This window comes from Pseudoxanthomonas sangjuensis (assembly GCF_010211755.1).
GTDB classification, from domain to species: Bacteria; Pseudomonadota; Gammaproteobacteria; order Xanthomonadales; family Xanthomonadaceae; genus Pseudoxanthomonas_A; species Pseudoxanthomonas_A sangjuensis.
Genome location: NZ_PDWR01000022.1, coordinates 1 through 55,395 on the forward strand (window position 1 = coordinate 1; position 55,395 = coordinate 55,395).

The 55,395-nt window shown below is 69.8% G+C and carries 55 protein-coding genes and 1 pseudogene (1 of these 56 only partly in view); 26 read left to right on the plus strand and 30 right to left on the minus strand.

Annotated features, from left to right (window positions below; genetic code table 11):
• A partial coding sequence (locus tag CSC71_RS11590; protein ID WP_162373230.1) for an IS3 family transposase occupies positions 1–216 on the plus strand: 216 nt, incomplete at its 5' end.
• A 54-nt stretch (positions 217–270) separates the two neighbouring features.
• The gene (locus tag CSC71_RS11595) at positions 271–1,488 is read left to right on the plus strand and encodes an RtcB family protein (protein ID WP_162374538.1); all 1,218 of its coding nucleotides are present in this window, start codon (positions 271–273) and stop codon (positions 1,486–1,488) included.
• Positions 1,489–1,562: 74 nt separating this feature from the next.
• Here the strand turns inward: CSC71_RS11595 and CSC71_RS11600 are convergent, their stop codons facing one another.
• Both CSC71_RS11600 and CSC71_RS11605 read right to left on the minus strand, forming a co-directional pair.
• On the minus strand, positions 1,563–2,012 hold the full coding sequence (locus tag CSC71_RS11600; RefSeq protein WP_162374539.1) for a hypothetical protein: 450 nt from the start codon (positions 2,010–2,012) through the stop codon (positions 1,563–1,565).
• Positions 2,009–2,590: an RNA polymerase sigma factor gene (locus CSC71_RS11605; RefSeq protein ID WP_162374540.1), complete on the minus strand. Its 582-nt coding sequence runs from the start codon at positions 2,588–2,590 to the stop codon at positions 2,009–2,011. Before CSC71_RS11605 ends, CSC71_RS11600 begins: the two co-directional genes overlap by 4 nt.
• A 138-nt stretch (positions 2,591–2,728) precedes the next feature.
• Here CSC71_RS11605 and CSC71_RS11610 point away from each other — a divergent pair, with 138 nt between their 5' ends.
• The gene (locus CSC71_RS11610; protein WP_162374541.1) at positions 2,729–3,055 is read left to right on the plus strand and encodes a hypothetical protein; all 327 of its coding nucleotides are present in this window, start codon (positions 2,729–2,731) and stop codon (positions 3,053–3,055) included.
• 123 nt (positions 3,056–3,178) lie between these two features.
• On the plus strand, positions 3,179–3,391 hold the full coding sequence (locus CSC71_RS11615) for a hypothetical protein (protein ID WP_162374542.1): 213 nt from the start codon (positions 3,179–3,181) through the stop codon (positions 3,389–3,391).
• Between the two features lie 13 nt (positions 3,392–3,404).
• Here the strand turns inward: CSC71_RS11615 and CSC71_RS11620 are convergent, their stop codons facing one another.
• Positions 3,405–4,064, minus strand: a complete 660-nt coding sequence (locus CSC71_RS11620; protein ID WP_162374543.1) for a DsbA family oxidoreductase — start codon at positions 4,062–4,064, stop codon at positions 3,405–3,407.
• 294 nt (positions 4,065–4,358) lie between these two features.
• Here CSC71_RS11620 and CSC71_RS11625 point away from each other — a divergent pair, with 294 nt between their 5' ends.
• The 7 genes from CSC71_RS11625 to CSC71_RS11655 all read left to right on the plus strand — a co-directional run bounded on the left by CSC71_RS11625 (position 4,359) and on the right by CSC71_RS11655 (position 9,691).
• Positions 4,359–4,922, plus strand: coding sequence for a DUF3016 domain-containing protein (locus CSC71_RS11625; RefSeq protein ID WP_162374544.1), 564 nt, complete (start codon positions 4,359–4,361; stop codon positions 4,920–4,922).
• A 4-nt stretch (positions 4,923–4,926) separates the two neighbouring features.
• A complete protein-coding gene (msrB, locus tag CSC71_RS11630; RefSeq protein ID WP_162374545.1) occupies positions 4,927–5,397 on the plus strand; it encodes a peptide-methionine (R)-S-oxide reductase MsrB in 471 nt (156 codons plus the stop codon).
• Positions 5,398–5,412: 15 nt separating this feature from the next.
• Complete coding sequence (locus CSC71_RS11635; RefSeq protein WP_162374546.1) at positions 5,413–5,943, plus strand: L,D-transpeptidase family protein; 531 nt, start codon at positions 5,413–5,415, stop codon at positions 5,941–5,943.
• Positions 5,944–5,984: 41 nt separating this feature from the next.
• Positions 5,985–6,269 (plus strand): DUF4031 domain-containing protein, encoded by a 285-nt coding sequence (locus CSC71_RS11640; protein ID WP_162374547.1) that lies wholly within the window; start codon positions 5,985–5,987, stop codon positions 6,267–6,269.
• A 172-nt stretch (positions 6,270–6,441) separates the two neighbouring features.
• On the plus strand, positions 6,442–8,277 hold the full coding sequence (locus tag CSC71_RS11645) for a family 43 glycosylhydrolase (RefSeq protein WP_162374548.1): 1,836 nt from the start codon (positions 6,442–6,444) through the stop codon (positions 8,275–8,277).
• A 177-nt stretch (positions 8,278–8,454) separates the two neighbouring features.
• The gene (locus CSC71_RS11650; protein WP_162374549.1) at positions 8,455–8,697 is read left to right on the plus strand and encodes a DUF3297 family protein; all 243 of its coding nucleotides are present in this window, start codon (positions 8,455–8,457) and stop codon (positions 8,695–8,697) included.
• A 178-nt stretch (positions 8,698–8,875) separates the two neighbouring features.
• Complete coding sequence (locus tag CSC71_RS11655) at positions 8,876–9,691, plus strand: DUF2884 family protein (protein ID WP_162374550.1); 816 nt, start codon at positions 8,876–8,878, stop codon at positions 9,689–9,691.
• Between the two features lie 30 nt (positions 9,692–9,721).
• On the opposite strand, the gene CSC71_RS11660 is transcribed toward CSC71_RS11655, so the two are convergent.
• From CSC71_RS11660 to CSC71_RS11690, 7 genes are read right to left on the minus strand one after another with little or no spacing between them, the layout of a single operon-like run.
• A complete protein-coding gene (locus CSC71_RS11660) occupies positions 9,722–10,984 on the minus strand; it encodes an RNA polymerase sigma factor (RefSeq protein ID WP_162374551.1) in 1,263 nt (420 codons plus the stop codon).
• A 46-nt stretch (positions 10,985–11,030) separates the two neighbouring features.
• Positions 11,031–11,387, minus strand: coding sequence for a DUF1428 domain-containing protein (locus CSC71_RS11665; protein ID WP_162374552.1), 357 nt, complete (start codon positions 11,385–11,387; stop codon positions 11,031–11,033).
• 30 nt (positions 11,388–11,417) lie between these two features.
• Complete coding sequence (locus CSC71_RS11670; RefSeq protein WP_162374553.1) at positions 11,418–11,819, minus strand: GFA family protein; 402 nt, start codon at positions 11,817–11,819, stop codon at positions 11,418–11,420.
• Position 11,820: 1 nt separating this feature from the next.
• On the minus strand, positions 11,821–12,267 hold the full coding sequence (locus tag CSC71_RS11675; RefSeq protein ID WP_162374554.1) for an SRPBCC family protein: 447 nt from the start codon (positions 12,265–12,267) through the stop codon (positions 11,821–11,823).
• A 1-nt stretch (position 12,268) separates the two neighbouring features.
• On the minus strand, positions 12,269–12,688 hold the full coding sequence (locus CSC71_RS11680; protein ID WP_162374555.1) for a VOC family protein: 420 nt from the start codon (positions 12,686–12,688) through the stop codon (positions 12,269–12,271).
• A gap of 1 nt (position 12,689) precedes the next feature.
• A complete protein-coding gene (locus tag CSC71_RS11685; RefSeq protein ID WP_162374556.1) occupies positions 12,690–13,133 on the minus strand; it encodes a VOC family protein in 444 nt (147 codons plus the stop codon).
• Positions 13,134–13,156: 23 nt separating this feature from the next.
• Positions 13,157–13,582: a YciI family protein gene (locus tag CSC71_RS11690; protein WP_162374557.1), complete on the minus strand. Its 426-nt coding sequence runs from the start codon at positions 13,580–13,582 to the stop codon at positions 13,157–13,159.
• A 171-nt stretch (positions 13,583–13,753) separates the two neighbouring features.
• Between CSC71_RS11690 and CSC71_RS11695 the strand changes: the two genes are divergently transcribed.
• Positions 13,754–14,149 (plus strand): YciI family protein, encoded by a 396-nt coding sequence (locus CSC71_RS11695; protein WP_162374558.1) that lies wholly within the window; start codon positions 13,754–13,756, stop codon positions 14,147–14,149.
• Between the two features lie 45 nt (positions 14,150–14,194).
• Here the strand turns inward: CSC71_RS11695 and CSC71_RS11700 are convergent, their stop codons facing one another.
• Positions 14,195–15,199, minus strand: coding sequence for a patatin-like phospholipase family protein (locus CSC71_RS11700; RefSeq protein ID WP_162374559.1), 1,005 nt, complete (start codon positions 15,197–15,199; stop codon positions 14,195–14,197).
• A 113-nt stretch (positions 15,200–15,312) separates the two neighbouring features.
• Entirely contained in the window at positions 15,313–15,651 is a 339-nt protein-coding gene (locus CSC71_RS11705) for a P-II family nitrogen regulator (RefSeq protein WP_162374560.1), read from the minus strand.
• Between the two features lie 189 nt (positions 15,652–15,840).
• Between CSC71_RS11705 and ubiK the strand changes: the two genes are divergently transcribed.
• The 3 genes from ubiK (at position 15,841) to CSC71_RS11720 (ending at position 19,849) form a co-directional block, all read left to right on the plus strand.
• Positions 15,841–16,119 (plus strand): ubiquinone biosynthesis accessory factor UbiK, encoded by a 279-nt coding sequence (gene ubiK, locus CSC71_RS11710; RefSeq protein WP_162374561.1) that lies wholly within the window; start codon positions 15,841–15,843, stop codon positions 16,117–16,119.
• Positions 16,120–16,130: 11 nt separating this feature from the next.
• Positions 16,131–17,648, plus strand: a complete 1,518-nt coding sequence (locus CSC71_RS11715) for a YifB family Mg chelatase-like AAA ATPase (RefSeq protein ID WP_162374562.1) — start codon at positions 16,131–16,133, stop codon at positions 17,646–17,648.
• A gap of 131 nt (positions 17,649–17,779) precedes the next feature.
• Positions 17,780–19,849 (plus strand): S9 family peptidase, encoded by a 2,070-nt coding sequence (locus CSC71_RS11720; RefSeq protein WP_162374563.1) that lies wholly within the window; start codon positions 17,780–17,782, stop codon positions 19,847–19,849.
• Between the two features lie 278 nt (positions 19,850–20,127).
• Here the strand turns inward: CSC71_RS11720 and CSC71_RS11725 are convergent, their stop codons facing one another.
• Entirely contained in the window at positions 20,128–21,345 is a 1,218-nt protein-coding gene (locus CSC71_RS11725) for a putative peptide maturation dehydrogenase (protein WP_162374564.1), read from the minus strand.
• Between the two features lie 97 nt (positions 21,346–21,442).
• Between CSC71_RS11725 and CSC71_RS11730 the strand changes: the two genes are divergently transcribed.
• Positions 21,443–21,745: an NHLP-related RiPP peptide gene (locus CSC71_RS11730; RefSeq protein WP_162374565.1), complete on the plus strand. Its 303-nt coding sequence runs from the start codon at positions 21,443–21,445 to the stop codon at positions 21,743–21,745.
• 71 nt (positions 21,746–21,816) lie between these two features.
• Here CSC71_RS11730 and CSC71_RS11735 read toward each other — a convergent pair whose 3' ends face one another.
• The 4 genes from CSC71_RS11735 to aceB form a co-directional block, all read right to left on the minus strand.
• A complete protein-coding gene (locus CSC71_RS11735) occupies positions 21,817–24,345 on the minus strand; it encodes a putative peptide modification system cyclase (protein ID WP_162374566.1) in 2,529 nt (842 codons plus the stop codon).
• A gap of 1 nt (position 24,346) precedes the next feature.
• Positions 24,347–25,327 (minus strand): GGDEF domain-containing protein, encoded by a 981-nt coding sequence (locus CSC71_RS11740; protein ID WP_246192189.1) that lies wholly within the window; start codon positions 25,325–25,327, stop codon positions 24,347–24,349.
• 302 nt (positions 25,328–25,629) lie between these two features.
• Positions 25,630–26,925 carry an isocitrate lyase gene (gene aceA / locus CSC71_RS11745; RefSeq protein WP_162374567.1) on the minus strand — a complete coding sequence of 432 codons (1,296 nt, stop codon included), beginning with the start codon at positions 26,923–26,925 and terminating at the stop codon, positions 25,630–25,632.
• A 46-nt stretch (positions 26,926–26,971) separates the two neighbouring features.
• On the minus strand, positions 26,972–28,606 hold the full coding sequence (gene aceB, locus CSC71_RS11750) for a malate synthase A (RefSeq protein ID WP_162374568.1): 1,635 nt from the start codon (positions 28,604–28,606) through the stop codon (positions 26,972–26,974).
• Positions 28,607–28,714: 108 nt separating this feature from the next.
• Here aceB and CSC71_RS11755 point away from each other — a divergent pair, with 108 nt between their 5' ends.
• Positions 28,715–29,683, plus strand: coding sequence for a LysR family transcriptional regulator (locus CSC71_RS11755; protein ID WP_162374569.1), 969 nt, complete (start codon positions 28,715–28,717; stop codon positions 29,681–29,683).
• Between the two features lie 172 nt (positions 29,684–29,855).
• Here CSC71_RS11755 and CSC71_RS11760 read toward each other — a convergent pair whose 3' ends face one another.
• Complete coding sequence (locus CSC71_RS11760) at positions 29,856–30,095, minus strand: hypothetical protein (protein ID WP_162374570.1); 240 nt, start codon at positions 30,093–30,095, stop codon at positions 29,856–29,858.
• A 132-nt stretch (positions 30,096–30,227) separates the two neighbouring features.
• Between CSC71_RS11760 and CSC71_RS11765 the strand changes: the two genes are divergently transcribed.
• The gene (locus CSC71_RS11765) at positions 30,228–31,148 is read left to right on the plus strand and encodes a LysR substrate-binding domain-containing protein (RefSeq protein WP_162374571.1); all 921 of its coding nucleotides are present in this window, start codon (positions 30,228–30,230) and stop codon (positions 31,146–31,148) included.
• Complete coding sequence (locus CSC71_RS11770) at positions 31,141–32,217, plus strand: oxidoreductase (RefSeq protein ID WP_162374572.1); 1,077 nt, start codon at positions 31,141–31,143, stop codon at positions 32,215–32,217. The genes CSC71_RS11765 and CSC71_RS11770 overlap by 8 nt, the downstream gene beginning before the upstream one ends.
• A gap of 3 nt (positions 32,218–32,220) precedes the next feature.
• Here CSC71_RS11770 and CSC71_RS15575 read toward each other — a convergent pair whose 3' ends face one another.
• Together CSC71_RS15575 and CSC71_RS15580 are read right to left on the minus strand one after the other, a co-directional pair.
• Complete coding sequence (locus CSC71_RS15575; protein WP_246192195.1) at positions 32,221–33,174, minus strand: isoaspartyl peptidase/L-asparaginase family protein; 954 nt, start codon at positions 33,172–33,174, stop codon at positions 32,221–32,223.
• A gap of 288 nt (positions 33,175–33,462) precedes the next feature.
• Positions 33,463–34,146: pseudogene (locus CSC71_RS15580) on the minus strand (cyanophycinase); the annotation flags it as partial.
• A gap of 115 nt (positions 34,147–34,261) precedes the next feature.
• Between CSC71_RS15580 and CSC71_RS11780 the strand changes: the two are divergent.
• The 3 genes from CSC71_RS11780 to CSC71_RS11790 all read left to right on the plus strand — a co-directional run bounded on the left by CSC71_RS11780 (position 34,262) and on the right by CSC71_RS11790 (position 39,062).
• Positions 34,262–34,840 (plus strand): RNA polymerase sigma factor, encoded by a 579-nt coding sequence (locus tag CSC71_RS11780; protein ID WP_162374574.1) that lies wholly within the window; start codon positions 34,262–34,264, stop codon positions 34,838–34,840.
• Positions 34,815–35,888: a FecR family protein gene (locus CSC71_RS11785; protein ID WP_246192191.1), complete on the plus strand. Its 1,074-nt coding sequence runs from the start codon at positions 34,815–34,817 to the stop codon at positions 35,886–35,888. The genes CSC71_RS11780 and CSC71_RS11785 overlap by 26 nt, the downstream gene beginning before the upstream one ends.
• An 87-nt stretch (positions 35,889–35,975) precedes the next feature.
• The gene (locus CSC71_RS11790) at positions 35,976–39,062 is read left to right on the plus strand and encodes a TonB-dependent receptor (protein ID WP_162374576.1); all 3,087 of its coding nucleotides are present in this window, start codon (positions 35,976–35,978) and stop codon (positions 39,060–39,062) included.
• A gap of 46 nt (positions 39,063–39,108) precedes the next feature.
• Here the strand turns inward: CSC71_RS11790 and CSC71_RS11795 are convergent, their stop codons facing one another.
• Positions 39,109–39,669, minus strand: coding sequence for a lysophospholipid acyltransferase family protein (locus CSC71_RS11795; RefSeq protein WP_162374596.1), 561 nt, complete (start codon positions 39,667–39,669; stop codon positions 39,109–39,111).
• A gap of 46 nt (positions 39,670–39,715) precedes the next feature.
• Complete coding sequence (gene arfB, locus CSC71_RS11800; protein WP_162374577.1) at positions 39,716–40,150, minus strand: alternative ribosome rescue aminoacyl-tRNA hydrolase ArfB; 435 nt, start codon at positions 40,148–40,150, stop codon at positions 39,716–39,718.
• A gap of 128 nt (positions 40,151–40,278) precedes the next feature.
• Here arfB and CSC71_RS11805 point away from each other — a divergent pair, with 128 nt between their 5' ends.
• A complete protein-coding gene (locus CSC71_RS11805) occupies positions 40,279–40,845 on the plus strand; it encodes a DUF2059 domain-containing protein (protein ID WP_246192193.1) in 567 nt (188 codons plus the stop codon).
• An 18-nt stretch (positions 40,846–40,863) separates the two neighbouring features.
• Here CSC71_RS11805 and ung read toward each other — a convergent pair whose 3' ends face one another.
• From ung to rhlB, 5 genes are all read right to left on the minus strand, one after another.
• Positions 40,864–41,571, minus strand: a complete 708-nt coding sequence (ung, locus tag CSC71_RS11810) for a uracil-DNA glycosylase (RefSeq protein WP_162374579.1) — start codon at positions 41,569–41,571, stop codon at positions 40,864–40,866.
• 90 nt (positions 41,572–41,661) lie between these two features.
• Positions 41,662–42,492, minus strand: a complete 831-nt coding sequence (locus CSC71_RS11815; protein WP_162374580.1) for a response regulator — start codon at positions 42,490–42,492, stop codon at positions 41,662–41,664.
• 22 nt (positions 42,493–42,514) lie between these two features.
• Positions 42,515–43,465, minus strand: coding sequence for a permease-like cell division protein FtsX (gene ftsX, locus CSC71_RS11820; RefSeq protein WP_162374581.1), 951 nt, complete (start codon positions 43,463–43,465; stop codon positions 42,515–42,517).
• A 5-nt stretch (positions 43,466–43,470) separates the two neighbouring features.
• Positions 43,471–44,160 carry a cell division ATP-binding protein FtsE gene (ftsE, locus tag CSC71_RS11825; RefSeq protein WP_162374582.1) on the minus strand — a complete coding sequence of 230 codons (690 nt, stop codon included), beginning with the start codon at positions 44,158–44,160 and terminating at the stop codon, positions 43,471–43,473.
• Between the two features lie 176 nt (positions 44,161–44,336).
• Positions 44,337–45,989 carry an ATP-dependent RNA helicase RhlB gene (gene rhlB / locus CSC71_RS11830; RefSeq protein WP_162374583.1) on the minus strand — a complete coding sequence of 551 codons (1,653 nt, stop codon included), beginning with the start codon at positions 45,987–45,989 and terminating at the stop codon, positions 44,337–44,339.
• Between the two features lie 280 nt (positions 45,990–46,269).
• Here rhlB and trxA point away from each other — a divergent pair, with 280 nt between their 5' ends.
• The 3 genes from trxA (at position 46,270) to CSC71_RS11845 (ending at position 50,511) form a co-directional block, all read left to right on the plus strand.
• Positions 46,270–46,611 (plus strand): thioredoxin TrxA, encoded by a 342-nt coding sequence (trxA, locus tag CSC71_RS11835; protein ID WP_162374584.1) that lies wholly within the window; start codon positions 46,270–46,272, stop codon positions 46,609–46,611.
• Positions 46,612–46,806: 195 nt separating this feature from the next.
• Positions 46,807–48,471 carry a transcription termination factor Rho gene (gene rho / locus CSC71_RS11840; protein ID WP_162374585.1) on the plus strand — a complete coding sequence of 555 codons (1,665 nt, stop codon included), beginning with the start codon at positions 46,807–46,809 and terminating at the stop codon, positions 48,469–48,471.
• A gap of 231 nt (positions 48,472–48,702) precedes the next feature.
• Positions 48,703–50,511: a monovalent cation:proton antiporter-2 (CPA2) family protein gene (locus CSC71_RS11845; RefSeq protein WP_162374586.1), complete on the plus strand. Its 1,809-nt coding sequence runs from the start codon at positions 48,703–48,705 to the stop codon at positions 50,509–50,511.
• A gap of 9 nt (positions 50,512–50,520) precedes the next feature.
• On the opposite strand, the gene CSC71_RS11850 is transcribed toward CSC71_RS11845, so the two are convergent.
• From CSC71_RS11850 to CSC71_RS11860, 3 genes are all read right to left on the minus strand, one after another.
• Positions 50,521–51,357 (minus strand): hypothetical protein, encoded by an 837-nt coding sequence (locus CSC71_RS11850; protein WP_162374587.1) that lies wholly within the window; start codon positions 51,355–51,357, stop codon positions 50,521–50,523.
• Positions 51,358–51,470: 113 nt separating this feature from the next.
• Positions 51,471–52,358: an energy transducer TonB gene (locus CSC71_RS11855; RefSeq protein WP_162374588.1), complete on the minus strand. Its 888-nt coding sequence runs from the start codon at positions 52,356–52,358 to the stop codon at positions 51,471–51,473.
• A gap of 85 nt (positions 52,359–52,443) precedes the next feature.
• Positions 52,444–55,395 carry the 3' portion of an ankyrin repeat domain-containing protein gene (locus tag CSC71_RS11860; RefSeq protein WP_162374589.1) on the minus strand. The gene runs 402 nt beyond the window's last position, so the window shows 2,952 of its 3,354 coding nt (coding positions 403–3,354); the start codon falls outside the window, past its right edge; its stop codon occupies positions 52,444–52,446.

A 55,395-nucleotide genomic window follows, 5' to 3' on the forward strand; every position in this document is an offset into this window, starting at 1 on the left:
GTGGGCCACTGCGGTGACAACGCCGCGTGCGAAGGCTTCTTCGGCCTGCTCAAGCGCGAGCGGGTCTACCGCATGACCTACCCAACGCTCGATGCCGCGAGGGCTGATGTGTTCGAATACATCGAGCGGTTCCACAACCCGAGGATGCGACGAAGGGTCGCCAGGCAAGACCAGAAGTTCTCAGCCCTTTTACAACCGTCCGTGATTTCGGGGTAGAACCCCTCGCGACGAACGGATTCGTCGCAAGGGATATCAACGGAGCGATCCAACATGCAAACGCAATACGAGCTGCTGCACGCCGAGGGCAGCACCGTCCCGATCAAAGGCTGGGTGCGCGGCGTGCCGGTGGAGGAGAAGGCGCAACGGCAGTTGCGCAACATCGCTGCGATCCCGTTCGTCGGGCCGTGGGTGGCGGTGATGCCCGACGTGCACCTGGGCATCGGCGCGACCGTCGGTTCGGTGATCCCGACCCGCGGCGCGATCATCCCGGCCGCGGTCGGCGTGGACATCGGCTGCGGCATGGCCGCGGTGCGCACCACGCTGCGCGCGAACGACCTGCCGGACGACTTGGCCAAGCTGCGTTCGGGCATCGAGCGCGGCATCCCGGCCGGCAACGGCCCGGGCGGCGACCACCGCAAGGTGCCGGAAGCGATCGAAACCCGCGTCGCCGAGTCGGGGCTGTTCGCGCGGCTGGAGAAGATCAAGGCCGTGCACCCGAAGATCCGCACCGACAAGATCGACCGCCAGATCGGCACGCTGGGCGGCGGCAACCACTTCATCGAGATCTGCCTCGACGAAACCGACGCCGTCTGGGTGATGCTGCACAGCGGTTCGCGCGGCACCGGCAACGTGATCGGCAGCTACTTCATCGCGCGTGCGCGCGAGGAGCTGGCCAGGCGCGTGCTCGGCATCGACGTGCCGGACAAGGACCTGGCGTTCTTCCTGGAAGGCGAGCAGCTGTTCGACGACTACGTGGAAGCGGTGTCGTGGGCGCAGGACTACGCCCGCACGAACCGCGAGGCGATGATGGCGCAGGTGCTGCGCGAGATGCGCCACCGCTTGCCGAAGTTCGACGTGGCCGGGGTGGCGGTGAACTGCCACCACAACTACGTGCAGAAGGAGACGCACGGCGGCGAGGAACTGCTGGTCACCCGCAAGGGCGCGGTGAGCGCGCGCGAGGGCGAGCTGGGGATCATCCCGGGCAGCATGGGCGCGAAGAGCTTCATCGTGCGCGGCAAGGGCAACGCGGACAGCTTCCACAGCTGCAGCCACGGCGCCGGCCGCGTGATGAGCCGCACCGCGGCGCGCCAGCAGATCACGCTGGCCCAGCACCGCGAAGCGACCAGGCACGTCGAATGCCGCAAGGACGCGGGCGTGATCGACGAATCGCCGGCGGCCTACAAGCCGATCGACGCGGTGATGGCCGCGCAAAGCGACCTGGTGGAAGTGGTGCACACCTTGCGCCAGGTGGTATGCATCAAGGGATGAGCTTCGGTTCGTCCCGCTTCGGGACGCCGTCCGGCGACGGACGGCGTTTTTTATTGCCCACCCGCGCGACGGGCCTACGCGTGGTGCCGCTGCGTGCCCGGGTGGCGCAGCAAGCCCCAGCCCCAGTTGGCGGCGAGGCACAGCGCCGCCATCGCCGCCCATGTCAGCGCATCGGCGCCGCCCGGCAGGGTCGCCGCGAACGCCGCCGCCCAGTCGCGCCCGTAATAGGCCACCGTCGCCGCCGCAGACAGGCCGAACGCGATGGTCAGTGCGTGCAGCAGGTTCCGTTCAAGGCGCGAGGCCGAGGCCGTCTGCGCCTGCGCAAGCGCCGCCACCTGCGCGGCGAAATCCGCGGACAGGCCGACCGGCGGCGCGTGGCGCAGGGCGTGGGCAATGCGCAGTTCCGCGGCGTCGGCATCGGTGCCACCATCGCGCGCGGCCAGACGCGCGCGTTCCTGCGCCTGCCATTGCGCTTCGTCGAAAGGGATTCCGCCGGAATGCGGTTCGTGCCTGTCGTTGTTCATGCGGCGACTCCGATGCGCGGGGCGAGGATCTCGCGCAGTTGCTTGCGACTGCGGAACAGGTGGCTCTTGATGGTGCCTTCGGCCAGGCCGGTGATCGACGCGATCTCGCCGATCGGCAGCTCTTCCAGATGGTACAGGGTCAGCAGCGTGCGCTGCAGCGGCGGCAGGCGCTCGATCGCGGCATGCAGTTCGCGCTCCTCGTCGGCCCCGGCGTGCGCGGCCTCGAGGTCGAAGCCGTCGCCGAGGTTGTCCAGCAGCGACGCGCCGTCGGCATCGTCCGCCCCGCTTCCGGAAGCAAGGTCCGCCAGCGGGATGCGCTTGCGTTCGAGGTGCCGTTTCGCCACCGAATAGGCGACCTGCCCGATCCACGACTTCAGCGGGCTGTCGAAGCGGTACTGGTGCAGGTAGCGGTGCACGCGCAGGAACGCCTCCTGGCACAGCTCGCGAGTGTCCTCCGGGTGCCGCACCATGCGCTGGATCACGTGCCAGCACAGGCCCTGGTATTCGCGCACCAGCCGCTCGAACGCGCCCGCGCGGTTGGCGAGCACGGCTTCGACGAGTTCGCGGTCGGCGTCCATGCGGCATGGGATACGCCCGGCGGGCGGGCGGTTGCAAGCGGTTTTTCCCGCAGCCCCGCTGCAACCGCCGGCACGACCGCGGTATCCCTTGGCCCGAACGGCCATACCGGCCGCCCGGACCAGAACAAAGGAGCCACCATGGAATTCGGCATTCTCATCCCGATCACCCTGTTCATCTGCATCGCCTATTCGATCAAGGCGGTGGTCGACGCCCGCGTGCGCAAGCAGCTGGTCGCCAGCAACGGCTCGCCGGAGCTGGTCGCCAGCATCCTGCGCGGCGACGAAATGCACCGCCGGCTGTCGTCGCTGCGCTGGGGCATCACCCTGGTCGCGCTGGCGATCGGCTTCGGCATCGTCGAAGCCGCCGGCTGGCGCGAAGTGACCCCCGGCGTGATCGCGGTGCTGGTCGGCGCCGTGGGCCTGGGCAACCTGGCCTCGTACGCCGCCGCGCGCAAGCTGGGCTGACCCGGCAACCCCGCACGCGGCGCGGCGTCGGAATTTTCCTACGCCGCGCCGCGGCTTCGCCCGAATGCGGCCCCGCCGCGTTTGCGCCAGCCTGTCGCTTCCCGATGCTCGGGGGAGCGGACGATGTCACGTTACCTGTTCACCATCTGCGCGGAGTCGCGCGGCTGGCAGCTGTACGAAGGCGAGGAAGGCCGCCACTGGTTCGCGCGCCGCGACGAGGCGATGGAAACCACCGGGATCATGGCCTCGCGCCTGCACGAATTCCACGGCATCCCCACCGCGGTGGTGATGGACATGGCCGGGCACGAGACGGTGGAAGTCAGCCGCCACGGCTGACGCACGCGGGCCGCTACGCGGCGGCAATGCCCGACAGCTGGCGCAGCGCCCGTTCGAACAGTTCCGGCGGCTGCCCGCCCTGCACCAGGTGGCGTTCGTTGAAGATCACCGAGGGCACCGCGCCGATGCCCTGTTCGCGATAGAAACGTTCCTGCGCGCGCACCGTATCGGCGTACACGCCGGCAGCCAGCACCCGTGCCGCGCGCTGCGCATCGAGCCCGGCCTCGCCGGCGACGGCGGCGAGCACCTGGGCGTCGGACACGTCGCGGCCCGCGCCGTGGTAGGCGCGCAGCAGGGCCAGCTTCAGCGCGCGCTGCGCGTCCGCGCCCAGCGTGCCGGCCCAGTGCAGCAGGCGGTGCGCGTCGAAGGTGTTGTAGATGCGGTCGCGCTTCTCCAGGTCCATGGCGAAGCCCAGCGCCGCGGCGCGCTGGCGGATCGCCTCGCCGTTCCGCCGCAGCTGCCCGGCGTCCATGTCGTACTTGCGGCCGAGGTGTTCGGCGATGCCCTCGCCCGCGGCCGGCATGTCCGTATTCAGTTCGAACGGCTGGAAACGCAGCTCGACCTGCAGGCCGTCGCCGACCCGGTCGATCGCCCGCAGCAGCGCCTGCAGGCCGATCGCGCACCATGGGCAGACCACGTCGGAAACGAAATCGATCTTGACCGGCTGGGACATGCGGCAACCCTGGCGCGAACGGGGATGCCCATCATCGCCGCCCGCCCGCGCCGGTCCAAGACGCCGTGCGGAAAGCACCGTCGCACCATCGTCATCCGCGCGACACGCAGCCGCGCGATCGGGAGCCACGTGTGGCAAGCGCAACGGCGGCGAGCGCCGCGAACCGGCCGGGCATGGCATGGCCTCAGCCACCCCGGCAGCCGGATGAACCACGTGGAAACGCGCGGTTGCCAGCCTTTGCCGGACGCCCGCGGCGGGAGCAGAATCAGTCCAGACCCGCTTCGGGAGCCGACCATGAAATTGCCGTCCCTGCATTCCCTGTTCCTGCTCGCCATGCTGCCGCTGGCCGCACAGGCGGCCGATACCGTGACCGACCCGGACAAGCCGCGCAGCCTGCCGGACGAAGGCCCGGTTGCCGTTTCATGGAGCGACCCGGCGCAGTTCAGCGACCTCCGCTACACCCACAACCGCTGGGAAGCCGCGCAAGGCGACTGGGTGCGCCAACTGGCCGAACACGTGCGCAAGAGCGCGACCAAACAGCTGCGGCCCGGCGAGACGCTGCAGGTGAACATCACCGACATCACCCGCGCCGGCGAATACGAGCCGTGGCACGGCATCAGCTACGACCACGTGCGCATCATCCGCGACCGCTATCCGCCGCGGATGGAACTGAGCTACACGCTGTACGGCAGCGACGGCCAGGTGCTGGCGCAGGGCGACAGCAAGCTGCGCGACTTCGGCTTCATGATGGGCAGTTCGCCGATCAACCAGACCGATCCGCTGCGCTACGAGAAGCGCATGATCGACGACTGGACGCGGCGCGAGCTGGGCCCGAAGCGCGAGTTGAGCAGCCGCTGAGCGCATGGGCGACGCCTTCGACCTGACCCCGCCGGACGACGCGCAGCGCGCGCGGCTGATCGCCGGACTGAACGACGAGGAACGCCGGGTGCTGTTGCACCACGGCACCGAGGCGCCGTTCTGCGGGGCATTCCTCGACAACAAGCTGGAAGGCGTCTATTGCTGCCGGCTATGCGGGTTGCCGTTGTTCCGCAGCAGCGCCAAGTTCGATTCCGGCACCGGCTGGCCGAGCTTCTTCCAGCCGTACGCCGACGACCACATCCGCTACCTGCGCGACACCAGCCACGGCATGATCCGCACCGAGGAAGTCTGCGCACGCTGCGGCAGCCACCTCGGCCACGTCTTCCCCGACGGCCCGCCGCCGACCGGGATGCGGCATTGCCTGAATTCGGTGTCGCTGGCCTTCACCGGGAAGGGCGAGGCGCTGCCGGATCCGATGCGACGTGGTGGTGTCGAGTCGCAGCCAGCCTCCTGAGGCCTGCATCGACTCATGCCGACGAAACCGACGAACAGGTGGCTGCTTCTGTCATCCCTCGCCCTGCTCGCAGCCGCACTCACCCTAGTCCTCAGGCCCTCACCAAGGATTGCGACGGCGGCACCCATCGACCTCGTCAAGGTCGACAAATCCGACCACACGCTTTCACTGATCAGCAACGGCGAGACCATCGCCATATTTCATGTCGCACTGGGCGGCAACCCGGTTGGACATAAGCAACAGGAAGGCGATCGACGCACTCCGGAAGGCCATTACCTCCTCGATTTCAAGAAACCGGACAGCGCTTTCTTCCGCGCCATACATATTTCCTATCCGAACGACGCCGACGAGGAATCGGCCAAGCGGCGCGGAGTTCGGCCTGGCGGCGCCATCATGATCCATGGGCAAAGGAATGGCCTGGGCTGGTTATCCGCGGCCAGTCAGCGTTTCGACTGGACCGATGGTTGCATCGCACTTTCCAACAAGGACATGCAGATAGTCTGGGACCTGGTGAACGTACCCACGCCCATCGAGATTTCACCCTGACCTTATACTGCTCCGATCAACGGATTTGTCTGCTTGTATCCATGGCCGTCTACGTCGACGACGCAGTCACCCTCTGGCGCGGCCAGCGCTGGGCGCACCTGATGGCCGACACGCTGGACGAACTGCACGCCTTCGCCGCGGCGCTGGGCATCCCGCGCCGCGCGTTCCAGGACAAGACCAGCGGCGCGCACTACGACCTGCCGGCGCCGCTGCGCGACGAAGCGGTGGCGCTGGGCGCCATTGCCATTTCCCGCCACCGCGACCGCGAACTGGTGCGCGCGGTGATCCGCCGGGCGAAGGCACAGGGCCGCGGCGAAGCCCTGTAGGAGCGGCGCAAGCCGCGACGGGGAACCTTCCGGCATTGCGGAGTCTTCCGCGGCGCGCCAGACGATTGCAGCCGCGGCTTGCGCCGCTCCGACGATGGGATGCTGCGCCGCGGCTCGCATGTAACGTTTACATGCCTAACATCGACGGCACCCCACGCGTGCAACAACGCCGATGCCGACGACGATCCCGCGCTTCCTGCCCCTGTCCTGCCTGCTGCTCTGCGCCGCGACGGCGCATGCGTCCGACCCGCGCCCCGGCGCGCGCACCTACGCCAATCCGCTGGACATCGACTACCGCTACGACTTCCAGCACCTCAACGACGGCATCTCCTTCCGCACCGCCGCCGACCCGGTATTCGTCCGCCATGGCGACGCGTATTACCTGTTCCTGACCCTCGCCGACGGCTACTGGCGTTCCACCAACCTCGTCGACTGGCGATTCATCGTGCCCAATCGTTGGCCGTTCGAAGGCAACGTCGCGCCGGCGGCGGTGTCGGATGGCGACCGCCTGGTGCTGATGCAGTCGGCGATGGCACCGCGGCCGCTGCTGCAATCCACCGATCCGGCCAGCGGCAAGTTCGACTTCCTGACCCGACTGCTGCCGCTGATTCCCGACGCGGTAGGCGAAGGGCAGGACATCATGCCGCTGCCGCCGGGCAAGATCCCGCCCGGTCCGTGGGACCCGGACCTTTTCATCGACGACGACGGCCAGTGGTACCTGTACTGGGGCTCGTCTGCCACCTATCCCATCTACGGCATCGCGATGGACAAGGCGCCGCGCGGCTTCGCCTTCCGCGGCAAGCCGAAGCCGATGCTGCAACTCGACCCCGGACGCCACGGCTGGGAGCGCTTCGGCCCCGACCACCACGGCGCGACCTATCCGGACGGCAAGCCCTACGGCAACTACGTCGAAGGCGCGTGGATGAGCAAGGTCGGCGGCCGCTATTACCTGCAGTACGCCGCGCCCGGCACCGAGTACAACGTCTACGCGAACGGCGTCTACGTCGGCGACAAGCCGCTGGGACCGTTCGAGTACGCGCCGTACAACCCGGTCGCCTACAAACCCGGCGGCTTCGTCCACGGCGCCGGCCACGGTTCCAGCTTCCAGGACGCGCACGGCAACTGGTGGAACAGCGGCTCGCCGTGGATCGGCTACAACTGGACCTTCGAGCGCCGCATCGCGATGTTCCCGGCGAAGTTCTACGACGACGGGCAGATGGCGGTGTCGACGCGCTTCGGCGATTTCCCGCACTACGTGCCCGACGGCAAGGTCGACGACCCCGAGTCGCTGTTCACCGGCTGGATGCTGCTGTCGTACCGCAAGCCGGCGCGCGCGTCGTCGACGCTGGGCGAATTCGCCGCCGGCAACGCCACCGACGAAGACCCGCGCACGTTCTGGGTGGCGAAGCGGAACGCCGCGGGGGAAACGCTCGGCATCGACCTTGGCGGCACGCGCACGCTGCGCGCGGTGCAGGTCGACTTCGCCGACTACAAGTCGGACCTCTACGGCGGCGAGCCGGGAATCTACACCGAGTTCAAGCTGGAATATTCGCTGGACGGGAAGCGGTGGCGGCCGCTGGCCGCGACCGAGGGGCCGCGCCGCGACCGCCCGAACGCCTACATCGAACTGCCCGCGCCGGTGCGCGCGCGCCACGTGCGCTACGTGCACGGCCACGTCGGCGCGAAGCATTTGGCGATCAGCGACCTGCGCGTGTTCGGCAATGCCGACGGCGGGCCGCCGCGCGCGCCAACCGGCGTCGAAGCCAAGCGCGGCGCCGACGCGCGCAACGCCACCGTGCGCTGGCAGGCCGTGCCCGGCGCGGTCGGCTACAACGTGCGCTGGGGGATCCGCCCGGACCGTCTGACCCTGGCCTACCAGGTCTTCGCCGACCGCGGCACCGAACTGGAGTTGCGCGCGCTGAACGTCGGCGTCGGCTACCACGTCGCGGTCGAGGCCTTCGACGAGAACGGCGTGTCGCCGCTGAGCGAAACGGTCGCGCTGCCTTGAATCCGCCCGTTACAATCGTTTCCGGCAACCGTTCGTCCTGAGCCCGGGCCCGCAGGGTCGGAGCCGGGGGACCGCCAGCAGCCTGGCTGCGTTTCGACTCCGCGAAGCCGCGCTTCGCCGCGCTCGGCACGAACGGCTGCATATCGAAATCAGGGCATCTTCCGAGGATCTGCGACCATGACCGACACCCCTCCCGACCGCCTGGCCGTCGACGAAGACAGCCGCTACCACGACGCCGCCGCGCTGGCCCGCGGCGTCGGCGTGCGCTTCAACGGCATGGAGCGCGACAACGTCGAGGAATACTGCATCAGCGAAGGCTGGATCCGCGTGCAGGCCGGCAAGGCGCTGGACCGGCGCGGCAAGCCGATCACCTTCAAGCACAAGGGCGTGGTCGAAGCCTGGTTCAAGGACATCGCCTGACCCGTCCGCCCCCCTCTCCTTTGCGCGGGAGGGAGATGCGTGCGCAACTGTCGCGGGCATGGCCCCGCTCTCCGGCCCGGGCCGCCCGCGGGATGACTTCCCGCACAGTGACTTCCCGCACGCGACCGCGGCGCCGACCCCGGCGAACCTGCCGGCCTCCCCCGACAACGCAACCCCCATGCGCAAGCTCGCCCCGTTCGCAGTCCTGTTCTGCCTGTGCGCCACGGCACGCGCCGGCGACGCGGCGGACGCGCCCGCCGCGAAGGAGCATCGCCCCGAGGTCTCCTCGCACCAGTGCGGCCTGTCCACGCCCTACAACGTGCTGGCCGACACCGGCGGCATCTGGCTGTACCGCGACGAGGGCGCGCCGAAGGAAATCTTCTTCCACGGCGGCGAACTCAGCGTCGACCATCGCGTGCAGCAGGTCAGCGCGGCCGATGCGCAGCGCCTGCGCCTGATGGAAACGGAGGCCCGCGCGCTGATGCCGCAGGTGGCGGGCCTGGCCCGCGACGTGGTGGACATCACCTACGATGCGCTCGGCGGGGTGGTCGACGTGCTCACCGGCAGCTGGCTCAACGCGCGCAAGATCGAGCGCAAGCGCAAGGAGGCGCTGGCCTATGTCGACACCACGCTCGGCAAGGGCCGCTGGGACCAGGATGCATTCGGCGGCAATTTCGAGAAGTACGTCGAACGGGAAGCCGAGGACTTCAAGGGCAGCATCGCCCGCCATCTGCTGTGGCAGATCGCCACCGGCCGCGCCGACGCGATGGAAGCGCGCGCCGACCGCGTCGGCGACGAGCTGGACGCGAAACTCGACGCGCGATCGGAAGCGATCGAGGCGAAAGCCGACGCGCTGTGCGCGCAGGTGCGCCGGCTCGACGAGTTGCAGCAGGCGCTCGAATACCGCTTCGGCGGCCAGCCGCTGCGGTTGATCGAAACCTCCGGCAAGGATGAGGGTGCGGAACTCGCCGCGGCAGCCGGCAGCGGCGGTTGAATCGTCTCGCCCGCATCCGCGGCGTCGATATCAGTCCGCGCACGCCTGCGCCCGCGCCTGCATCCGCTCGCGTTCGCGCGCGTTGCGGGTCAGCGCGGCGGCGCGCTCGAATTCGGCGCGGGCCTCGTCGCGGCGGCCGAGTTGTTCGAGCAGGTCGCCGCGCAACGCCGGCAGTTGCGGGTAGCCGCGCAACTGCGGTTCGCTGCCGAGCGCATCGACCAGCGGCAACGCCGCCGCCGGGCCGGAAGCGCGACTGACCGCGACCGCGCGGTTGAGTTCGACCACCGGCGACGGCGCGACCGTGGCCAGCCGCGCGTACAGCGCGACGATGCGCCGCCAGTCGGTATCCTCGGCGCGCAGCGCGCGCGCGTGGCAGGCGGCGATCGCGGCCTGCAGCGCATAGAAGCCATCGGCGCCGCCGAGTTGCGCCGCACGCTGCAGGGCATTGAAGCCGCGCTGGACCTGCAGCCGGTCCCAGCGCGAACGGTCCTGTTCCATCAACAACACCGGCGCGCCGTCGCGACCCGTGCGGGCGCGCGTGCGCGAGGCCTGCAATTCCATCAGCGCCAGCAGGCCGTGGACTTCGGGCTCGTCCGGCATCAGCCCGGCGAGCACGCGGCCCAGGCGCAGCGCCTCCTCGCACAGCGCCGGGCGCATCCAGTCCTCGCCGGCGGTGGCCGAATAGCCTTCGTTGAACACCAGGTAGACCACTTCCAGCACCGAATCCAGGCGCTCGTGCAGCTCGCCGCGGCGCGGCACCTCGAACGGCACCTGCTTCGTCGCCAGGGTCTTCTTCGCGCGCACGATGCGCTGGGCGACGGTCGCCTCCTGCTGCAGGAAGGCGCGCGCGATCTCGTCGGTGCTCAGGCCGCACAGCAGGCGCAGGGTCAGGGCGACGCGCGCTTCGGCCGGCAGCGCCGGGTGGCAGGAGACGAAGATCAGGCGCAGCAGGTCGTCGCCGATGTCGTCTTCCAGTCTCGCGTCGCTAGCGGGATCGTCGCTCATCGATTCCCTTTCCAGTTCCAGCGCCAGCTCCCCGTGCTTGCGCGCATGCAGCTGGCGCTGGCGCAGGTGGTCGATGCCGCGGTTCTTCGCCGCGGACATCAGCCATGCCGCCGGGTTGTCGGGCATGCCGTCGCGCGGCCAGCGCTCCAGCGCCGTGGCGAAGCTGTCCTGCACCAGTTCCTCGGCGACGCCGACGTCGCCGGTCATCCGGGCCAGCCGCGCGATCAGCTTCGGCGATTCCATCCGCCACAGCGTGTCGAGCGTCGATTGCAGTTTCGGCGCGGTCATGGCGGCGGATGACACCACCGCCCCGCGGCGATTGCAAGGCGCGCCCTCACGCCGAGACGATGGTCTTGAAGCCGCCGAAGATCATCCGCTTGCCGTCGAACGGCATCTTCTTCCAGTCCATCTTCGCGAAGCGCTTGTCGTTCATCGCCAGCTTGTTGACCTTGTCGCGGTGCGCGCGCGACCGGTAGACGATGTACGAGAACACCACCACTTCGTCGTCCTTCAGCTTGACCGAGCGCGGGAACGAAGTCAGCTTGCCCACCGGCGCGTCGTCGGCCACCGTCTCGTGGTAGGCCAGCGCGCCGTGCTCCATCCACACCTTGCGGCCCAGCCGCGCCAGTTTCCTGTACTCGTCCAGGCGCGCCTTCGGCACCGGGATCACGAATCCATCCACGTAGCTCATCGGTCTTCCTCCCATTCCAGGTTGTGGCCACTACATGTGGCGGTAAAACTCCGGCTGCGCATCGAACCGGTCGTTCAGGCCGTCGATGCAGGCGAACGCCACCGCCGACAGCTCCTCCTCGCCGACGTCTTCCAGGCAGCCGAGGTTGACGGCGTAGAGCCCGCCCCGCGGGGACGCGTCGACACGGCCGAACACCTTGACCCCGCAATGGCGGCAGAAGCAGTGGTGGATGTTGTGCGCGCCGAACACGTATTCGGTCAGCGCGCCTTCGCCGGCGCGCAGGCGGAAGCGGTCCGGCGGCACCACGGCCAGCCACGAGCGGTGGCGCCGGCAGATCGAGCAGTTGCAGCGGAAGCTGCCTTCCGCCAGGTCGAGGCCGGCTTCGACGACGACCGTCCCGCAATGGCAGCTCGCTCGGTATGTCTTCTGCATGTCACGCATCCGGTATTTCCGCTTCGACCAGCTTCGCCAGCTGCGCCAGCGATTCCTGCCAGCCGAGGTAGCAGGCCTCGACCGGGATCACGTCGGGGATGCCTTCCTGGACGATGTCGACCTCAGTGCCGACCGACACCGGCTTCAGCGCGATGGTCACCCGCAGCACGCCGGGCAGGTTCGCGTCCTCGAACGCGTCGGTATGGACGATGCGCTGGTTCGGCACCAGCTCCAGGTATTCGCCGCCGAAGTACTCGGTCTTGCCGGTGCCGAAGTTGGTGAACGACATGCGGTACTTGCCGCCGACGCGGGCGTCGATGGCATGGACCTTGCCGGTGAAACCGTACGGCGGCAGCCACCTGGCCATCGCGTCGGGGTCGAGGAAGGCGCGGTAGACGCGCTCGGGCGGCGCCTTCAGCACGCGGTACAGTTTGACGGTGCCTGGCATGTCAGTTCTCCTGTCCAGCGCCGGGGAATTCGGCCTCGTTCATGTAGAAGATTTCGAAAGTGTGGCCGTCGGGGTCGGCGAAGGCGCGCTGGTACATGAAGCCGTAGTCGTCTGCATCGCGGGTTTCGCGCGCACCGGCGGCCAAGGCCTTTTCCATCAGCGCGTCGGCCTGTTCGCGGCTGCCCGTCGACAAGGCGAACAGCGCCTCGATGTGGGTGGCGGTGTCGCAGATCGCCTTGTCGGTGAAGCCCTTGAAGAAGTCGTGAACCAGCAACATCAGGCAGATGTGCTCGCTGACGACGACGCAGGCGGCGTTGCCGTCGGTGAACTTCGGGTTGAGGGCATAGCCGAGCGCGGTATAGAAGGCCTTGGCCTTCTCCAGGTCGCGCACCGGCAGGTTGATGAAGATCCGCTCGCCCATGTCAGTTCGCCCCCGGCATCGGCTTCATGCAGTTGACCATCCACGGCTTGCCGAAGCGGTCGGTGAACATGCCCCAGCGGTGCGCCCAGAAGGTTTCCGTTATCGGGCAGACGACCTTTCCACCCGCGGACAATTCGGCAAAGATGCGCTCGGCTTCACCGATGCTGTCCACCTCGATGTTGACCGTGGTGTTGTCGCCTTCAGGCGCCTGGCCTTCCATGATCATGGCGTTGTCGGCACCCATCATCTCGGCGCCATCGGCCAGCAGGTGGATGTTGGCGATCTGCGACTTCATCGCTTCCGGCATCGGCGGCTGGCCTTCCATCACCGGCATGTCGCCGTAGGTGGACGTGGCCAGGATCTTGCCGTTCAGCACCTTGGCGTAGAAATCGAAGGCTTCGCGGCACTGGCTGTTGGCGAACATCAGGTAGGGCATCAGCTTCATCTTGGCATCTCCGGGTGGTGGGTTCATTGCGTGCCGAGGCGTTCGCGCAGTCGCTCTTCCTGCTCGCGCAACTCGGGGGTGAAGGCTTCGCCGAAGTCGCCGGCCTCGAACACCGGGCGGATTTCCAGTTCGGATACGCCACTTTCGAATGGATTGGGACAGCGCCTGGCCCATTCGATCGCTTCGTCGAGCGAGCGCACCTGCCACAGCCAGAAGCCGGCGATCAGTTGCTTGGTCTCGGCGAACGGGCCGTCGACGACGTCGCGTTTCGCGCCTTCGAAGCGCACGCGCGCGCCGTGGGCGCTGGGCTTGAGGCCTTCGCCGGCCAGCATGACTCCGGCATTGACCAGTTCCTCGTTGAACCGCCCCATGTCGGCCAGCAGCTGCTGGCTGGGCATCACTTCGTTCTCGGAATCGCGCGTGGCGCGCACCATCACCATCACTTTCATCGCCGTGCTCCCGGCGGGCCGGATCGCCCGCATTCCACCGTAACGACGGGCGGGCGGGCGTGAAATCGACAGGCGGGGCGGAAAATCCTCCACCCATCCGCAAATGGTTGTTTTGCAAGGATTGCGCTTGTGCGACGATGACGCCCCCGACCGCCCCCGCCGGAGCCGCCCATGCAATTCCTGCTGTTGGTCTATCCCGATCCCGAACTGCTGGCGACGCTGCCCGCCGCCGAATACGACCGGCTGATGCGCGGCTGCCTGGAACACGCCGATGAGCTGAAAAGCCGCGGCACGCTGCTGGCCTGCCAGCAGCTGGAACCGCCCGCCAGCGCGCGTACCGTGCGCGTGCGCGACGGCCGCAGCACGGTGCTCGACGGCCCGTTCGCCGAAACCAAGGAAGTGCTGGCCGGCTTCAACCTGATCGAAGCGGCGGACATCGACGAAGCGGTGCGCATCGCCCACGAGTTCCCGTGGATCCGCTACGGCAGCATCGAAGTGCGCCCGCTGCACGACATGGATGGCGAACGCCGGCGCGTCGGCGCGAAGGTGGTTGCCGCGCCGGCCTAGGAGCCGACGGCCGATCCCCTTCTCCCGGCGGGAGAAGGGAAAAGGTCACGAACAGGGCTTTTCCTTCGAGAACGGGTTGAGCCTGCGCACCCAGCTGTCGCCGCAGTCGATGTCCTGCGGCTTCGGCTGCGCCTGCTGCATTTTCTGCAGCGCCGCGGCCAGGCGCGCCTTCTCGGCCTCGGCGATCTTCGCGCGGATCTGCGGCATCGCCGCCAGCGCCGCGCGCTCGCCTTCGAGGATCGCGTTGTTGCGCTGCTCGAAACTGGCCGGCCCGATGTCGTTGACCTGCGGGCGGATCACCACGTCGGCGCGCGCCAGTTCCTGCCTGCCCAGGGTCTGGCCCATGATCGTGATCGACTGGTTGACGATGCCCAGCATCCCGGTCGGCGCATCGCCCCCGGCCTTGCTGGAGATGTCGATCGCGATCACCAGGTCGGCGCCGAGCTGGCGCGCCGCGTCGACCGGCACCGGGCTGACCACGCCGCCGTCGACGTAGCTGTGGCCGCCGATCTTCACCGGCTCGAACACGCCGGGCACGCTGCTCGAGGCGCGCACCGCCTGGCCGGGGTTGCCGCGCACGACCACGGTGCGGTCGCCGGTATCCAGGCGCGTGGCCACCGCGGCGAACGGCAGCGCCAGCTTTTCGATCGGCCGGCGCCCGACCTGGATATTGACGTAATCCTCGAGCGCCCGGCCCTCGACCAGCCCGCCGCCGAACAGCCTGACGTCGCGGATGCTGGCCTCGTCGAGGGCGATGGCCTTCTGCTGCATCAGGAACGGGTCCATGCCGCTGGCGTACAGCGCGCCGACCACGCTGCCGGCGCTGGTGCCGGCGACCACGTCGGCCTTGTAGCCGTTGGCTTCCAGCATCTTGATCGCGCCGATGTGGGCGAAACCCTTGGCCGCGCCGCCACCCAGCGCGAGGCCGATCTTCAGCGGCGGCAGTTGCGGCGCGACCGGCGGCGGGGGCGGCGGTACGGGCTCGTTGCCGGCGCAGCCAGCGAGCAGGGCGGCCAGCGACAGGCCGGCAAGGAAGGGGCGGAAACGCATGCGGGGACGAAAGACGGTCGGGACGGCGCACAGCTTAGCGGCCCCCGCCCTGTCGAAGGCTGAAGCGGGTTGCAATTCCGCTTCCCCCTTCTGCAAAAGAGCCCCGGATGCGGCTACAGCGCGTCGGCGTCGAGCTCGCCGGTGCGGATGCGCACCACCCGCTCCAGGTCGTAGACGAAGACCTTGCCGTCGCCGATCTTGCCGGTGCCGGCGGCCCGGATGATGGCGTCGAGCACGCGCTCGAGCTGGTCCTCGGTTACCGCGACCTCGACCTTGGCCTTGGGCAGGAAATCGACGACGTACTCGGCGCCGCGGTACAACTCGGTATGGCCCTTCTGCCGGCCGAAGCCCTTGACCTCGGTGACGGTGATGCCGGCCACGCCCGCCTCGGCCAGCGCCTCGCGCACGTCGTCCAGCTTGAACGGCTTGATCACCGCCATGATCATCTTCATCGCGACATTCTCCCGGTCTGCATGGCGTGCAGCATAGCGCGGTTGCGCGCTGCCGCGGCGTCGGGTTCAATGGCGGCCCGCGTTTCGGAATTTTCCGACGGCGCGGTGCAGCGAACGCCGATGCCGCCGCCCGCGCGGCGCGCGCAAGCTGCACGCACCGCCGCAAGGTGCACCGACAAGAGCCGCATCATGATCGACCCGAAGATCGACCTGAGCCACATCGACGAACTCGCGCGCCGCCTCAGCGACCTGGTGCCGCCGGGCCTGCGCGAATCGAGGGCGGAACTGCAGCAGGCATTCAAGGGCGCGCTGCAATCGGGCCTGTCGCGCCTGGACCTGGTCACGCGCGAGGAGTTCGACGTGCAGCGCGCGGTGCTGCTGCGCACCCGCGAGAAGCTGGAAGCGCTGGAACGCGCGGTCGCCGGGCTGGAAGGCCGGCGCGACGCGCCCCCTTCGACCACCAACTGAGCGCCGCCGCCATGAGCCTTGCGCTGGTGCACAGCCGTGCACGCGCCGGCGTGTCCGCGCCGCCGGTCCGGGTCGAGGTCCACCTGTCCGGCGGCCTGCCGCGGACCAACCTGGTCGGCCTGCCGGAAGCCGCGGTGCGCGAATCGCGCGACCGCATCTTCGCCGCGATCCTGTGCGCGCAGTTCGAATTCCCGGCGCGTCGCATCACCGTCAACCTGGCGCCGGCGGACCTGCCGAAGGATGGCGGGCGCTTCGACCTGCCGATCGCGCTCGGCATCCTCGCCGCCAGCGGACAGGTCGACCGCAACGCGCTGGGCGAATACGAATTCCTCGGCGAACTCGGCCTGACCGGCGAGCTGCGCGCGGTCGACGGCGTGCTGCCGGCCGCGCTTGCGGCGGCGCGGGCCGGGCGCAAGCTGATCGTGCCGCCCGGCAACGGCGCCGAGGCCGCACTGGCGCGCGACGTCGAGGCCTACACCGCGCGCACCCTGCTCGAGGTCTGCGCGATGCTGAACGGCAGCAAGCAGCTGCCGCCGGCCGAAGCGCCGCCGCCGCAGATCACCCTGGTCCCGGACATGGCCGACGTGCGCGGCCAGGCGCACGCGCGCCGCGCGCTGGAAGTCGCCGCGGCCGGCAACCACCACCTGCTGCTGGTCGGCACGCCCGGCTGCGGCAAGACCCTGCTCGCCTCGCGCCTGCCCGGCCTGCTGCCCGAAGCCAGCGAAGCCGAGGCGCTGGAAACCGCGGCGATCACTTCGGTCAGCGGGCGCGGACTCGACCCGTCGCGCTGGCGGCAACGCCCGTACCGTTCGCCGCACCACACTGCCAGCGCGGTCGCCCTGGTCGGCGGCGGCGCCGACCCGCGGCCCGGCGAGATCTCGCTGGCGCACAACGGCGTGCTGTTCCTGGACGAACTGCCGGAATGGGACCGCAAGGCGCTCGAAGTGCTGCGCGAGCCGCTCGAATCCGGCACCGTCACCGTGTCGCGCGCCGCGCGCAGTTCCGAATTCCCGGCGCGCTTCCAGCTGGTCGCGGCGATGAACCCGTGCCCGTGCGGCTGGGCGGGCGATCCGTGCGGACGCTGCCGCTGCAACCCGGAGGCGATCCGCCGCTACCGTTCGCGCATCTCCGGGCCGCTGCTCGACCGCATCGACCTGCACGTCGAAGTGCCGCGCCTGCCGCCGCAGGAATTGCGACCCGATGCGCCGCAAGGCGAGGCCAGCGCCGACATCCGCGCCCGCGTCGAACGCGCCCGCACCGTGCAGCAGGCGCGCGCCGGCAAGGCCAACGCGCAACTCGGCCAGTCGGAGACGATGCGCTGGTGCCGCCTGCGCGAAACGGACCAGGCGTTGCTGGAGCGCGCGATCGAACGCCTGCAGCTTTCTGCGCGCTCGATGCATCGCATCCTGCGCGTCGCCCGCACCATCGCCGACCTGGCCGGTTCGGAAGACATCGACACCCCGCACCTGACCGAGGCGCTGGGCTACCGCCGCCTCGACCGCGGCGAGCGCCTGCACCGCGCCGCGTGACCCGCGCCGGCGCGCGGCGGCGCCCGGTTTGGCATCCGCCGCGGGGAAGCGCAAACTCGGCCGGCCGCGCGCCGGCCTTTCCCCCGTTGTCCATCCATGCCGTTTCCGACCGAATCGCCTGGAGGCCTCCAATGCGCCATACCCTGTTCTTCGCCGCAATGCTCGCGCTGGTCGCCTGCGACCGGGGCGACGCGCCCGCCGCCGCGCAGGCGGCCGCGCCCGCTTCCATCGACGAGGTCGAACTGATCCCGCGCGAGGCGCTGTTCGGCAATCCCGAGCGCGCCAACGTGCAGCTCAGCCCCGACGGCAAGCACCTGAGCTGGATCGCGCCGGTGGACGGCGTGCTGAACGTCTGGGTCGCGCCGGCCGGCGACCCCGCGCAGGCGAAGGCGGTCACCGCCGACAAGGCGCGCGGCATCCGCAACTATTTCTGGTCGTACCGCCCGGACACGCTGTTGTACCTGCGCGACACCGGCGGCGACGAGGATTTCCACGCCTACGCGGTCGACCTGCAGTCGGGCGCGAGCCGGGATCTTTCGCCGTTCCCGAAGACCCGCGCCCAGGTTGCCGCGGTCAGCCACCTGCAGCCCGACAGCGTGCTGATCGGGATGAACAACCGCGACCCGCAGTGGCACGACCTGTACCGGGTCGACCTGGCCAGCGGCAAGCGCACGCTGCTGCAGAAGAACGACGCGCAGATCGGCGACTACATCGCCGACGCCGATTACCGGATCCGCTACGCCACCCGCTCGCGGCCCGACGGCGGCACCGACGTGCTGAAACCCGACGGCAAGGGCGGCTGGGAGAAGTTCGACGACATCCCGTTCGAGGACGCGCTGAGCACCGGGCCCGCCGGCCTGACCACCGACGGCTCGACCCTGTACTTCGTCGATTCGCGCAACCGCAACACCTCGGCGCTGTACGCCGTGGACACGGCCAGCGGCGAAAGGACGCTGCTGCACGAAGACGCGCGCACGGACATCGGGGGCACCCTGGCCGATCCGCGGACCGGCAAGGAGCAGGCCGTCGCGGTCGATTACCTGCGCGAGGAATGGAAGCCGCTGGACGACGCCATCGCCGCGGACCTGAAGACGCTCGGCGACATCGGCCCGGGCGACTTCGGGGTGGTTTCGCGCACGCTCGACGACAACACCTGGATCGTCGCCTACTCCGCCGCCGAGACCCCGGTGGCCTACTACCGCTACGACCGCGGCGACGGCGGCAAGCTGACCAAGCTGTTTTCCGCGCGCCCGGCGCTGGACGGCAAGCCGCTGGCGCCGATGTGGCCACGGGAAATCAAGTCGCGCGACGGCCTGACCCTGGTCAGCTACCTCACCCTGCCGAAGCATGCCGACCCGAATGCCGACGGCACGCCGGACAAGTCCGTGCCGATGGTGCTGTTCGTGCATGGCGGCCCGTGGGGACGCGACGCCTATGGCTACAGCGGTTATGCGCAATGGCTGGCCAACCGCGGCTACGCGGTGCTGCAGACCAACTTCCGCAGTTCCACCGGCTTCGGCAAGGAGTTCACCAATGCCGGCGATGGCGAGTGGGCCGGCAAGATGCACGACGACCTGATCGACGCGGTGCAGTGGGCGGTCAAGCAGGGCGTGACCCGCGCCGACAAGGTGGCGATCATGGGCGGCAGCTATGGCGGCTACGCCACGCTGGCCGGACTGACGTTCACCCCGGACGCGTTCGCCTGTGGCGTCGACATCGTCGGCCCGTCCAACCTCAACACGCTGCTTGCGACCGTACCGCCGTACTGGGCCAGTTTCTTCGAACAACTGGCCAAGCGCATGGGCGACCCGCGCACCGAGGAAGGCCGCAGGTGGCTGACCGAACGTTCGCCGCTGACCCGCGCCGACAAGATCGTGAAGCCGCTGCTGATCGGCCAGGGCGCCAACGACCCGCGGGTGAAGCAGGCCGAGAGCGACCAGATCGTCAAGGCGATGCAGGCGAAGAACATCCCGGTGACCTATGTGCTGTTCCCCGACGAAGGCCACGGCTTCGCCCGGCCGGAGAACAGCAAGGCCTTCAATGCGGTCGCCGAAGGCTTCCTCGCGCAATGCCTCGGCGGCCGCGCCGAGCCGATCGGCGCCGACTTCAGGGGCTCCAGCATCGGCGTGCCGGCCGGCGCCGACGGCGTGCCGGGCCTGGCCGAGGCGTTGAAGACGCACACGCCGGAAGTGAAGAAGTGACCGCTCGGGGGCGGGCTCCGGCCCGCCCCTCCGCGCCACACATGGCGACTGCAGGCGGGGCTTGCCCCGCTGCTTTCCGCTCCGCGCACGGCCACGCATGGCGCGTCGGGGGCGTAGCCCCGACCTGCTTGAAACCACGAGGCGCCGGAAATTTCCCCTGTAGGAGCGGCGTGAGCCGCGACCGCCCTCGTCAGGCGCTCCGCGAAACGTTCCCGGCCCGGACACTACCCGGTCGCGGCTCACGCCGCTCCTACATCAGCGAGCGCAGGACGGCGCGCTCAGCGCGGCCAGGCGCGGCGGTTCGGGTCCAGTTCGTAGGTCTGCATCGTCGACGCGCGCGGGCCGAGGCCGCAGATCGCCAGCGGCCCGTCGATCCAGTGGGTCAGGCCGAACGCGCGCTCCAGGTCGGCCTCGTTGATCGCGGCGGTGACGTAACTGCCCAGGCCCAGTTCGGTCGCGCTCAACAGGAACGTCTGCGACAGGTGGCCGATGTCGAGGATGCAGACGCGGTACGCCTTGGGGTGGTTGCGGTATTTCCAGTAGTTGCGCACGAAGCGCGGCGCCAGCACGCACAGCACCGGCGCGTCGGCGAACCATTGCTGGCCGCCGACCGCGATCCACGACAGGTACTCCAGTGCATCCATGCCCTGCGCGTCGGCATGCCGGCCGGCATTCGCGAGCACCGCGGCTTCGTCCAGCGGCAGCGGCTGCAGCGCGTGGTCGACGGGACGGTAGTGGTACAGGCCCGGCGCCAGCCCTTCGACCTTGCGTGCGATCAGGTAGCACTCGGTCGGATGCAGCGCGCCGCCGGACGGGCTGGCCTTCTTCAGCACGTCGAAGTCGTCGGCGCCGTGCACCATGCCGCGCGCGGCGAATGCGCGTTCCAGCACCTGCGACAGCTGCGCCAGTGGCAGCGGTTTTTCCGTGTCGAAGTTGCGGCAGGTCGCGCGCGCGTCCAGCAGGTCGTCCAGCGCGGTCCGCTGCGCGCGCGGCAGGTCGACGCGCGCGCGCGCGTCGCCGCATTCGTGCAGCATCGGCGGCGGTGCGCCGTAGGCTTCGCGCAAGCCTTCGGCGGTCAACAGGCCGGCCTCTTCCACCTCGCCGGCCGCGTCGATGCCATCCCAACGCGAAGCGGCATGCAGCGTCGCGGCCAGCCCGTGCCAATACTGCCCGCGGAAGCGCTCGTCGGTTTCGCGCGGTGCGGCCCAGGGTTTGGTGCTGCCGACCAGCAGGCCGGCCTGCAACAGGTTGCGCACGCGCGCGGCGCCATGCGCTTCGCGCAGCGGCGTGGCCGGCACCCAGTCCGTCGGACTCAGGCTGCCGAGCAGGGCCGCATCATCGGCATCGATTTCCACCGGCGCGGACAATTGCGGCGCATGTGCGAACCACTGCACCCGGCTGACCACGCCGGTGTCGCCGGCCAGCAATCGCTCCAGTTCGAAGTGCGCCACTTCGCGTGGCTCCAGCCACAGCACCGCGCATCGCCGTACCCGCATGCCCATCCCCTGTCGAAAGCGCGATCTTGGACTTGCCGGAAAAATCCGGCAAGGGTAACGTCTCGACCGTTGCATCCGTCAACCAGGGGAAACAATCATGGCAACGAAGAAGGGCGCGAAGCCGGCGCCGCTGGATCCGAAGGTCACCAAGAAGCTGCTGGACAAGCTGTCCACCGACAACGACTTCCGGCGGTTGTTCAAGAAGGACGCCAGCGCGGCCTTGGCCAAGGTGGGTTACAAGATCGAGGCGAACGCCGTTTCGGCCGGTAGCTGTCTGCAGTTGCAGGCGACGGACAGCATCGCGCCCAAGAGCAAGATCGTGCGCGATCGCGCGAAGCTGGAGCAGTCGTTGAACTCCGTGGTCAATTTCGACTGCGCCAAGGGCTTCAGCGCCGACTGACAGCCTGCATTGGCTGGAATCCTCACTTACGGGCCACGTCGCCATAGCCACGACGACGTGGCCCGTATCTTCTATTGAAGTGAAGTTTTCGTCGGCTGTCCCGCGCGCACGGCCTCTGCCGATACCGCCGCGTTGAAGAACCGCAACACGTCGGTTGTCGTGTTCTCCGCAAAAATCCGCCCACGATGCGTGGCCAGCCAATGCGACTGCGATTGTGCGGCATCGGCATTGCCCGCATCGACTTCGGCGCGCATCAGCGCCCAATGCGCCACCACCAACGCTGTATCGTCCTTGACCAGGGAGCGTAACCGCGTGGCAGCCGCCTGCGGCTTTCCGCTCAAGCGTTCCTGCTCGGCCAGCACCACCTGCTGCAACTGCGCGACGGTGGGGTAATCGCGCACCGCACTGCTGTCCTGCACGCTGCGCAGGGCATCGGCCACCACCGCAGCGTCGTTCCCGTAAGCGCCAAGAAGGCCGACCAGCAACTGCAGTTCGCTCGATGCAGGCGAATAGACCGCATCGACTTCCTTCGCCCTCGACTGCACGGCATCGCGTAACGCACGCACTTCGCGCACGGCGTCCGCCTCCCCGGACAACACGGCCACGCTGACAATCGCCGCGCGTGCGCGCAGGGCCTCCAGCACGTCGTCGTCGGCGACCGCCTGTTGTTCCCACGCGCGTGCGGCCTCGGCCGCCAGCGGCCACTGTCCCCGGTCGATGCCGGTCATGACGCCCGCCTCGCCTTTCCAGCCATCACGCCCAGCATTGCCGGCCAGATAAACCTTGTCCGCCTCCGCATGCCGGCGAAGCGCGTCGTAAACCCGCGCATGCATCTCGTTGTCGCCGGTAAACCCGCTTTGATGCGAGCGGCGGAATTCCGCCAGTGCCTCGTCGTACCGCTCTTGGCCGAGCAACGCGATCGCGACGCCATACCGATTAGCCTCGACACGCTCGGCCTGCGGCTTCATGGCGCGACGACGGCTGGCTTCCGCCAGGCGGAAATCGTTGAGGTGGTGCCACTGGAGGTCGCCCAACCTGCCGATGATCCGGTAGTCGTCCGGATACAGCGCCAGGTATTCGTCCGCCTTGCGGAAATAGGCCATCGGTGCGCCGTATTGCCGCAGCAACAATTCGATGCGCGCCCCCTCTTGCGCCGATAGTCGCTGCGGGATGGCCAACGCCTTGCGTCGTTCTTCACTGGCCTTGGCGATCTCGCCATACGCCGAATACACGTCGGCCATGTCCGAATGCGCCAGCGCAAACTGCGGATCCAGCTCCAGCGCACGCCGGTACAGGCCCAGCGCCTGCTCGCGGTCGCGGGTGGTCTTCATCACCTTGCGCGCCACCGCGAACGCCTTCAGCGCATCCAGGCTGGGCGTGGCCACGTTGGGCAGCGTCACCGAATTCTTTTCGACCGATTGCAGTGCTTCGCCCAGCTTCTCGCGCAACTCGTCGGTCACTTCGTCCACCGACGCCAGCGCCGAGCCAATCCCCTTGCCGTCCGCCGACAGCGCGTACACCGTGGTCTGGGTGCGCGGGTCGACCACCTCCACGCTGACCCGCAGGCGACCGCCGACTTCGGCCACGGTGGGCAGCAGCAGGGCGCGTGCGCCGTCGCGCTGGGCGATCTCCGAACCGAGCGCGCGATCCACCGCCGCACCCGCCGGACGCTGCATGCGTTGCAGGGTCTCGCGCACCTTCAGGTCGCTGAGCAGGTTGACGTAGCGCGACTGCTCCAGACTGATGCGGAACGCCTGCTGCAGCGATTCGTCCAGGCGCGCGTCGCCGGTCAGGTTGCGCAGGTCGCCGACCACCACCCAGTCGCGCTCGGAGAAGGCGATCGCCGGCTGCGGCCGGGTCACGTACCACGCACCGACGGCGAACGCGAGCAGCAACAGCGCCTCGGTCGCCAGCGCCGCCGGGCGCCGCCACAGCGGGATGTCGCGCCACGCCTTGCCGTCGCCGCGCGGCGCGCGCAGCGGTGCGCTGCCGACCTCGCCGACTTCGTGGATTTCCAGCGCTTCGGGCATGCCCTTGAAGCGCCAGCGGCCATGCGATTTCCACAGCAGGTGCTCGCCGCGCTCGCCCAGCTCGCGCGCGGCGCGGTGCGCCAGCGGCTCGGCCACCGCCGACAGCAGGATCTGCCCCGGCCGCGCCAGCTGCATCAGCCGCGCGGCCAGCGGCTTGGCCAGGCCTTCCACTTCCAGCGGCTTGGCCCCGGCCTCGACCGCGGCGTCGCTGTTGCTCCAGGTCAGCACTTCGCCGACGTGCAGGCCCGCGCGCGCCTGCAACTGCAGCCCGCGCGCCTTGCCCAGTTCGCGCAGCGCGTGCACGTAGTCGAGGGCGAAGCCGAGGCCGTCGATCGGCCGCTCGAACAGCAGCAGCAGGCCGTCGGAACGATCGATCAGGCGCCCGCGCCAGCGCCGCTGCAGCTCCAGCACCGCGCGGTCGTGCTCGCGGAACAGCTCCGACGCAGCGACGTCGCCGAGCTTTTCCACCAGCTCGGTCGAACCGGCCAGGTCGGTCAGCAGCAGCGTGCGCAGCCGCGGGCTTTCGTCGGCGCCGGAAGCGCGATCCGGCTCGCGCGTGCCCGCGTGCATCTCAGTCCTGCCACTCGACGCGGTTGCCGCCGACCCGCTTGGCGCGATACAGCGCGGCGTCGGCGCGCGCGTACCAGTCGTTCCAGTCGCCGTGCGGATCGACTAGGTAGGCGCCGACGCTGAGCGTGGTGATCAGCGGCGGCGAATGCTGGGTCATCAGCAGCGACTGCGCGGTGCCGACGATGAAGTCGGCGTAGCGCAGCAGGTCTTCCGGCGTCGCGCGCATGATCAGGCAGAACTCGTCGCCGCCGAGGCGGCAGGCGAAATCCTGCTGCCCGGGCAGCGAGCGCAGGATGTTGGCCACGCTCTGCAGCACACGGTCGCCGTTGAGGTGGCCATAGGCGTCGTTGACCGCCTTGAAGCGGTCGCAGTCGACCAGCATCAGGCCGTAGCCGTGCAGGCCGCCCTCGTCGTCGCCCATGCGCTCGAGGAACGCGGCCAGGCCGCGGCGGTTGCCGAGCCCGGTCAGTTCGTCGGTGCGGTTCAGTTCCTCGCTCTCGTTCAACCGGTGCGCGGTGACGCGCAGGTTGTCGAGCGCGGTCTGCAGCTCGGCATTGCGGCCGCGCAGGCGGCGGATCAGGTCCTGTTCGTTCGACACCACGCGCATGATCGCGCGGTGCATGAAGCGCGACACCGTGGCCGGCTCGCTGTCGATCAGCGCCTGCAGGTCCTGGCCCTTCAGTTCCAGCAGCACGCAGTCTTCGATCGCGGTCGCCGTCGCGCTGCGCGCGTGACCGTCGATCAGCAGCCCCAGTTCGCCGAAGAACTCGCGCGGCCCCAGCCGCTTGCCGGGGATGTCGTCGCCGAAATCCAGCGCGACCATGCCCTGCATCACCACGAACATGCTGGCGCCGCGCGCGCCGCGCGCGAACACCTCCGCGCCGGCGGCGAACGGGCGGACGCTGCCGCAACGCGCGAACAGCGCGCACTCGGCTTCCGACAGCACGGCCACGCCCTGGCCGGCGCCATGCCCGCTGTCCACGCTTGTCTGCGCTGGGCCCGTGCCCGAAATCAGGGCCGCGTGCTCCGGATTCATGCGCCATCCCCTTAGCCAACGGCGGAAATGCACCCCGAATACCGCTACAGCTGCGCCGTCTTGCCGCGCTGCATCACAGTCTAACCCACGCGCGGGACGGCCGCATGGCCCCCAATTCGATACCTTCCTTCACCTCCTTCGCGACCGGCCGGCCAATCGCGATGCCGACCCGCGGCAACGGGCCCGCCCGGCGGGCCCAAAAAGAAACGCCGGGCGCAAGCCCGGCGTTCCCCCCTCCACGGCGACGCTCAGGCCGCCTTGGTTTCGTAGAACTGCTCGTTCTCGGTCGAACCGTCCAGCGCGGTGGTCGACGACTGGCCCTGCTGGATCGCCTGGGTGACCGTGTCGAAGTAGCCGGTGCCGACCTCGCGCTGGTGCTTGACCGCGGTGAAGCCCTTCTCCGCGGCGGCGAACTCCGCTTCCTGCAGCTCGACGAAAGCGCTCATCTGCCGGCGCGCGTAGCCGTGCGCCAGGTTGAACATCGAGTAGTTCAGCGCGTGGAAGCCGGCCAGGGTGATGAACTGGAACTTGTAGCCGTAGCTGGCGATTTCCTTCTGGAACCTGGCGATGGTGGCGTCGTCCAGGTTCTTCTTCCAGTTGAAGCTGGGCGAGCAGTTGTAGGCCAGCAGCTTGCCCGGGTACCTGGCGTGGATCGCCTCGGCGAACCTGCGCGCGAACTCCAGGTCCGGCTTGCCGGTTTCGCACCACACCAGGTCGGCGTACGGCGCGTAGGCCAGGCCGCGGCTGATCGCCTGGTCCAGGCCCTTGCGGGTCTTGAAGAAGCCCTCGACGGTGCGCTCGCCGGTGCAGAACGGCTTGTCGTTGTCGTCGACGTCGGAGGTCAGCAGGTCGGCGGCTTCGGCGTCGGTGCGTGCGACCAGCAGGGTCGGCACGCCCATCACGTCGGCGGCCAGGCGCGCGGCGTTCAGCTTCTCGATCGCCTCGCGGGTCGGCACCAGCACCTTGCCGCCCATGTGCCCGCACTTCTTCACGCTGGCCAGCTGGTCCTCGAAGTGCACGCCGGAGGCGCCGGCCTCGATCATCGCCTTCATCAGCTCGAAGGCATTGAGCACGCCACCGAAGCCGGCTTCCGCGTCGGCGACGATCGGCTGCAGGAAATCGATGGAATCGTCGCCCTCGGCGTGGTGCAGCTGGTCGGCGCGCAGCAGCGTGTTGTTGATGCGCTTGACCACTTGCGGCACCGAGTTGGCCGGGTACAGCGACTGGTCGGGATACATCTCGCCGGCCAGGTTGGCGTCGGCGGCGACCTGCCAGCCGCTCAGGTAGATCGCCTTGAGCCCGGCCTTGACCTGCTGCATGGCCTGGTTGCCGGTCAGCGCGCCGAGCGCGTTGACGAAATCCTCGGTCTGCAGGTAGTTCCACAGTTTCTGCGCGCCGATCTTCGCGATCGAATGCTCGACCGGAACGGTGCCGCGCAGGCGCACGACGTCGGCGGCGCCGTAGTTGCGCTTGACGCCCTTCCAGCGCGGGTTGGTGTCCCAGTCCTTCTGGATCTGTTCGGCGGTCGGCAGCTTGTTGCTCATGGCGGTGCTCCTTCGTGGGATGGGGTACGGCGGGTGCGGGTCGGCGTCAGTCGATCTTTTCGTAGGCGGGCAGGGTCAGGAATTCGGCGAGTTCGTCGGCGCGGCTGAGCCGGTCGAGCAGTTCGATGGCCTCCTCGATCCGCGAGGCGCCGGGAAGCGCGCTGCGGTCGCCCAGCTTCAGCGGCAGGTTGCGCAGCGTGGCCTTCAGCAGCGAGTAGTCAATCGCGACGCCGTCGGTCAGGTGCACGTCCTTCGCGTGCAGCCACTGCCAGATCTGGGTGCGGCTGATCTCGGCGGTGGCGGCGTCCTCCATCAGCCAGTGGATCGGCACGCAGCCGTTGCCGTCGAGCCACGCAGCGAGGTAGCGCACGCAGACCTCGACGTTGTTCTCGAAGCCGGCGCGGGTGATGCTGCCGGCCGACGGCTGGATCAGCTGGTCGCGCGCGACGCGCACGTCCTCGCGCAGCACGTGGTGCTGGTTCGGCGTGGGCATGTGCGCGTCGAAGACCACCTTCGCGACCGGGATCAGCGCCGGGTGCGCGACCCAGGTGCCGTCGTGGCCGGCGGTCACTTCGCGCAGCTTGTCGGCGCGCACCCGCGCCAGCGCCTGTTCGTTCGCCGCCTCGTCGCCCGCGATCGGAATCTGCGCGGCCATGCCGCCCATCGCGTGCGCGCCGCGGCGGTGGCAGGTCTGGATCAGCAGTTCCGAGTACGCCTTCAGGAACGGCTGGACCATCGTCACCTGGGCGCGCTCGGGCAGCAGCCGGTTGCGGTGGCGGCGGAAGGTCTTCAGGTACGAGAAGATGTAGTCCCAGCGCCCGCAATTCAGGCCGACGATGCGGCCGCGCAGCGCGTACAGGATCTCGTGCATCTCGAACGCCGCCGGCAGCGTCTCGATCAGCACGGTCGCCTTCATCTGTCCCTGCGGCAGGCCCAGCGTGGCCTCGATGTGCGCCAGCGCGGTCTCCCACAGCGCCGCTTCCTCCATCGATTGCAGCTTGGGCAGGTAGAAGTACGGGCCGCGGTCCTTCGCCGCCAGCGCCCTGGCGTTGTGCCAGGCGAACACGGCGACGTCGAACAGGCCGCCGGCGATCGGCTGGCCGTCGACCAGCACGTGCTTCTCGTCGAGGTGCCAGCCGCGCGGGCGCACGATCAGCACCGCCTGTTCGTCGAACGGCTTCAGCGCATAGCGCTTGCCGTTGTCCGCGACGAACGCCAGGTCGCCGCGGACCGCACCGATCAGCGCGCGCTGGCCGGTCAGCAGATTGTCCCAGGTCGGCGAGGTCGAATCCTCGAAGTCGGCCATGTAGCAGTTGGCGCCGGAGTTCAGCGCGTTGATCACCATCTTCGGGTCGACCGGGCCGGTGATCTCGATGCGGCGGTCCTGCAGCGCGGCCGGCAGCGGCGCGACCTGCCAGTCGCCTTCGCGGATCGCGCGGGTGTCCTCGCGGAAGTCGGGCAGGCCGCCGCCGTCGAAGAAGGCCTGGCGCAGGCGGCGCGCGGCCAGCCGCTCCTGGCGGGCGGGCTCGACGGCGCGGTGCAGGGTGACCAGCAGGGCCAGCAGGCCCGGCGGCAGCAGTTCGGCCTGGCCGGCGCGGTTGGCGGTCAGGGCGATGCCCGGGGTGGCGCGGTCGTGGGGGGAAGTTTCGCGTTCCGGCAGCGCGTAGGCGGGGGCAGGCATCGAAGGCTCCGGTTCGGTGGGTGAGCCGTCACGGTGCGCCGCAGCAAATTATTTGACAATTCAGTTATTGCAATTCAATTTATAAGAATTGCTTATGTGGTATTCGATATGTCTGTCCGGGAGTCCGCCGCTCCGCGCTTTGCCTACAAGTCCGACCGGCTGAAGCCGCTGCGCGCCTTCTGCCAGACGGTGCGGCTGGGTTCGGTTTCGCGGGCGGCGCAGGCCCTGTTCATCAGCCAGCCGGCGGTCACCCAGCAGCTGCAGGCGCTGGAACGGGAATTCGGCGTGGTCCTGTTCGAGCGCTCCGGCCGGCGCATGTCGCCGACCCGCGAGGGCCAACTGCTCCACGACCTGGCCCAGCCGCTGGTCGAGGGCATGGACGGGCTGGCCAGCGAGTTCCGGGACAAGGTCCGCGGGCTGGACAAGGGCGAACTCAACGTCGCCGCCAACAGTTCGACCATCCTCTACCTGCTGCCGCGCATCGTCGAGGCGTTCCGCGCGCAGCACCCGGACGTGCGCCTGACCCTGCACCCGGCGATCAGCGCCGACGGCGCCGACCTGCTGCGCGCCGACGCGGTCGACCTGGCGGTGGGCTCGATGCTCGACGTGCCGGCCGACCTGAGCTACGAGCCGGTGTACCGCTTCGAGCCGATGCTGATCGTGCCGCGCGGGCATCCGTTGGCCGGCAAGCGCGACCTGGACCTGCACGACCTGTCGCCGCACCCGCTGATCCTGCCGCCGAAGCGGCAGGTGACCTACCGCCTGATCGACCTGGTGTTCCAGAAGAACCGGGTGCCGTACACGGTGGCGCTGGAACTGACCGGCTGGGAGGTGATCAAGCAGTACGTGGCGATGGGCATGGGCATCTCGATCGTCAGCTCGATCTGCCTGAGCGACGCCGACCGCGAGCGGCTGGCGGTGCGCCCGCTGAGCGAATGGTTCCCGCCGCGCACCTACGGCGTGATCGTGCGCAAGGGCAAGTACCTGTCGCCGCAGGCGCGCGCCTTCGTCGAACTGATCAGGCCCGACCTGTTCCACCCGCGCGAATACGACGAGGCCGGGCATTCGGAGCGGTGAGCGCCGCGGCGCGGCGCCTGTCCCGCCCGACGGCTCCCGCGCGCCGACGACTTCGAAATGTTCCACCTCCTCGGGAAAACCGAGCAGGTAGTCCTGGTCGATGTCGTAGTAGCGGGCGCGCCCGATCGGCTCGCCGGCGAACGCGGCGATCGCGTCGCGGTCGCGCCGCAGCTCAGCCGCAGCCCGCGAGTTCGGGCCGGCGCGGCACCGGCTCGCGGGTGATCGGCGGCAGTTCGGACGCATCGCCGGCGCCATGGTGGCGCCTGGCGCGCAGCCGCCGGCCGCCGAGCCAATGCAGCGGCCCGGGCAGGTCGGCCGGCGATTGCGGCGCCGCATCGCGGGCGAGCAACTCCGCGTCTTCGGGGCGCACGATATGACCGTGCAGGAACAGCAGGCTCTTGAACAGGCTCATGGCGGCCTCCGTCGCGTTCCGGGCGCGGGATTGCGCCCGCCTATTGAACGGAGTAGAAACTAACCCGGCATATCGCTGCTGGAAATCGCCATTTCCGCAAGCCTGCCTTCGATTCCATTCAAGCCCGACCCGATGTCACGCCCACCGCTGCACGCCCTGCAAGGCTTCCTCGCCGCCGCGCGCAGCGGCAACCTGTCGCGCGCGGCCGAGTCGCTGCACCTGACCGTCAGCGCGCTGAGCCACCAGATCAAGGCGCTGGAAGGGCGGCTCAACCGCACCCTGTTCGAACGCAATTCGCGCGGGATCAAGCTGACCGACGACGGCCGGCGTCTGCTCGAGGGCATCGCCCCGCACATGGAGGCGATCGAACAGGCGCTGCGCCCGTTCGCCGCGCGCCGCGACGACGTGCTGCGGATCAGCCTGGTGCCGTCGATGGCCTCGGCCTGGCTGGTGCCGCAACTCGGCGAATTCCTCGCCCTGCACCCGCAACTGGAGCTGAGCCTGCATTCGGACGTGGCGCTGGTCGACTTCGACCGCCAGGCCGACATCGACGCGGCGCTGCGCACCGGCTCGGGACGCTGGCCCGGCCTGGTCGTCGAGCACCTGTTCGACGAAGTGCTGGTGCCGCTGGCCAGCCCGGCGCTGCTGGCGCGATTGAAGGACCGGCTGGGCGAGCCGACGCTGGAAACGCTGCACGACTGGCCGCTGCTCGGCACCGACGACGATTACTGGGGGCGCTGGTCGGCGCGCCATGGCACGCCGCAACCGACGCGCTTCGCCGCCAACTTCGACGACTCCGAGGCGCTGCACCGCGCCGCGGTCGAAGGCGTCGGCATCGCGCTGGGGCGGATCACCCGCGCGCGGCTGCTGGTCGAGGGCGGGCTGCTGGTGCCGGTGACCGGGCGCTCGCTGCAAACCGATTACGCGCATTACCTGGTGTACCCGCCGCGCTCGGCGGAGCACGCGGGCCTGAAGCTGTTCCGCGAATGGCTGCACCGGCGCGCGGGCGTGCAGAACCGCAGCGACCTGCACGCGGAGGCGCTGCGTGCCTGAGCGCACCGCGCTGCGCGTCGCGCTGGTCGGCTACGGCTACGCCGGCAAGACCTTCCATGCGCCGCTGCTCGCGGCCACGCCGGGGCTGGAACTGGCCTGCGTCGCCTCGAGCCGCGCCGACGCCGTGCACGCCGACCTGCCGGACGTCGAAGTCGTCGCCGATCCGCTGCGGGCGATCGAAGCCGACGGCATCGACGTCGTGGTGATCGCCGCGCCGAACGCGCAGCACGCGCCGCTGGCCACGGCCGCGCTGCGCGCCGGCAGGCACGTCGTCGTCGACAAGCCGTTCGCCCTCGACCTGGCCGAGGCGCGCGCATTGCGCGCGCTGGCGAAGGAACACGGGCGTCTGCTTTCCGTGTTCCACAACCGGCGCTGGGACAGCGACTTCCTCGGCGTGCGCCAGGCCATCGCCAACGGGCGCATCGGCGAGGTCGCGCACTTCGAATCGCACTTCGACCGCTTCCGTCCGCAGGTGCGCGCGCGCTGGCGCGAGAGCGCGCAGCCCGGCGGCGGCCTCTGGTTCGACCTCGGCCCGCACCTGATCGACCAGGCGCTGCAGCTGTTCGGCCTGCCGCTCGACGTGCAGGCCGACCTCGCCGCGCTGCGCCCCGGCGCGCAGGCCGACGACTGGGCGCACGCGGTGTTGCGCTACGAAAGGCTGCGCGTGGTCCTGCACGCCGGCATGCTGGTCGCCGGCGGCAGCGCGCGCTTCACCGTGCACGGCACCCGGGGCAGCGCGGTGAAGCAGCGCCTCGATCCGCAGGAAACGCAATTGCTCGCCGGCACCAGGCCGGGCGACGCGGGCTGGGGCGTCGACGACGACCCGTTGCTGCTGTACCCGGGCGACGCAGCGGCCGAAAGGATCGCCGTGCCCGCCGGCGACCAGCGCCGCTACTACGCCGGCATCCGCGACGCGATCCGCGACGGCGCGCCGTCGCCGGTGACCGACGCGCAGGCGCTGGCGGTGATGGCGGTGCTGGAAGCGGGCGCGGCATCGGCGCGCGAACGGCGCGCGGTCGTGCCCGCGCTCGACGAGGAGGAACGCGCGGCCTTCGGCCGCGCGGCGTGAGCGCTACGGCTGCGGCAACGCCTCGTCCCCGTAGATCGCCACGTGCGGCACGCCGTCGGCGCCGATCCAGCCGCGGTACATGCCTTCGGTGTTGAACGGCGCGGCGAAGCTGCCGTCGGCGCCCAGCGCGATCGCGCCGCCGTCGCCGCCGGCCTTCGGGATGACGCCGTTGATCACGGTTTCCGCGGCCTGCCGCACGGTCTGCCCGGCGTATTCGACCCGCGCGCAGATGTCGTGCGCGGCCGCGGCGCGGATGTAGAACTCGCCCCAGCCGGTGCCGGACACCGCGCACTTCGCGTTGGCGTAGGTGCCGGCGCCGATCACCGGCGAATCGCCGATGCGCCCGTAGCGCTTGTTGGTCATGCCGCCGGTCGAGGTGCCCGCGGCGAGGTTGCCCTGCGCATCCAGCGCGACCGCGCCGACCGTGCCGAAGTGCTTGGCGGTCTCGATGTCGCTGTGCGCCTGCTTCGCCGCCTCTTCCCGCAACGCCTTCTGCAGTTGCTGCCAGCGCTTTTCGGTGCGGAAGTACGCCGGGTCGACCAGCTCGATGCCGGCTTCCTCCGCGAAGATCTCCGCGCCGTCGCCGGCCAGCATCACGTGCTTCGACTTCTCCATCACCGCGCGCGCCAGCAGGATCGGGTTCCTGACCCGGTGCACGCCGGCGACCGCGCCCGCCTGCAGCGTGGCGCCGTCCATGATCGACGCGTCGAGTTCGTTGCGGCCGTCGTGGGTGAACACCGCGCCCTTGCCGGCGTTGAAACGCGGGTCGTCCTCGAGCACGGTGATCGCCACGGTCACCGCGTCCAGCGCCGGCCCGCCGGCGGCCAGCCGCGCGTGGCCGGCGCGCAGGGCCTTCTCGAGCGCCGCGCGCGCGCGCTTCTCTTCGCCCGGCTCCAGCCGGGTGACGCCGGCGCCGCCGTGGATCACCAGTACCGGCGAGATCGACAGTTCGCTCATGCGGCCATTGTCCACGCGATAGCTGCGGCGGAAAGCCGGCGCATCGACGCGGCCTTCCGGCAGGTGCAGGACCGAACCGGCGCCGACGCCGACGGTATCGATGCGCGCCGCGCGCAGCGGCCGCCCCGGCTGCTGCGCGCCGAAGCCCCCGCGCACCACGGTGGCGCCGCCACCGGGATCGGTGGCGTAGACGCGCGCGCTGCCGTCGGCCTCGACCGCGAGCGCCGCGCTCTCGTCGACGCCGACACCGACCAGCGGCCTGCCGCCGTCCAGCGCCTCCGCCTTGGCGAGGAAGGCGAACAACCGGCCTAGCCGCTCGCGCTCGGTGAAATGGCTGTCGGTGACCACGCCCTTCAGCAGGGCCAGGTGCAGGAAGCCGGTTTCGATGGTCGTCGCCGGGCCCAGCGGATCGGTCAGCGCCGCGGGGCTGCGCAGGCTGCCGCCGTCCATCGCGCCGTACAGGTATTCCCCGAGCATCGCCAGGCCGGCGCTGGTGCCGCCCAGCGGCTTGCCCGCGCGCACGTGCGCGTCCAGCGCGGCCGCCACCGGCGTGCCGCGCCAGTAGCGCACGTAGCGCGACTGGTCGCCGCCGGCGATGAAGATGCCGTCGGCCTTCGCCAGGCTGGCGAGGATCTTCGGGTCGTCGGCGTCCGCGCGGCCGGAGAACACGAAGGTTTCGACCGAAGCGACGCCGCCGACGTCCTTGTAGAACTCGTCGGCGATCTCGGTGGTGTAGGAAGCGCTCAGGACCACCACGTGGCCGTTGCCCGCCTTGTCCAGGAACCAGCGCACCGCGTCGCGGTTGCGGTCGCCGCCGCCGGCCAGCAACAGGCCCGGCGCCACCTTGCCCGGCGTCGGCGCAGCCGGATCGCCGATGAGGAAGTGCTGGTAGGCCGCGGCGGCGGCCGATTGCGACAGCAGCAGGCCGAACAGCGCGGCCAGCAGGCGGGACACGACGGGATTGCGTTGCACGGGGCGATACCTCGTTCGGGAAGCGGCCGATGCCGGCCTGCAGCATAACCAGACGAACGGCCGCGGGTTTTCCCGCTGCCGCGCCCCCGGCCCGTGCTGGGTTAATGTTGCGGCGATGGACGATTCCCTCGACGACTGGTTCGCCCGCGAGATCCTGGTGCACGAACGTGCGCTGGTGCATTACCTGCGTCGCTGCTGGCCGCACACCGCGGAAATCCACGACCTGCGCCAGGAAACCTACGTGCGCGTGTACGAAGCCGCGGGCAAGGCGCTGCCGACCGCGCCGAAGTCGTTCCTGTTCGCCACCGCCCGGCACCTGATGGCCGACCGCCGGCGGCGCGCGCGCGTGGTGTCGATCGAAACGATGGGTGATTTGGACGCGCTGAACGTCTTGGTAGAGGAGGCTTCGCCGGAACACTGGCTGGGCGGGCGGCAGGTGCTCAAGCGGCTGGCCGAGGCATTCGACCGCCTGCCCGAGCGCTGCCGGGAGGTGGTCTGGCTGCGCCGGGTCGAGGAACTGCCGCAAAGGGAGGTGGCCATGCGCCTGGGCATCAGCGAGAAAACCGTGGAAAAGCACGTTGCCAAGGGCGCACGGCTGATCGCCGAGCATTTCTACGGCCTGCCCGCGCAGGCCGAAGCGCCGCGGCGCGGAGCCGACCCGGAGGAAGATGGCCGTGGACAGCGCCAGGATTGAGCAGGCTGCCGCCGCCTGGCTGGCCCGGCGCGATGGCGGGGCCTGGAACGCGGACGACCAGGCGCAACTCGACGCCTGGCTCGCGGCCGCGACCGCGCATCGCGTGGCCTGGCTGCGGCTGCAAGCGGCCTGGCGGCAGGCCGGGCGGCTGAAGGCGCTGGGCGCCGGCGTCCCGGCCGGCACGATCCCGCCGCGCGGGCAATGGTCGCAGTCGGATCTCGCCCCCGCCGATGCCGCGCCCGCGACGGCCGGCGCATGGGTCGACCCGGGCAAGCTGCGGTTCGCACCGAGACCGCCGGCACGCGCCGCGCATCCGTCGCGCCATGCCGCGCTGGCAGCGGTCGCATTGCTCGCCGGTGCGCTCGGCTGGGCCTGGTTCCGCTACGCGCCGACCGAGCAGGCGGCTTACGCGACCGCGACCGGCGAACTGCGCACGCTCGCGCTCGGCGACGGCTCGCGCCTGACCCTGAGCAGCGACAGTCGCGTCGAGGTCGGTTTCACCCGCGCCAGGCGCCGCATCGAATTGCAGCGCGGCGAGGCCTTCTTCGAAGTCGCCAAGGATGCGTCGCGCCCGTTCGTGGTCGGCGCCGGCAACCGCCGCGCGACCGCGGTCGGCACCCGCTACGCGGTGCGCCGGGACGACGCCGGCGTGCGCGTGGTGGTGACCGAAGGCACGGTGAGGCTGGAAACCGCGGCCGACGGCGGCCAGCCCGCGCAGCCCAGCACGCTGCTGCCGGCCGGCAGCATCGCCGTGGCCAGCCACGGCAGCGTGCTGGTGCGCAGCGCCGGGGTCGAGGCCGCGGAACGCGAACTCGGCTGGCGCAGCGGCTACCTGAGCTTCCACGACACCCCGCTGGCCGAGGCCGCGGCCGAATTCAACCGCTACGGCACGCGCAAGATCGTGATCGCCGACGCGGACGCGGCGGCATTGCGCGTCGGCGGCAATTTCCGCTGGTCCAACGCCGAGGCCTTCGTGCGCCTGCTCGAGCAGGGCTTCCCGGTGCGCGCCGAGGCCGACGGCGAACGCATCGTGCTGCACAGCCGCTGAGCCGTCGCCGCGGCGGGCGGGATTCGCGCGGCTCGTTCGTCCATGTCAAAGGAGAGGGTGCCGTCCCGTGCGCCCGTGGGGAAATCGATGCGTCCGATCCGTGCCCTGCTGTCGAGCCTGGCCCTGGCCTGTTCCGTCGCCCTCGCCGCCCAGGCGCAAACCGCGCCCCCGCCCATCGACATTCCCGCCGGCGACCTGGTCGCCGCACTGGATGCGCTGGCGCGGCAGTCGGGCGCGCAATTCGTCTATCGCGCCGACCGGTTGCGCGGCCTGCGCACCCCCGGCGCGCACGGCGCGCGCTCGGCCGACGAGGCGCTGGACCAGCTGCTGCGCGGCAGCGGCTTCGCCGCGCAACGCGATGCCTCCGGCGCGGTGGTGATCGTCGAGCGCAAGGCGCCGGCCGCGCCGTCGCGGCCGGCCGCCCGGCCGGCATCGAACGGCCAATCCGCCCCCGCTGCGTCCGAAGACGCGCCGGAAGTGCAGGAACTGCAGGCCGTCGAGGTCACCGGTTCGCGTATCCCGCGCGCGCAGGTCGAAGGCCCGGCGCCGGTGACGGTGATCACCGCCGAGGACATCCGCGCCAGCGGCTTCACCACGGTGCCCGACGTGCTGCGCGCGATGACCCAGAACGGCGGCGAGACCCAGAGCCAGCAATCGGCCAGCGGCGCCGATTTCTCGCCCGGCGCGCAGCAGGTGGACCTGCGCGGGCTCGGCCCGAACCACACCCTGGTGCTGGTCAACGGCCGCCGCATCGCCGACTTCCCGCTGCCGTTCAAGGGCCGCAGCAACTTCACCGACATCTCCAACATCCCGCTGGGCATGGTCGACCGGATCGAAGTGCTGACCGGCAGCGCCTCGGCGATCTACGGTTCGGACGCGATCTCCGGCGTGGTCAACTTCATCCTGAAGCGGAAGGCCGACGGCGTCACCGTGGACTTCCGCTACGGCGACACCAGCCGCGGCGGCGGCGAATCGTTCGACTACAGCCTGTCCGGCGGCTTCTCGCGCGGCAATTTCAACTCGGTGTTCGGCGCGGAGCTGATCAGCCAGAAGCCGTTGTGGGCCTACGAGCGCGGCATCCAGGATTCGACCAAGGACGCGCCGACCACGGGCTCGCGGATCGCGCGCCGCGCCTTCCTGCGCACCGACTGGTGGGACACCTACCTCGACCCCGGCGCCGACGCCTGCGCCGCGCTGTCGCACCTCAACGACGGCAGCACCTATTACGCCTCGCGCCCGCGCTACGGCGACTGGAGCGACGAACTCGACGACTGGGGCCCCGGCTACTACTGCGGCAGCGACGAATCGATCGGCTACGGCACCATCATCAGCCGGCGCCAGGGCGTCAACGCCTACGCGTCGATGAGCTACCTCTTCGACAACGGCAGCGAATGGTTCGCCGACCTGCAACTGGGCCACCACAAGCTGGCGCTGTTCCGCGACGTGACCGCGTGGAGCTACATGGCGCCGGACGGCAACGAGGAGGGCTATTTCTACAACCAGGCCACCGACCAGGTCGAATACTGGCAGCGCCAGTTCAGCCCCGAGGAAATGGGCGGGCTGGAAAACGGCATGATCCGCAACGTGCAGAAGACCCTGGGCCTGACCACCGGCTTCAAGGGCACGTTCGCGCGGGACTGGGACTACGAGGCTTCGCTGAGCCATTCGCAGTACCGGTCGCGGATCAGCTGGCCGCAGATCGTCGCTTCCGCCGCCAACGACCTGTTCCTGGGGCCGCAGGTCGGCTTCAACGAGGACTGGGGCTATCCGGTCTTCGACGCGGATCCGGCGCGCCTGTACGCGCCGCTGACCCGCGCCGAATACGACGCCATCGCCGCCGACACGGTCTACCACCCGGAATCGCGCACCGACACGCTGGCGTTCACCGTCACCAACACCGGGCTGTTCCGCCTGCCCGGCGGACCGGCCGGCTTCGCCGCCACCGCGGAACTCGGCAACCAGGCCTACGACCTCAATCCCGACCCGCTGGCGACGCAGTACTACTACTACAGCTGGAAGGATTCCGACGGCCACGGCGACCGCTACCGCTGGGCGCTGGCCGGCGAACTGCGCCTGCCGCTGCTGCAGGGCCTGAACCTGAGCGCGGCCGGCCGCTACGACCAGTACCGCTATTCCGGGCGCGACCCGGGCAAGTTCACCTGGAGCGCGGGCGTGGAATGGCGCCCGCTCGAATCGCTGCTGCTGCGCGGCTCGTACGGCACCGCGTTCCGCGCGCCCGACCTGCACTACCTGTACGCCGGCCCCGGCAACGACGAAACCTCGGTCACCGACTATTACCGCTGCGCGACCGAAGAACCGGACGAGGCGATCGACGATTGCAGCTACAGCGGCGAAGGCATCATCCGCGGCCGCAGCGGCAACCTCGACCTGGACCCGGAGACCAGCACCTCGTGGACCGCCGGCGTGGTGTGGTCGCCGCTGCCGGCCCTGGACTTCTCGCTGGACTGGTTCGACATCGACATGCGCGACCAGGTGCAGGACCTGCGCGCCGACGAGGTGATGCGCAACGAGGCCGACTGCCGGCTCGGCGAGCTCGATCCGTCCTCGCCGACCTGCGTCGACGCGCTGTCGCGCATCACCCGGCTGGCCAACGGTTCCATCTACGGCGTCTACGTCAACCCGATCAACATCGCCCGCGAAAGCACCAGCGGCGTCGACTTCAGCGTGCATTACCGGCTGGAGACCGGCATCGGCACGTTCCGCTTCGGCGGCGATTACACCTGGGTGCATGCGCACGACATCCAGGTCTACGCCGGCGACCTGACCATCGACGAGTTCGTGATCAACAGCGGCTACGACATCCCGCGGACCAAGGCCAGCGCCAACGTGTCGTGGGAGCGCAACGGCTGGGCGGCCACGCTGCACGGCCAGCGCCTGGGCCGGCTGCCCAACGGCTGGTCCTACGACGAAGTCTGGGAGGAGGGCGATCCGGGCCCGTGGATCGAGGCCACCTACCGCTACAACGCGACGCTGGCCTACAACATCAGCGACCACGCGCGGATTTCGCTGATCGTGGACAACCTGACCGACGAGATGCCGCCGCGCGATCCGACCTACACCGCGTACCCGTACTACGACATCTCGTGGTTCGATTCGCTGGGCCGCAGCTATTACCTGAACTTCACCTACAAGTTCGGCGGCGAAAACCTGTGATTGCCGGCATCCGGTGCCAACGCGCCGGATGCCGCCCGCACCACGCTCACGTGGTGCCGCGGTTCTTGCCCATCCACGGCCGGTACCATTCGCGGATGCGCGCCATGTCGGCCGCGGCATCGTCGGTGGGCCAGTACAGGTCGCCGATGCCGATGATCCTTTCCGGGTAGTGGAAGTACACCATCAGCACCGGCACGCCGGCGCCGCGGGCGATCTTCAGGAAGCCGCTCTTCCACTTCTCCACCCGCTTGCGCGTGCCTTCCGGCGCCAGCGTGTACCAGATTCGTTCGGAGCCGCTGATCAGGTCGATGGCCTGGCCGACGGTGCCGTGCGCCGCGCTGCGGTCGATCGGCACCGCGCCGAGCTTGCGCAGGATCGGGCCCAGCGGCCACCAGAACAGCTGCGCCTTGCCGAGCACGTGGACGCGCACGCCCAGCGCGATCTTCGCCGCCATGCCCCAGATGCCGTCCCAGTTCGACGAGTGCGGCGCGGCGATGATCACCAGCTTCGGCAGGTCGGGGAATTCGCCGACCACGCGCCAGCCGCCGAGGCGCAGCACGCTGCGGCCCAGCCAGCGGGCGAAGCGGTTCGGCCTGACCCGCGGCATGTTCGGCGGGGTCGCGGGGACGACGGGTGCCCGTTCCTTCAAGCAATCACTCCCAGTGGCTGCCGCGCGAGCGGCCGCGCTTGATTTCGCCGCGTTCGCGCTTGGCGGTCAAGCGCCGCTGCTTCGCCGCGCGGCTGGGCTTGGTCGCCACGCGCGGCTTCGGCACCGACAGGCCGGCCGCGACGAAGGCGGCCAGGCGGTCGCGCGCGTCGTCGCGGTTGCGCTCCTGGGTGCGGAAGCGCTGCGCCTCGATCACCAGCACGCCGTCGTCGGTGAGGCGGCGGTCGCGCCTGGCCAGCAGGCGCGCGCGCAGCGGCTCCGGCAGCGACGGCGAGTTGGCCAGGTCGAAGCGCAGTTCGACCGCGGTCGCGACCTTGTTGACGTTCTGCCCGCCGGCGCCGCTGGCGCGCACGAAGCGTTCGACCAGCTCGTCGTCCGGTATCGTCAGCGTCGGCGTGATGTGCAGCGGTCCGCTCCCCATACGGGCATTGTAGGACAGGCGGATGCCGGCCCGGCGACAACGGTCCGGCGCGCCGTTCCGGCGCGACTTAACCGTGGGTTTACGTTTTGCTGGGCAACATGCCGCTTCCTTCGCACTCCCGTCCCCGCATGCGCCTGCGCTTCCTCGTTCCCGTGCTGTACGTCGTCCTCGCCCTGCCCGCCATCGCCGCGGAGCCCAGCGAGGCCGACATCGAACGCCTGCTCAGGGCCACCCGCGCGGAAAGCATGCTGGTCGCGATCCAGCCGCAGATCGAGACGGTGCAGCGCCAGCAGTTCGAGCAGATCACCGCGGGCAAGGAACTGAGCGAGGCGCAGAAGGCCGAGGTAGCCGACATCCAGGCGCGTACCAGCGAGATCGTGCGCAAGACCCTGGCCTGGGAGGAAATGAAGCCGCTGTACATCGAGGTGTACCGCCGCAACTTCGACCGCGACGACGTGCGCGCCATCGCCAAGTTCTACGAGAGCAAGGCCGGCCAGCGCATGCTCGACCGGAACCCGGTGCTGATGCAGGAGCTGATGGCGGCGATCCAGCAGAAGATGCTGCCGATGCTGCAGCAGATGGAAACGGAACTGAAGGCCGCGTCCGTCGAAAGGATCGAGGCGCCGCCGGTCAGCCCGCCGCAGAAGCGACGGCCGGCGCCCGCACCGGCGAAGAAGAAGAAAAAGAAACGCTGAGCCCGGTCCGGCCGCGGGTTACGGCTGCAATTCGCTGCGCGGCGGCAGGCGCCAATCGATCGGCGCCTGCCCGTGCTGCTGCAGGTAGCGGTTCGCCGCGGAGAAATGCCCGCAACCGAAGAAGCCGCGGTGCGCCGACAGCGGCGACGGGTGCGGCGCGCGCAGCACGCGGTGGCGCTGCGCGTCGATGATCTTGCCCTTGGCCTGCGCGTAGCTGCCCCACAGCAGGAACACCAGGTGCTCGCGCTCGCGCGACAGCGTCTCGATCACGTGGTCGGTGAAGCCTTCCCAGCCCTTGTTCGCATGCGCGCCGGCGCGGCCTTCCTCGACGGTCAGCACCGCGTTGAGCAGCAGCACGCCCTGCTTCGCCCACGGCATCAGGTAGCCGTGGTCCGGGCGCGGGATGCCGAGGTCGCCCTGGATCTCCTTGAAGATGTTTTCCAGCGACGGCGGCGGCGGCACGCCCGGCGGCACCGAGAAGCACAAGCCGTGCGCCTGGCCATGGCCGTGGTATGGGTCCTGGCCGAGGATGACGACCTTCACCGCATCGAACGGCGTCGCCTCGAACGCGGCGAAGATCTGCGGCCCCGGCGGGAAGATCCGCGCGCCGGCGGCCTTGCGCTGGCGCAGGAACGCGGAAAGCTGCCGCATGTCGTCGCGCTGGAAATACTCGCCGACGTGCGTCTTCCAGGAGGGCTCGAGCTTGATGCGGTCTTCGTCGGACATGGCCGCCCGGTTCTTGGTCGCTGGTTCCAGGTTGTTGGAGAGAGATCTTTCGCTGCCGGCCGACAACCGAGAACCGGCAACCAACAACTGCTATCGCTTTTCCATCCGCGCCAAACGCAACTGGAACAGCACCTTGGTCACCAACAGCCGCTCCTCGATCGGCTTCAGCACCAGATCGTTGGCGCCGGCCTGCAGCAACGCGCTCTGGTTGTCGCGGTTGCTGTCGCCGGTCATCACCAGGATCGGCAGGCGGCGCTTGCCGTAGCCGAAGTCGACGCGCACGCGGTGCACCACGTCCAGACCGCTGAGTTCGCCCTTCAGGGTCACGTCGGTCAGCACCAGGTCGAAGTGGCGCGTGGCCAGGCCCAGCGATTCGGCGGTAAGCAGTGCGAAGGCCTCTTCGGCCGTAATCACATGGACCACGTTCAGTTCGTGGCGCAGCAGCATGCGCTTGGTCGCCTCGGCGACGACCCGGCTGTCCTCGATGTACAGCACGGTCGCGTCCGGTACCGGCTGCGGCCGCACGTAGCCGAGGATGAAGGTCGCCAGCGCCTCGTGGCCCAGCGACTTGTCGAAGTAGTCGGTGACGAATTCGGTGAAGCGGCGCTCCTCGAGGTGCTGCTGCGCATCGCTCGAAACCACGATCACCGGCACGTAGGCCTGGCCGACCGATTCGCGCACGCTGCGCGCGACTTCCATGCCGTCGCCGTCGGACAGCGCCAGCGCGGTGGTGACCAGGTCGACCGGGCCCGCGGCCAGCGCCGTGCGCACCTCGGCCAGGCTGGAGCAGCCGACGATCTCGACGCCCGGCAACTCGCGCTTCAGCACGTCGCCGATCATTTTGCGCACCAGCTTCGAGCCGTCGACCACCATTACCCGCGGGGCGTCGCTGATCAGATGGCGCAGTTCCTGTTCGGACATGGCGTGTTCGATGTTCGGATGCTCAGATTTCGGTCGGCCTAGTCTGGCGCAGGAAGTGCCCGGTCACCAGCCACGCGCCGAGCCAGCCGATCGCGGTCGCGGCCGCCAGCACGATCGCGGCATGCGCGGGATCGAGCCCGCCGAGGGCGAAACGGCTGCCGTAGCTGCGCGCCAGCGTCGCCAGCGGCTCGCGCAGCGCGACGTCGGCGGCGAGCAGCAGGCCCAGCGCCAGCGCGCCGGCGGCCAGTCCGTACCACGCGCCGAGGTAGATGAAGGGCCGGCGGATGAAGCCATCGCTGGCGCCGAGCAGCTGCAGCACGCCGATCTCCTCGCGCCGCGACTGGATGTCGAGGCGCACGGTGTTGCCGACCACCAGCAACGCACCGAGGCCGAACAGCGCGGCCAGCACCCAGGCCAGCCGCTCGCCGAAGCTGAGCCAGCCGTCGAGGCGCTGCCGCCATACCGCGTCGTGGCGCACCAGATCGGCCTCGGGCAGGTTCTGCAGCGCCTGCGCCCGCGTGGTCCCGTCCTGCTTCGGCGTGACCGACAGGCGGAACGGCAGCGGGTTGCCGTCGAGCGCATCGATCGCTTCGCCCAGGCCGCTGAGCTCGCGGAACTCGGCCAGCCCCTGCTGCGGCGTGCGCAGCTCGACGCCGGCCACGTCGCCGCGGCCGCGCAGTTGCGCGGCCAGCGCCTGCGCGCGCGCCGCGTCGACGTCCTGCTTCAGGAACAGGTCGATCTGCCGCGACTGCTGCACGCTGCCGGCGAAATGGCGCACGTTGCCCAGCGCCAGCCACAGGCCCAGCGGCAGCGCGAACGCCACCGCCATCACGCCGACGGTCAGCAGCGTGGCCCACGGCCTGCGCACGACGCGGCCGAGGCTGGAAACGAAGCTGTACAGATGCTGGTCGAGCCAGATGCCGAAGCCGGAACGCGGTCCCGGCGCACGCACGTTGACGGTTGTTTCGCTCATCCGCGTCACTCCGCCAGGTCGTCCGGGGAAATGTCGTCGACCAGCTTGCCGTGGTCGAGCACCAGCACCCGCTTCTTCATCTTCTTGATCAGCGCCAGGTCGTGGCTGACCACCAGCACGCTGGTGCCGCGCTCGGGCATCGACGCGAACAGCGACATGATCTCGGCGGCCAGGGTCGGGTCGAGGTTGCCGGTCGGCTCGTCGGCGACCAGCAGCCGCGGTTCGCCGACGATGGCGCGGGCGATGCCGACGCGCTGCTGCTCGCCGGCCGACAGCTGCGACGGCAGCGCGCGGCCGCGGTGGCCGAGGCCGAGCCTGGCCAGCACCTCGCGCACGCGCTTGCCGATGTGGTCGCGGCGCTCGCCGCGCAGGATCAGCGGCAGCGCGACGTTTTCCTCGATGGTGCGGTCGGTCAGCAGGCGATGGTCCTGGTAGACCACGCCGACCTCGCGCCGGTGCAGCGGGATGCGCGCGCCGCGCACCTTCAGCAGGTTGCGCCCGCCGAACAGCACCGCGCCGCGGCTCGGCCGCTCGCTCAGGTGCACGAGTTTCAGCAGCGTGCTCTTGCCGGCGCCGGAATGGCCGGTGACGAACAGCATTTCGCCCTGCACGACCTCGAAGCTGACGTCGTCGAGCGCGGCATGGCCGCCGGGATACTGCTTGCTGACATTTTCGAAGCGGAGAACGGCGCTCATGGGGGCCGATTATGGCATTAGCGCGAGCCGCCGATTCCGTGCGGGCCGCGGGACCGGGCCCGCACGCCGCAGGATCGCGCGCTCCAGCCAGCGCCGCTCTCCCACCGGCGCAACGTCGCCAATCCTCGATTCGAGGAAGGACACCGCCCGGGCGACGCCGCCCGCGGGCGCGGCGGTCACGCGCCGACCAGCGACTTCAGCTTGCGGCCCAGGCGGGTCAGGAAGGAATCGTTGGCGGCAGCCGGCTGCCCGGCCGGCTTTGCCGGCGCGACGGCGACCGGCGCGGCCACCGCGTCGGCGCCTTCCAGCGGACGGCCGTGGCGACGGCGGCGGCGCTTGCGCGGCGGGCGCTCGCCTTCGGGCTTCGTGGCTTCGCTGGCGACGACGGGGCCGGCAGCCCGTTCCGGACGCGGAGGACGTGGCGTGCGCGGCTTGTCGCCGTCGCGACGTTCGCCGCGCGGACCGCGGCCAGCCTGTCCTGAGCCTGTCGAAGGGCCGCGACGGCCATCGCGACCGCCACGACCGCCCTTGCCGCCGCGCTTCTGCTCCTCGGCCGCGCGCTGCTCGCGCGCCTCGCGGAAGATCTCGCCGATGCTCTCGCCTTCGTCCTCGTCGCCCCCCGCCGCGGCCGCGGCGCGTTCCGGGCGCGGCAGCGCGGTCAGCAGTTCGGTGGTGACCGCTTCGCGCGGGATGCTCTGCTCGATGTAGGCCTCGATGTCCGGCAGGCTCATCGCGTAGCGCTCGCAGGCGAAGCTGATCGCGTCGCCTTCCGCGCCCAGCCGCGCGGTGCGGCCGATGCGGTGCACGTAGTCCTCGGCGTCGAACGGCAGGTCGAAGTTGTAGACGTGGCTGATGCCGTCGATGTGCAGGCCGCGCGCGGCCACGTCGGTGGCGACGAGGATCTCCAGCTGGCCGGCCTGGAACTTCTTCAGCAGCGATTCGCGCTTCTTCTGCGGCACGTCGCCGGAAAGCACGCCGACGCGGTAGCCGGCCCGTTCCAGCGCGCGGGCGACGCGCTCGACGAAGGCCTTGGTGTTGACGAACACCATCGTGCGCGCGCCCTCGCTGCGCGACAGCAGGCCCAGCAGCAACGGGATCTTCTCGTCGTCGGCCGGGAAGTACAGCTTCTGGCGCACGCGCGCGGCGGTGACGGTCTCGGCCTCGACGACGAGCTTCTCCGGCTCGTTCATGTGCTCGTAGGCGAGCTCCAGCACGCGGTGCGACAGCGTCGCGCTGAACAGCAGGGTCTGCCGTTCGGTACGGATCGGCATGCGCCGAAGCAGGAAGCGGATGTCCTTGATGAAGCCGAGGTCGAACATGCGGTCGGCCTCGTCCAGCACGCAGACCTCGCAGGCGTGCAGCGACACCACCTTGTGCTGCTTGACGTAGTCGATCAGCCGGCCCGGGGTGGCGATGATGATGTCGACGCCCTGCTGCAGCAGTTCGCGCTGCTTGTCGTAGTCGACGCCGCCGTAGACCAGGGCGAAGCGCAGGCCGAGGTCGGAAGCGAACTTCACCGCGTCCTTGTGGATCTGGATCGCCAGTTCGCGGGTCGGCGCCAGGATCAGCGCGCGCGGGTCCTCGGGCTTGCGTTCGGCCAGCGCGGGGTGCGACAGCAGGCGGTTGATCGTGGCGACGAGGAAGGCCAGGGTCTTGCCGGTGCCGGTCTGCGCCTGCCCGGCGACGTCGCGCCCGGCCAGCGCCACCGGCAGGGTCAGCGCCTGGATCGGCGTGCAACGCGCGAAGCCGGCGGCCTCCAGCCCGGCCAACAGCGCCGGATGCAGGTCGAACGAGGAGAAGGTGATGTCGGTTAGGGGTTTGTCGCTCATGAATACTTCTTTAGCAGTGCCTGTTCATCGCGCCGCAGTGTTCCGCGGGCGGGCGTGGATTCGCGCGTTTCGTGCTTGCATCGCCGCCGCCGGCGTCGCACACTGCGCGCCTGATGCCTAGCCCGTGCGATGCCATCGGAAACCTTCCGCACAACCCCGCCGGGACTACTCCCGGACGCCCTTCCGGCGCCCTCGAAGGGGTTGGCGCAATACCCAAGTCTAACGCAATGCGGCGCCCCGCCCCGGCCGGCGCGTCCGATTCCTCCCCAGGAGACCCTCAGTGAGTGAAAAAGTGACCCATGTCGGCGACGCCGATTTCGACGCCGCCGTGCTGCAATCCGGCGAGCCCGTGCTGGTCGATTTCTGGGCCGAATGGTGCGGCCCGTGCAAGATGATTTCGCCGGTGCTGGACGAATTGGCCGACACCTACGACGGTCGCCTGAAGGTGGTCAAGGTCAACGTCGACGAGAGCCGCGCCACCGCGATCAAGTACCACGTGCGCAACATCCCGCTGCTGCTGCTGTTCAAGGACGGCCAGGTGCAGGCGACCCAGGTCGGCGCGGTCGGCAAGGGCCAGCTGACCCAGATGATCGACAAGACCATCGGCGCGCAGACCGCCTGATGCGCCTTCCCGGCCCCGTCGCGCGACGGGGCCGGCTAGCTGAACCGCTCCGTTCTTCCCGCTTGCCGCCGCCGCGGCGCGGTGTTAGTGTCGTTCCATCCGGCGCTGGGGTACGCGCCGCACCCATCTGAATCCGACCCGCTTTCTTCCCACCCGCCGCATGAGCCGGCTCTCGCCATCGCGAGGAATTCCCACTTGTCCGATACCACCGAAGACACCGGCGCAGTCGCCGAGAAGCGCGTGCGCAAAACCCGCGTAGCCAAGGCCGAAAGCGCCCCGACCGCCGCCGGCGGTTCGACGGCCGCTCCCGAAGCTCCCGCTCCCGCTCCCGCTCCTGCCGAGGCCGCGCCGCCGCGCGAGCAGGCCCAGGCCGCCGCCGAAGGCGGCGCCGAGGCCGGCGCCCCGCAGGGCGAGGGCGAACAGCAGCAGCGCGGCGAAAGCCAGCAGCGCTTCAACAACCGCCGCGAGCGCTTCCGCAACCGCCGCGACCGCAACCGCGAGCGTTACCAGAACAACGGCATGCCGCAGGACGGCGGCGAAGGCGCCGACAACCAGTTCGTGCCGCGCCAGCAGCCGAGCGTGCCGGAAGGCTTCCCGCAGTACTCGCTGGGCGACCTCAAGCGCATGCCGGCGCAGAAGCTGCTCGACATCGCCGAACAGCTGAACATCCACGAAGGCGTGGCCCGCGCGCGCAAGCAGGACGTGATCTTCGCCCTGCTGAAGGTGCTGACCCGCCACGGCGAAGGCGTCGCCGCCGACGGCGTGCTGGAAATCCTGCCCGACGGCTTCGGCTTCCTGCGCGCCGCGGAAGCGAGCTACCTGGCCGGCCCGGACGACGTATACATCTCGCCGTCGCAGATCCGCCGCTTCAACCTGCGCACCGGCGACCACCTGGCCGGCCGCATCCGCTGGCCGAAAGACGGCGAGCGCTACTTCGCGCTGGCCGTGGTCGACACGATCAACGGCGAGCCGATCGAAGCCAGCAAGGGCAAGATCCTGTTCGAGAACCTGACCCCGCTGTTCCCGCGCAAGCGCTTCGTGCTGGAGCGCGGCAACGGTTCGTCGGAAGACATCGCCGGTCGCATCCTCGACCTGATGGCGCCGCAGGGCAAGGGCCAGCGCTCGCTGATCGTGTCGCCGCCGAAGGCCGGCAAGACCATCATGATGCAGCAGATCGCCACCGCGATCACGACCAACCACCCCGACGTGCACATGATCGTGCTGCTGATCGACGAGCGCCCGGAGGAAGTCACCGAAATGCAGCGCACCGTGCGCGGCGAGGTGATTTCGTCCACGTTCGACGAGCCGGCCGCGCGCCACGTGCAGGTCGCCGAGATGGTGATCGAGCGCGCCAAGCGCCTGGTCGAGCACAAGAAGGACGTCGTCATCCTGCTCGACTCGATCACCCGCCTGGCCCGCGCCTACAACAACGTCGTCCCGTCCAGCGGCAAGGTGCTGACCGGCGGCGTCGACGCCAACGCGATGCACCGGCCGAAGCGCTTCTTCGGCGCGGCGCGCAACGTCGAGGAAGGCGGCAGCCTGACCATCATCGCCACCGCGCTGGTCGACACCGGCAGCGCGATGGACAAGGTGATCTACGAGGAGTTCAAGGGCACCGGCAACTCCGAGGTGCACCTGGACCGCCGCATCACCGAGAAGCGCGTGTACCCGGCGATCAACGTCAACCAGTCCGGCACCCGCCGCGAGGACCTGCTGATCGAACCGGAGCTGCTGCAGAAGATCTGGATCCTGCGCAAGCTGCTGCACCCGATGGACGAGATCGCGGCGATGGAGTTCCTGCTGGACAAGATGAAGAACACCAAGTCCAACGACGAGTTCTTCGCCTCGATGAAGCGCTGAAACTCCCCGAAAGACGCGACACAAAACGCCCCGCAACGCGGGGCGTTTTGTGTCGGACCGAACGCATCCCACCCGCGCCGGGCGGCTCAGCCAATCGCGGGATGCAACGACCATCCCGCACTCGCCCGATGGCAAGCGATTCTGGAATGCCTGCACCATGGTGGAATTGACCGGACGCCCCGCTGCCCCGCGGCAGACGCCGCGCACGCATAATGTCCGCAGGAGGTGCGCATGCACGGCGGTGGACTGAATCTGGCTCTGGTCTTCCTGCTCGCCGCGGTGGTGGCGGTGCCGGTATTCAGGCGCTTCGGCCTGGGCGCGGTGCTGGCCTACCTGGCCAGCGGCGTGGCGCTGGGCCCGTACGGCATGCGGCTGGTGCAGGACACCGACCGCATCCTCAACGCCGCCGAGATCGGCGTGGTGATGCTGCTGTTCGTGATCGGCCTGGAGCTGTCGCCGTCGCGACTGTGGGTGATGCGCAAGCCGGTGTTCGGCGCCGGCAGCCTGCAGGTGCTGCTGTCGGCGCTGCTGCTGGGCGTCGTCGCGATGTGCCTGGACCTGTCGTGGCAGGCGGCGCTGGTGGTCGGCGCGGGGCTGGCGCTGTCGTCGACCGCGGTCGGCCTGCAACTGCTGGGCGAGCGCAAGGAACTGGCCACCGGCCACGGCCGCCTCGGCTTCGCGATCCTGCTGTTCCAGGACCTGGCCGCGATACCGCTGCTGGCCGCGATACCCCTGCTGGCCGGGCGCGACGAAACCGGCGTGCACTGGCCGGCGATCGCCAAGGGGCTCGGCGCGCTGGCGCTGGTCGCGCTGGCCGGCCGGCCGCTGATGCGGCAGCTGTTCCGCGTGGTCGCACGCACGCGCATGCCCGAGGTCTTCACCGCCAGCGCGCTGCTGGTGGTGCTGGGCATGGCCTGGTTCATGCAGTTGGCGGGCTTGAGCGCCGGCCTCGGTGCCTTCCTCGCCGGCGTGCTGCTGGCCGACTCCGAGTTCCGCCACGAACTGGAAGCGCAGATCCGCCCGTTCCAGGGCCTGCTGATGGGCCTGTTCTTCATCGCCATCGGCATGGGCATCAACCTGCACCGCATCGCCGCCGAGCCGCAGCTGATCGCCGGCGGCGTGCTGGTGCTGCTGCTGGTGAAATTCGCGGTGCTGTACGCGGCCGGCCGCTGGAAGGAAGGCATGGACACGCGCGAGTCGCTGATGCTCGGCGGCGTGTTGTGGCTGGGCGGCGAATTCGCCTTCGTCGTGTTCGGCGACGCGCACCGGGCGCGGCTGATCGGCGAAGCCCTGCACGACCGCCTGGTCGCGATCGTCGGCCTGTCGATGGCGCTGACCCCGCTGCTGCTGATCGGCCTGTCGCGGCTGCTGGACAAGCTGCCGCAGTCCAAGCCCGAGGCGCGCGAGTTCGACACCATCCCCGACGACCACCCGAAGGTGCTGATCGCCGGCATGGGCCGCGTGGGCCAGATCGTCGCGCGCCTGCTGGTCGCGCAGAAGATCCCGTTCGTCGCGCTGGAGCACAGCGCCGAGCAGGTGGACACGCTGCGCCGCTTCGGCAACCGCCTGTACTACGGCGACCCCACCCGCGCCGAGCTGCTGCGCGCGGCCGGCAGCCAGCACGTCGGCGTGTTCGTGATCGCGGTCGACGACGTCGAGGCCAACGTGCGCGCCACGCGCCTGATCCGGCGCATGTACCCGAAGGCGCGGGTGCTGGCGCGCGCGCGCGACCGCCAGCACGCATGGCGGCTGATGGACCTGGGCGCGGAAACCTTCCGCGAAACGCTCGGCTCGAGCCTGGAGATGGGCGAGCAGGTGCTGGTGGCGATGGGCCTGCCGCCGGAAACCGCCGCCGACCACGTGCGCCGCTTCCGCGCCCACGACGAGAACCTGCTGCGCGAACAGCACCTGGTCTACGACGACGCAGACGCGGTGCTGCGCGCCGCGCAGGGTTCGCGCGCCGAACTGGAAAAACTGTTCGAAGCCGATGCGGGCGAGGTGGCGAGTACTACGCAGGAGCAGGAAACGGGCAGTGGGTGAGCGGCCCGGCTAACCGCCCGTGGATTTGAGCGATTTATACGCCGCCAGTATTCGGGCCACATCCAAATTCGGATGACTCGAAACGAATGCCTGCAATAAAGCATCCGCTCGCTGATCCCCTCGCTGGGATGCAGCAAACATCGCTCCAGCTATCGTCTCTGGCGAAGGTTGCGTGTTCAAGGAATATTGCAGACGTCCGTCCATATATGCCACAAAGGGGCTACTCGACTCCGACTTCAATTTTCCGAGTTCCGCGTAAGCCAGCACTCCAGCCTTGAAACCTTCGCCGCTGTCGTACGCCTGCGGGTTCCTTTCCCTCTGTGGCAAATACCTCACCGCCTCTTCAATCAGCCGATCCGCATAGAGCATTCTTGCCTTCATGCTCCCCGCCTCGCCGAGGGCCCTAAGCTCATCGGTAGTCATATCGGCAGCATCGATCCAGTCTTCCGGCAAAGGAAATCCCTGCTTTGCCATTGCCTTCAATTCTTCAACATCATCGAATTCCAAAGAATCGAAATAGTCATTGTTTTTTTTGACCAGAAAGTTCCTTTCGTCGGAAGGAAGCGCATTGAGAGTGGACTGCCAATTTTCTCCAGAAACCACTATTCGCGATTTCTTAAGAACATATTTACCCGGAATTACAATAACCGGGTCGGCACCCGTTGATGCTCTCGAAGAAGATATGGATGCCCCGAATTGGTCTTCCTGCCCTCCGGATACTCTGGCTTTTTCCTTTCGCGCATTCGTCTCAATGCCGCCACTCGGGTCATCCCCCATGCCATGGCATGCAGACAGCGAGACCGCACCAATTCCCATTAGAAGCAGGATGGAAGAAAGGTTTTTCATGGGGCTTATTCTCCCTCTATGGCGAGCAGGCGTTATCTCGCATATCCATGAAATGCCGTTCTAGGCCGATGCGGGCGAGGTGGCGGGGAAACCGCAGGGTTCGTAGGCCGGGTTCAACCGTCCTGCAGCGGCGTCAGCAGGCGCAATCCTTCCTCGCCACCTCCGACCGGATACAGGCCGCCCGCCGCCAGAGTGTCCGGGCGGAATCCGGGCATGTCGGGCCGTGTCTGCCAGGGCGCCCGGGTCCACGGGCCGGGAACATACGTCTCCCACTGGCCGTATGCCCGCTCGGGGCTGTCGCTGAAGCGATAATCCACCGGCACGCGCGACACCCAGTACTCGCGGCCCTCCGGGTCCGCCGTCAGCGCCGGATGGAAATCCGCAGGAAACCTCCAGCCGCGTGCCGCACGCATGCTGTTGTCGGCAAACAGCTTGCGCCACTTGTCCATGACATTGGCGCCGGCGACGAAATAAAGGTTCACCTGCTCGGTCACCACGTCGTGGACCGTTCCGTCGGCGCCGACCTTCAACAGCAGGTAGACGGTAGCCTCCACGCCGGCCTTCTGTGCGGATAGCGGGAAAACCGGAGGCGTCATCGCGGACGCGAGGCGCTCCATCGTTTCCTTGTCGTCCTTCCAGGGGTTCGCAAGCGGATCGAATTGAGCGCTGGCGATGCGCACGTTGAAGCCGCCGTCGTCCTGCTTGCGCGCCACCAGCCGCACGCCGAACCGGTTGCGCAGCGCGACCGGAACGCCATTGAGAAGCGTCGGTGCGAATTTCCATTCGATCATGCTGCGCGGAACGAATCCGCGTATGCCCTCCGGCAGTTCCCCCGGCCGGTCCAGCTCCACGTTCGTGACGCCGCCCTTTTCGTCGACCTCGATCAGGCCCGTCACCAGCATGCTCGACTCGATGGTCTTGCGTACGGCGCCAGGGCCGCGGCCAGCCTGCAGCGGCAGCGCGAACAGCGCGACGGCCAGGCCCAGCAGGATGCGTTTCATGTCCGGACCTTGTTCCGATGAGGGAGTGCGGCGGAGCCTAACCCATGCGCACGGACCGGGCAAAAGGCGGCGATGCTGCGCTTGGCTACGCCCGCGGTTCGCGCAGGAACTTGGCCATCGCCGGCACGCTGCCGGGCGCGGCCGGGTCGAATTGCGCGGCGACGTCGATGAAGCCGCGCATCACTGCGATCTCGCGCGGGCTGCGGTTGAGGCCGTCGCGCAGTTCCGGGTCGGCGCCGGCGCGCAGCAGGCGCTGGACCACGCGCAGCAGGCCGTGCAGCGCGGCCAGGTGCAGTGGGCCGAAGCCGCGCGGATCGCGCACGTCGAGCACCACGTCTTCCTCGAGCATGCGGTCGAGCGCGGCCAGCACCACGTCCTCGTCGCAGGCGGTGCCGGGCTCGGCGCGCGCGCCAAGCAGCAGCAGCAGCGGCGTCACCGAACCGGCGGCGACGCGCTCGGGTTCGGCGCCGGCCAGCAACAGGATGTCGAGCAGCGCGACCAGGCGCGCGCGGTCGCGGGCGATGAAGCCGAACAGCGCCGCGCAGTGCAGTGGGGTGAGGCCCTGCGCGTCGCTGGCGTGCACGTCGGCGCCGGCGGTGAGCAGGCGCGCGGCGATGTCGGGCAAGCCCAGCGCCGCGGCCAGCATCAGCACGGTGACGCCGCCGGGCAGGCGATGCTCGAGCTGCGCGCCGGCGCGCAGCAGCGCGTCGACGATGTCGGCCTGGCGCATGCTCACCGCCGCCGACAGCGGCGTGGCGCCGGTGTTGGCGGCGTGCTGCGGATCGGCGCCGTGCGCCAGCAGCAGGTCGACCGCGGCGCGGTGACCGCCACCGGCCGCGCGCAGCAGTGCGGTGCAGCCCTGCGCATCGACCGAATCGACCGCGAGGCCGAGGTCGAGCAGCTTGCGCACCGGGTCGATGTCGCCGGCCATCGCCGCGGCGGGCAGGTCGGCGGGACGCAGCGCGCGCTTCGGCAACGGCCAGCCGCGCCAGTCGAGCCAGTCGGCGAGGTCGCGGCGGCCGCTGGCGAGCGCGACGCCCAGCGGGGTCTGTCCGTCTGCGGCGCGCGCGTCGGGCGAGGCGCCCTTCGCGACCAGACGCTTCACCGCCTCGACCCGGCCCAGCGCCGCGGCCAGGTGCAGCGCCGACATGCCGTGGCGGTCGCGGGGCTCGCGATCGACGCCGAGGTCGAGCAGGCGATCCAGCAATTGCAATGCGTCGAGCCGGACCGCGAGCGAAAGCGCCGGATCGCCCGGCGGCGAATCGGCGAAGGCATCGGCGCCGCGTTCGAGCAGTTCCAGCGCGCAGGCCTCGATGTCGCGCGCGGGCGCCGCGTCCTGCGCGCAGGCGGCGAGGAAGCGCGACAGGCCGCCGGCGCCGGCCGGCGACAGGCCGCGGCGCAACAACGCGCGGATCGACGCGATCGCCGGCGCGCCCTGCGCGAACAGGGCGAACAGCGGGACGTCGCCGTGGCCGTCGCGCGCTTCCGCGGCGGCGCCACGCGCAAGCAGCCACTCCAGTGCGACCGGCGACAGCCGCAGCTCCGGATCGTGCAGCAGGCCGCCGAGTTCCTGCGCCGAACACAGCTTCGCCAGCGCGTCCTGGCCGTCGAAACCGCCGGCGCGCAGCGCGTCGCGCAGCAGCTCCAGCGGCGCGCGGTCGGGCGGCGCCTGCCCGGCCCCGCCATCGTCGTCGTTGTCGTTGCCGCCGGCGACCGCGGCGGGCAGCGCGTAGTCGGGATCGAGCGCGGTCACGATCGCCCAGCGCCCGGCTTCCGCGGCCAGGTCGATCGCTCGCTTGCCGTGCGCGTCGGCGAGGTCGGGTTCGACGCCCCATTCGAGCAGGCGCCGGATCGCGGTCGGCGAAACCACTTCCGCGGCGCAGGCCTGCATCAGCGCGTTGCGGCCCTGCGCGTCGGTGGCGTGGATGTCGGCGCCGGCATCGCGAAGTTTCTCCAGCGCGGCCGCGCGGCCGCCGCGCGCCGCGTCCAGCCACGGGGTCCGGCCTTCGCCGTCGACCGCCTGCACCTCGGCGCCGGCCGCGAGCAGCAGTTCGATGATCTCCACGTGCCCGGCCAGCGCCGCCTCGTGCAGCGCGGTGCGGCCGCGCGCGTCGCGGGTGGTCGCCCTGGCCTTGTGCTTCAGCAGCAGCTGCACGCCGGCGGCATCGTCCTCCTCGGTCGCGGCGGCGGCGAGCAGCACCGGCTGGCCGCCGGCGGGTTCGGGCTTGGCGCCGCGTTCGAGCAGGAATTTCGCCAGCCGCCAGTTGCCGGCGACGCAGGCCACGCCGAGCGGGGTCAGCCCTTCGTGGTTCAGCGCATCGATCTCGGCGGCGGCGTCGCGCAGCAGCGCGGCCACGCCGGGATCGGAACTGCGCGCGGCATGGTGCAGCGGGGTATTGCCTTCGCCGTCGACCACGCGCGGGTCGGCACCGTTGGCGAGCAGCGTGGTCACCGCGTCGGGACGGCCGTGCCAGCTGTCGCGGGTCGCGGCCAGCAGCGGCGTGACCCCGGCGCGGGCGTCGTTGAGGCCGACGCCGCGCGCGATCAGCGCGCGCAGCAGGCGCAGGTCCGGCAGCACCGCGGCGAGCGCGGCGAGGCCGCGCTGGTCGCGGCCGTCGGCCGGCGGCGCGGCGTGCGGATCGGCGCCGGCCTCGAGCAGTTCCAGCGCGCGCTCGACGCGGCCGCTGCGCGCGGCTTCGTACAACTGCGCGACCAGGTCGCCGGCGGCGACCGCGGTTTCCGCCGGCGCCGGCGCCCCGGCCGCGGCTCCCGCGGCCGCTTGCGGCTTCGGCTGGCGCTTCATTTCCACCACCGGCAGGCCGCCGGCGCGCATCGCGAACCGCTGCATGCCCCAGTGCAGCAGCGGCAGCGCCGCGGCATAGCCCAGCGCCGCAGGCCAGTGCGCCGCGGCCGGCAGCAGGCCCGGCCAGGCCAGCAGCAGGCCGCCGCCGATCGCCAGCGCGACCAGCGCGGCCACCGCCAGCCCGTGCCAGTCGTGGGCCTCCGGGTCGGACAGGGTTTGCAGGTGCGCCGGCCA

Coding starts and splice junctions, on each gene's coding strand:
- CSC71_RS11595 (WP_162374538.1), top strand. CDS start 271: ATGCAAACGCAATACGAGCTGCTGCACGCCGAGGGCAGCACCGTCCCG.
- CSC71_RS11600 (WP_162374539.1), bottom strand. CDS start 2,012: ATGAACAACGACAGGCACGAACCGCATTCCGGCGGAATCCCTTTCGAC.
- CSC71_RS11605 (WP_162374540.1), bottom strand. CDS start 2,590: ATGGACGCCGACCGCGAACTCGTCGAAGCCGTGCTCGCCAACCGCGCG.
- CSC71_RS11610 (WP_162374541.1), top strand. CDS start 2,729: ATGGAATTCGGCATTCTCATCCCGATCACCCTGTTCATCTGCATCGCC.
- CSC71_RS11615 (WP_162374542.1), top strand. CDS start 3,179: ATGTCACGTTACCTGTTCACCATCTGCGCGGAGTCGCGCGGCTGGCAG.
- CSC71_RS11620 (WP_162374543.1), bottom strand. CDS start 4,064: ATGTCCCAGCCGGTCAAGATCGATTTCGTTTCCGACGTGGTCTGCCCA.
- CSC71_RS11625 (WP_162374544.1), top strand. CDS start 4,359: ATGAAATTGCCGTCCCTGCATTCCCTGTTCCTGCTCGCCATGCTGCCG.
- msrB (WP_162374545.1), top strand. CDS start 4,927: ATGGGCGACGCCTTCGACCTGACCCCGCCGGACGACGCGCAGCGCGCG.
- CSC71_RS11635 (WP_162374546.1), top strand. CDS start 5,413: ATGCCGACGAAACCGACGAACAGGTGGCTGCTTCTGTCATCCCTCGCC.
- CSC71_RS11640 (WP_162374547.1), top strand. CDS start 5,985: ATGGCCGTCTACGTCGACGACGCAGTCACCCTCTGGCGCGGCCAGCGC.
- CSC71_RS11645 (WP_162374548.1), top strand. CDS start 6,442: ATGCCGACGACGATCCCGCGCTTCCTGCCCCTGTCCTGCCTGCTGCTC.
- CSC71_RS11650 (WP_162374549.1), top strand. CDS start 8,455: ATGACCGACACCCCTCCCGACCGCCTGGCCGTCGACGAAGACAGCCGC.
- CSC71_RS11655 (WP_162374550.1), top strand. CDS start 8,876: ATGCGCAAGCTCGCCCCGTTCGCAGTCCTGTTCTGCCTGTGCGCCACG.
- CSC71_RS11660 (WP_162374551.1), bottom strand. CDS start 10,984: ATGACCGCGCCGAAACTGCAATCGACGCTCGACACGCTGTGGCGGATG.
- CSC71_RS11665 (WP_162374552.1), bottom strand. CDS start 11,387: ATGAGCTACGTGGATGGATTCGTGATCCCGGTGCCGAAGGCGCGCCTG.
- CSC71_RS11670 (WP_162374553.1), bottom strand. CDS start 11,819: ATGCAGAAGACATACCGAGCGAGCTGCCATTGCGGGACGGTCGTCGTC.
- CSC71_RS11675 (WP_162374554.1), bottom strand. CDS start 12,267: ATGCCAGGCACCGTCAAACTGTACCGCGTGCTGAAGGCGCCGCCCGAG.
- CSC71_RS11680 (WP_162374555.1), bottom strand. CDS start 12,688: ATGGGCGAGCGGATCTTCATCAACCTGCCGGTGCGCGACCTGGAGAAG.
- CSC71_RS11685 (WP_162374556.1), bottom strand. CDS start 13,133: ATGAAGCTGATGCCCTACCTGATGTTCGCCAACAGCCAGTGCCGCGAA.
- CSC71_RS11690 (WP_162374557.1), bottom strand. CDS start 13,582: ATGAAAGTGATGGTGATGGTGCGCGCCACGCGCGATTCCGAGAACGAA.
- CSC71_RS11695 (WP_162374558.1), top strand. CDS start 13,754: ATGCAATTCCTGCTGTTGGTCTATCCCGATCCCGAACTGCTGGCGACG.
- CSC71_RS11700 (WP_162374559.1), bottom strand. CDS start 15,199: ATGCGTTTCCGCCCCTTCCTTGCCGGCCTGTCGCTGGCCGCCCTGCTC.
- CSC71_RS11705 (WP_162374560.1), bottom strand. CDS start 15,651: ATGAAGATGATCATGGCGGTGATCAAGCCGTTCAAGCTGGACGACGTG.
- ubiK (WP_162374561.1), top strand. CDS start 15,841: ATGATCGACCCGAAGATCGACCTGAGCCACATCGACGAACTCGCGCGC.
- CSC71_RS11715 (WP_162374562.1), top strand. CDS start 16,131: ATGAGCCTTGCGCTGGTGCACAGCCGTGCACGCGCCGGCGTGTCCGCG.
- CSC71_RS11720 (WP_162374563.1), top strand. CDS start 17,780: ATGCGCCATACCCTGTTCTTCGCCGCAATGCTCGCGCTGGTCGCCTGC.
- CSC71_RS11725 (WP_162374564.1), bottom strand. CDS start 21,345: ATGCGGGTACGGCGATGCGCGGTGCTGTGGCTGGAGCCACGCGAAGTG.
- CSC71_RS11730 (WP_162374565.1), top strand. CDS start 21,443: ATGGCAACGAAGAAGGGCGCGAAGCCGGCGCCGCTGGATCCGAAGGTC.
- CSC71_RS11735 (WP_162374566.1), bottom strand. CDS start 24,345: ATGCACGCGGGCACGCGCGAGCCGGATCGCGCTTCCGGCGCCGACGAA.
- aceA (WP_162374567.1), bottom strand. CDS start 26,925: ATGAGCAACAAGCTGCCGACCGCCGAACAGATCCAGAAGGACTGGGAC.
- aceB (WP_162374568.1), bottom strand. CDS start 28,606: ATGCCTGCCCCCGCCTACGCGCTGCCGGAACGCGAAACTTCCCCCCAC.
- CSC71_RS11755 (WP_162374569.1), top strand. CDS start 28,715: ATGTCTGTCCGGGAGTCCGCCGCTCCGCGCTTTGCCTACAAGTCCGAC.
- CSC71_RS11760 (WP_162374570.1), bottom strand. CDS start 30,095: ATGAGCCTGTTCAAGAGCCTGCTGTTCCTGCACGGTCATATCGTGCGC.
- CSC71_RS11765 (WP_162374571.1), top strand. CDS start 30,228: ATGTCACGCCCACCGCTGCACGCCCTGCAAGGCTTCCTCGCCGCCGCG.
- CSC71_RS15575 (WP_246192195.1), bottom strand. CDS start 33,174: ATGAGCGAACTGTCGATCTCGCCGGTACTGGTGATCCACGGCGGCGCC.
- CSC71_RS11780 (WP_162374574.1), top strand. CDS start 34,262: ATGGACGATTCCCTCGACGACTGGTTCGCCCGCGAGATCCTGGTGCAC.
- CSC71_RS11785 (WP_246192191.1), top strand. CDS start 34,815: ATGGCCGTGGACAGCGCCAGGATTGAGCAGGCTGCCGCCGCCTGGCTG.
- CSC71_RS11790 (WP_162374576.1), top strand. CDS start 35,976: ATGCGTCCGATCCGTGCCCTGCTGTCGAGCCTGGCCCTGGCCTGTTCC.
- CSC71_RS11795 (WP_162374596.1), bottom strand. CDS start 39,669: ATGCCGCGGGTCAGGCCGAACCGCTTCGCCCGCTGGCTGGGCCGCAGC.
- arfB (WP_162374577.1), bottom strand. CDS start 40,150: ATGGGGAGCGGACCGCTGCACATCACGCCGACGCTGACGATACCGGAC.
- CSC71_RS11805 (WP_246192193.1), top strand. CDS start 40,279: ATGCGCCTGCGCTTCCTCGTTCCCGTGCTGTACGTCGTCCTCGCCCTG.
- ung (WP_162374579.1), bottom strand. CDS start 41,571: ATGTCCGACGAAGACCGCATCAAGCTCGAGCCCTCCTGGAAGACGCAC.
- CSC71_RS11815 (WP_162374580.1), bottom strand. CDS start 42,492: ATGTCCGAACAGGAACTGCGCCATCTGATCAGCGACGCCCCGCGGGTA.
- ftsX (WP_162374581.1), bottom strand. CDS start 43,465: ATGAGCGAAACAACCGTCAACGTGCGTGCGCCGGGACCGCGTTCCGGC.
- ftsE (WP_162374582.1), bottom strand. CDS start 44,160: ATGAGCGCCGTTCTCCGCTTCGAAAATGTCAGCAAGCAGTATCCCGGC.
- rhlB (WP_162374583.1), bottom strand. CDS start 45,989: ATGAGCGACAAACCCCTAACCGACATCACCTTCTCCTCGTTCGACCTG.
- CSC71_RS11845 (WP_162374586.1), top strand. CDS start 48,703: ATGCACGGCGGTGGACTGAATCTGGCTCTGGTCTTCCTGCTCGCCGCG.
- CSC71_RS11850 (WP_162374587.1), bottom strand. CDS start 51,357: ATGAAAAACCTTTCTTCCATCCTGCTTCTAATGGGAATTGGTGCGGTC.
- CSC71_RS11855 (WP_162374588.1), bottom strand. CDS start 52,358: ATGAAACGCATCCTGCTGGGCCTGGCCGTCGCGCTGTTCGCGCTGCCG.